The sequence below is a fragment of the Paenibacillus borealis genome (assembly GCF_000758665.1).
In the GTDB taxonomy this organism is placed as follows: Bacteria; Bacillota; Bacilli; order Paenibacillales; family Paenibacillaceae; genus Paenibacillus_AQ; species Paenibacillus_AQ borealis.
In genome coordinates this window covers 1,153,431-1,211,101 of the sequence record NZ_CP009285.1, presented here as the reverse complement: position 1 = coordinate 1,211,101, position 57,671 = coordinate 1,153,431, and the positions used below count along the sequence as shown (strand labels likewise).

Sequence of the window (57,671 nt, the reverse complement as noted above, 5' to 3'; positions counted from 1 at the left end):
GCGGCGGGCGACCTGCGCCTCAAGTCTCCTTCTCTTCCGTAAAATCATGCAGCCGCCGGTAAATATCCACGATCTCCGGCATCGGCATCCGGACAAGTCCGCTGGACGAAGGCGCGACAAACTCCCGCACTCCATCGACCACCGGAGTCACACCCTCCTGAAATCCCCAGTCCGCTTTGGTTCTGCGGCTGAATTCCGTGTATACGCCTTTGCCGACAAAGCAGGCGATATCCGGGCGGTACTGCTCCAGCTTGGCGCGTAGCAGCTCCCGGCCCTGCGTGTACTCTTCACGGGTAATATCCTCGGCGCCTACCGTGGGGCGGGCGACTATATTCGTGAACCCGTAGCCCAGCTTCAGCAGCTCCCCATCCTCCGAGGCATCATACAGCCGCGGGGTCAGGCCGGAATTATGCAGAATCCGCCAGAAATTATTGCGCGGATTAGCATAGTGGTGGCCCAGCTCTCCTGAACGGATGCTGGGGTTAAAGCCTATGAACACAATCTGCAGTCCGTGATCCAGATGATCCGGTACCTCTTCCATTAAACTTCCCTCCTTACCCTGTTGATTCCATGCGAGCGCTTAAGCCCTGCTCTATATTAGCTTTATATAAGCATAACCCAAGCAGAGGCTTAAGACACGAAATGCCCCCGGACCGGAGGGCAGATACACCGGGAGCGGGGGCATCACTATAACTGCAGACTAATTACTATAATGATCCTACGGAAGAAGAGCCCTAAGCGCTGGTGACATATCCCGTTCATCCAGCGATACATAATTAATCGTCCCGCCTTTGTACTCTATCTTCACTATATATTTTTCCCCCAGCCGGGTGAAGGCGCGCTGGTGCTCCAATATACTGTTGATCTGCGTCTGATCTGTAATCACAGCGGACCGCTTCTCACTGCGGGCTAATTGCAGCCGCTTCTCGGGATCATAGATCTGGGAAGCAGGAATTTCGCTCTGGTGTTCATCCTTGAACATTTCAGCGGACAGTACCTCCTGCGCTGTGTACTTGATTTTATCGGCATAGCCCTTCTGTTTCAGCCAGGCCGTCATCTCACGGTAGGATGGATACCATTCATACGAATAAAAGATCTGATTACTGTTTGAATTCTGCTTAACAACGTATTGGATTGAAGCCAGCGCACGCAGGTCGCTAACCTGATCTTCATAAGACCTGTTCAGCAGCTCACGCTTCAGAATTTCATTGAATTCCTTTACATCCTGCGGTTCCGAGATGCTGTACACTTTATCCAGATAGCTCAGCCTGAAGCTCTCCATCTCCTGATCCAGCTGGGCCAGATAATACTTCTCACGCTTGAAATCCTCTTTCTCCATGACCGACTTTAGCTCCGGCTCAAAGCCCTTTGCCGGAACAATATAGGTCCGTACGAGCTTCCGCCCGCTCTCCAGCTTGTAAGCCAGAGTAAACTGCCGGTTCCCGGTATAATCGTACTGCGGGGTATTCCGGGGATCCGGCCTAGAAGCAACAACTGCATGATGCATCGCGGTAACAGCTTTGATGTACTCCCGGTCCGTTGAGTAAATATTCTCCTCCGGTTCCATCCAGGTATTATGACCTTGCGGATTCTGCGTTAATTCACGGTAATTGCCCCCGGCATATACCGCAGTCACTTTATCAGCCTGTGGTACCCTGTCCTCATACCCGGTTAATCCGGACACGGGAACATAGAGCAGCAGACCCAGAAGTACGCCGTAAACCGCGAATTCAAGCGGTAGCTTGCGGGTCATAATATGCCAGGTTTTGCGGAGAATCATTTCGACTGCAATGAACCCGATAAGTCCACCCACAAGGGTACTGCCGATGATCCAGCCAAGCTGATTCCGCCCGGTGCCGAAGTACAGGCTGGCCAGCAGCATGCTGCAGAGCATTACACCGCCTTTGAACAGCGGATTGAAGTAGGTGAAAGCCATAGCCTGCCCGGATTTTTCACTGTGGCGTTTACGGTACAGCAAGAAGGACAGCGCGATGAACACAACAGATAAAACGGCATAAATCCACGCTTCTGCACTAGTTAAAGGCTCAATGGACAGGTCCATAATACGCAGAAGCGGTGCCCAGTTATTCAGGATATTCTGCAAGCCGGACCATTCCGGATACCCGTAGAGATATCTGTTCAGATGCATATCGATGAATTGCAGAAGTGCAGCGGGAAGAATCAGCAGGATGAAGATCAGTATTCCCTGGAGAATGGTCTGTCCCGTGCAAATGCCTACAAATACAGTGAACACAAATAGAAACAGCGTCAGCAGGCTGACGGTCAGACACCATTCCCAGACATCGGCTGCGTTGTAGATATACATGATGCCGTCCAGCGGGCGGATGATCGCCGCAACCGCAGCTGTAATCCAGACTGGCGGAAGCAGCAGGAGCAAACCGCTCAGCGTATGGGAAGCGAGCAGATGCGAGCGCCGCAGCGGCAGGCTGTGCCACAGATCGGAAGGCATTTTGGACTGCAGATAACGGAACAGGAATAAACCGGCTCCAATAGGAAAAGCAATGAGGAAAGGTGCAATTTCGATACCAATGTTAAAAAGCTGCGGGATCTCCATAGGTTCCGTAAACCGGTAGCCGTTCATGAGTATCTGCAACGGGAATATGAACAACAGTGCCAGTGTATATAAAATTCCGATCCAGCCGTGCTGGCGCAGGTTCTGGCGGATAATACTGCTGTTATAGAATAATCGGCTGCGCGTCATAACCGGCATCCCCCATTTCATAAATAAAGATTTCCTCCAGCGTCAGCGGCAGCAGATCAAACACATAAGGCTCGTAGACATGAAAAGCCTGGGCGATCCGCTCCCGGTCACCTTTTACAATATACAGGCTGACACTTCCCCGCTGCTCCTGATGGAGAATCTGCAGCTTGGCCTCCAGCGCCGCCGCATGGCGTTCATCGCGAAAGGCCACCTGGATCTTATGCGTGTCTGCCTTCAAATCATCCAGATCCTTCTCAACCAGCATCCGGCCTTCATGCATAATGCCGACATGGTCGCACAGATCTTCGATTTCCCGCAGGTTATGCGAGGAGATCAGTACGGTCAGCTCCCGCTCGGCTACTTCCTGGAACAGCAGATTCTTGATCTGCCGGCGCATGACAGGGTCAAGCCCGTCAATCGGCTCGTCCATAATCAGCACATCCGGCTTGCAGCTGAGGGCCAGCCAGAAGGCGGCTTGGCGCTGCATTCCTTTGGAGAAGCGGCTGAGCTTGCGCCGGGTATCCAGCCGGAACACTGTCCCGAGCTCCTCGTATCTTTTCTGGCTCCATTCCGGATATACGGAGCGGTAGAATGCCGCCATACTTCTAATAGTTGCCTGCGGGAAGAAATAAGGACTGTCCGGCATGAAGATCAGCCTGCGCTTCACCTCAGGAGCTTCAAACACCGGCTGGCCGTCTATCTTGACGGTCCCCGCTTCGGGACGGTAGATGCCGGCGAGCGTCTTCAGCAGCGTTGTTTTGCCTGCCCCGTTGGAGCCCAGCAAGCCGTAAATGGCGCCTTTATTTACAGTCAGCGAAATGTCGTCAACAGCCTTTTCCTCCTGGAAAATCTTGCTCACTCCGCGTATCTCAATCATGGCTGTTCTCCTCTCTTCTCTTATCCAGTGCCTGGCGGTACAGCGCACTCATCTCACTCTCCGTGAATCCGAGATAGACTGCCTCTGCCATCAGCCGCAGCAGCTCTTCCTTCAGCTCTGCCCGTTTGCTCTCATTCTGTCCGTGCTGCAGCGGGGCTACGAAATTGCCCTTGCCCTGCTGTGAATAGATGTAACCTTCCCGCTCCAGCTCCCTGTAGGCTTTCTGGATCGTATTGGGGTTCACCGTAAGCTGCGAGGATAAAGTCCTCACCGAAGGCAGTTGTTCATCCGCCTGCAGAATACCATGCATAATCATCTCTTTGACCTTATCGGTCAGTTGTTCATAGATCGGCTTGCGGCTGCGTACATCGAGTTCGAACATGACAGTCCTCCTTTCATAGGATGCTTCACAAAGGTCGTCTAGGTGTACTAACTGTACTACTATTATTAATACAGTCAGAAGTGTATGTCAATCATTAACATAATCATATTTGCGAACTCCCGGGCAGCGCCACCTCATGAAGCCCACGGATAAACGCGGTTACAGCCGCATACAAAAGGAACCCGGGCTGTAGAACAGCCCGGGTTTCTGTACATACCGGCTCCGGCGAGCCGGGTGTCAAACTACGCTACCCGCTCCGGGGCTGCTGCTGGGTAATACAGTGAATATTCCCTCCGCCCAAGGCGATCTCGCGGGTATTGACCTGCACCACCCTGCGGTCTGTGAATAACCGCTGCACTGTCTCCAGCGCCTCCGCATCCTGCCTGTCACCGAATGCCGGCATCACCACTCCGCCGTTGCAGATATAGAAATTCACATAAGTTGCTGCAAACGTTGTGCCGGGGGCACGGCTGTAGCTGCCGCTGGCCGGATCGATCCATCCCGCCTCTTCATCTGTAATTGTCAGCCGTTCCGGAATATGCAGCCGGTGAACCTCCAGCTTGCGCCCGCGCGCGTCCCTCTGCCGGATGAGCCGTGAATAAGCTTCGTGCAGCACCTCATATTGCGGGTCTTCCCGGTCATCGGTCCAGCTCATCACCACTACACCCGGCTTCACAAAAGCCGCCACCTCATCAATATGGCCGTCCGTCTCATCATCACTCATTCCTCTGGGCAGCCAGATAATCTTGTCTACGTTCAGCGTGTCGCGCAAATAACCCCCGATCTGCCTTTTGGACAGATGAGGGTTGCGGTTCTTATGCAGCAGACACTGCTCAGTCGTTATCAGCGTACCTTCTCCATCCACATGAACAGCTCCGCCCTCAAGGATGAAATGCCGCAGGTCATAATAGTCCAGCTTTTCTATCTCCAGCACCTTCCGCTTCACCAGCAGATCCTGGTCCCAGGGGAAATACAACCCTCCATCGAGTCCGCCCCAGGCGTTGAACCCCCAATCAATCCCCCGTACCCCGCCGCTGCCGTTCACTACAAAGGTCGGGCCGATGTCCCGCATCCACGCATCGTTCGAGGAGATCTCCACCACTCGTACCTGCGGTGGCACAAGTGCCCGGACATGCTCATATTGGGCACTGATCGTGCCAATCGTTACAGGTTCAAATTCCGCAACCGCTGCCGCCACTCTGGCAAAAGCAGCCTGCGCCGGCTTCGCCCCCAGCCGCCATGTGTCCGGCCGGGTCGGCCAGAGCATCCATGTCCCCTGATGCGGCTCGAATTCCCCAGGCATACGGTAGCCGTCTTGTCTTGGTGTACTGGTAATTCTGCGTGGCATAAGCATCCCTCCCGGCACTTGAACAGGATGGGGGACCGCAGAGAACGCTGCCCGGCATCTCGTCCTGTTCCAATTTATGCGGGGCCGGGGCAAATTGCTACGCCATCGTCGATTTCATCTCCTTCTCCCCGCAGTGGAGCGCTGTGGACCGGCTGAAGTCTGAGCTGGTCAATATGCTTGTCCAATATCTGTACAAGTAGCATCGTTACTCTCGTGCTAACACATCCTTGGCCGCTGATTCAGCCGGCGCGAACCTGCATTGTTGTACATTATGCAGGATTTCCGGCGATTCGGCGGGCTATAACCAGAATTGTTGTACTTTCTGCAGGATTTCCACCAGATCGAAACTTCAGCGGCACCGATTGTTGTATTTTGTGCAAGATTCCCACCAGATCGACGCTTCAGCGGGACTGATTGTTGTATTTTGTGCAGGATTTTCGCTGTTGCGTTTGCAGTTTGGCTCGCTGGCAGCCTGCCTCCATTCACCGTCTTACTTTTTATGAAGGCTTGTTCCACATCCCCCTGTACTACAAGCTGCAAAAAAAGAGCAAGCCGGCGTGGACTCCCCCGCAGCTTGCTCTTTTGCATACAAAACCTTCTTATCAGCGTTTATCCTTCCAGAAGTTCACCGGCTCCAGATCCTTCGTAATCACCTGGAAGGTATAGCCTTCCTTCTTAAGCGCCTCCAGCAGACGCGGCAGCACCTTGAGGGTGGCCTTCTGGTCATGCATCAGAATGACCGGATTGGTCTTGGACTGCTTCAGCTTATGGACCTGATCCATAACTGTCGTATAGATCTTGTCACTGTCCTCTTTGTACTTCCAGTCATTTGAATCCACATTCCAGTCCCAGAGATGATAGCCCTGACCCAGCACCTTGTCCCGGAAAGACTTGGTGAAATACGGTTTGCTTCCGTAAGGCGGCCGAATCAGCGTCGTGCTTGCACCTGTCAGCTTCTTGAGGACAGCATTATCGCCTGACATCTCCGCCAGCGCCGCAGCCGGGGAAGCATAGAATTTCTCCTTGCGGTGTGTCATGCCATGAAGCCCCAGGCCATAGTTTTCCTCCACAATCCGCTTCACCTGCGAAGGATATTTGTTCATGTTATTTCCCAGCATGAAGAAGGTTGCCTGCACCTCATACTTGCTTAAGATATCCAGCAGCTGCGCTGTCGTCGCCGACGGGCCGTCATCAAAAGTAAGATACACGGTTTGTCCGGGCTTGCCGGGTTCAACGGATGGCTCAGGCTCCACCGGGGCTGTATCCGCAGGCTTCAGTTCAGCTGCATACTTGGTTACAAAGGCGTCATCCGTAAGCCCCGCCGAACCGTCCTTCACCCGAAGTAAATATTTATCCCCCGCAAAGGATATGATATACCCAAGATACCCGCTCACTTTCAGCGGAACCATAAGTTTACCGTCCTGCAAAAAAGTGCTCACAGGCACCACTGTGCCATCTTTGAGCACAGCACCGGCATCGCCCTGCAAGGTCAGCGACCCGGAGCCGCCCGACACCAGAATTCCGTCCGTCAGGCCGGTAAGCGTCCATTTCAATTCATCGGCCAGAGCGCGCAGAGGGACATAGTAAGTGCCTTTTACAGACACAGCTTCTATACTGCTCAATTTATCGTTGACCCCGAGCTTCAGTACATTAGTTTTACCTTCAGCGTTAGCCGGGATCTGCACAAGACCCGTAATCAGGAACAAAGAGAAGAATAAGAGCATTATTTTTTTGATGGGCACAGCAGTAATCTCCAATCTATGTATATTTGTCTATAACTTTATCACACATAGATATAACGTAATTTGAGAGATTGTAACCGCAAGCTAAAATATTGTTACTCTTTTTGCAATGAGAAAATGAATATTCAGCTTTTTTTCTGAAATACGACAATTTGCGTCGAATGCTGTCACAGCAAGCAATAAGCGGTTAAATCACATGTTTTTGACGCAAAATAAATGTGACAAAATTAATAACAATTGTGCAATCTTGAACAAAGTTTGAACAACCTTAAAATTAGCTTAAACTGCGCCACTACAGTGATCTTTATCATACCTTTAAGTAGTTGTAACAATTTGATCACACATATTTAACTTGTTCGCCATTTTTAAGGTCTTTTTTAGCTTAATATACAAAATATGTATTTTGCATTATGGGTAAGTAGTTCTTACTATAGATACAGGTTAAGTAGTAAGCCCGTTAATGAACGGCGAATGAAAAGTAGTATTGAAGGAAGGAGTTCTATATGAAAAAAAAGGGACCGTTATACGCTTTGTTTCTAAGCCTGATCCTTCTCCTGCCGGGATGCAGTTCACTCACTGTTCTGAATCCTAAGGGGCCGTCTGCAAGGACGTTATCGGACACCATCATTCTCTCCATTGTTGTGATGCTTGGTGTTCTGGCAGTTGTCTACATCTTATATATCTTTGTACTGGTGAAATACCGGGCGAAGAAGAGTAACGAGGGTTACATTCCTGAACACGAGGAGGGCAACAAGGTACTTGAAGCGATCTGGATTATTATCCCGATCATTATCGTCGCCTTCTTGTCAGTTGTAACCGTCAAGACAACTACCGAGGTTGAGAACGTGGCCGCGGATTACAAAGATCAGACACCGCTGGTCATTTACGCATCATCCTCCAACTGGAAGTGGCATTTCAGCTATCCGGAGGAAGGCATTGAAACGGTTAACTACGTGAATATGCCTGTGCATCGTGCAGTTGAATTCAGAATGTACTCATTCGGCACCATTACCAGCTTATGGATTCCACAGCTTGCCGGACAAAAGTACGCCATGAGCGACATGCTCACCACGCTTCACCTTTCTGCTGATACCGAAGGCTCTTATATCGGAAAGAATGCCAACTTCAGCGGTAAAGGCTTTGCCCACATGGAATTTGAAGCCCTTGTTATGAGCAACAAGGATTATGACGAATGGGTGAATGACGTTAAGGAAACCGCGCCAGAGCTTACAGAGGATGAATTCAAAAGCCTGCTTGCCACGGACTTCCTCGGACGCAAAACCTATTCCTCGACCCATTTGGAGTTCAGTCCTCCCCCTGGAGACCACAGTGAACACATGAGTGGTGACGGAAGTGAGATGGATATGGACAACGGCAGTGAAGAGCATCAGGATAACAAAGAGATCCACCCTTCTCCTGAGCCGTCCAGTGGAACCGAATTTGACAGCGAACCTGATCCGGAAGTCGAACAGCCGCTGCCAAGCTCACCCGTAGATGCCGAGACTCATGATGGCAACTAGCTCTGCAAGAGCTTAATGTAACACACTGAAAGGAGCCACCCTAATGGATTTAGACAAATTTAAGGTTCACGGCGAACCCTTGATATACGGAGCCATGGTCAGCATCGCACTTGCCACCATCGGGATTCTCGTCGGGCTTACCTATTTCAAGAAATGGGGATACCTCTGGCGTGAATGGCTTACTACTGTAGATCACAAAAAAATCGGTGTCATGTATATCCTCGCGGCGCTGCTCATGCTGTTCCGCGGCGGTGTGGACGCGATGATGATGCGTCTGCAGACGGCAGCGCCGGAAATGAAATTCCTCGATGCCCAGCATTACAATGAGGTATTTACCACGCATGGCCTAATCATGATCCTGTTCATGGCCATGCCGTTCATCATCGGTCTGATGAATGTGATCATTCCGCTGCAGATCGGCGCGCGTGATGTCGCGTTCCCGCGGCTTAACGCCGTCAGCTTCTGGCTCTTCTTCATGGGGGCCATGCTGCTGAACATTTCCTTCGTTATCGGCGGATCGCCGGATGCCGGATGGTCAGCCTACTTCCCGCTGGCGAGTCTTGAATTCAGCCCGACGGTCGGTAACAACTACTACTCTCTGGCCCTGCAGATTTCCGGTATCGGTACTCTGATTACAGGGGTCAACTTTATCGTTACGATTCTCAAGATGCGCGCACCGGGCATGAAGCTGATGAAGATGCCGATGTTCACCTGGTCCGTACTGATCACCAATGTCATTATCGTCTTCGCCTTCCCGGTACTTACTGTTGCGCTTGCGCTGATGATGTTCGACCGCCTGTTCGGCTCCCAGTTCTTCACGATGGCCAACGGCGGGATGGATATGCTCTGGGCCAATCTGTTCTGGGTATGGGGTCATCCTGAGGTCTATATCGTTATTCTGCCGGCCTTCGGTATTTATAGCGAAATTATCGCCACCTTCTCCAAAAAGAACCTGTACGGATATACCTCAATGGTATTCAGTATGCTGATTATCTCGCTCCTGTCCTTCCTCGTATGGGCTCACCATTTCTATACGATGGGTCAAGGCGCCATGGTCAACAGCTTCTTCTCGATTACCACGATGGCCATTGCCGTTCCTACAGGAGTTAAGATATTTAACTGGCTGTTCACCCTGCGAAAAGGCAGGATTACCTTCACAACGCCAATGCTGTATACGCTCGCCTTTATTCCGATTTTCACCATCGGCGGGGTAACGGGTGTCATGCTCGCAATGGCCAGTGCCGATTACCAGTATCACAACACGATGTTCCTGGTGGCGCATTTCCACTATGTGCTCATTCCGGGTGCCGTGTTCGCCGTCATCGCCGGGTTCCATTACTGGTTCCCTAAAGTGTTCGGCTTCCGCCTGAATGAACGGCTCGGTAAGCATTCCTTCTGGTGGATCGTGATATCCTTCAACGTAACCTTCTTCCCGCTGTTCTTCCTGGGTCTGATGGGAATGACACGCCGGACGTATACCTATTCCGAGGAATCAGGCTTTGGCCCGCTGAACATGCTGTCCTTCGTAGGGGCAGTCGGGCTGGCTATCGGGTTCCTGCTGCTGGTCTACAATATTTACTGGAGCACACGTTATATGCCTAGAGACACAACAAGTGATCCATGGGATGGACGGACACTCGAATGGGCTACGCATAGCCCGATGCCGGTCTACAACTTCGCAATTGTCCCTACTGTGCAGACCCGTGATGCCTTGTGGTCCGCGAAGCAGGACAATATCCCGCTCTATGACGACAAAAAAATTACCAAGATCCATATGCCAAGCAATACCGGCAAGCCGTTCATACTGGGCGTGATCTTCTTCATCCTGGGATTCTCCCTGGTATTCAGCTTATGGATTCCGGCCATCCTCTCAGGTATCGGTGTCATTGTAATGCTGGCCTTCATGTCCTTCGACCGGGATCACGGCTACTATATTTCGGCTGAAGAGGTTATCGCTACAGAAAAGAAATTGAAGCGGGGTGAGACTGTATGAAAATAGATGCGTCCAAGCCGCTCGAATATTCAACGGAAGAGAACAGTAACAAGATCTTCGGCTTCTGGGTCTTTCTCGGAGCTGAAATCCCTCTCTTCGCTACATTGTTTACAGTATATTTCGTAATGGTTAACCGCTTTGCCAGCGGCCCGAGTGCCAGCGAGCTGTTCAAAATTGGCCCTGTGCTGATCGAGACCTTCCTGCTGCTGTCGAGCTCCTTCACGATCGGCCTTGCCATCCATGCCATGCGGCATGGCTACAAGAAAGCGATGATGGTCTTCATGGCCATCACGCTGCTTATGGGTCTCGGCTTTATCGGTATTGAAATCGACGAGTTCTTCACTTACGTGCACGAGGGCGCTACCCTGCAAACCAGCGGTTTCCTCTCCAGTCTGTTCGTACTGCTCGGAACGCATGGTGCCCACGTCAGCTTCGGCTTCCTGTGGGGAGCGGGAATTATGATTCAGCTGTGGCGCCATGGCATTACACCAGCCACCGCCAACAAGGCTTTTATCTTCTCCCTGTTCTGGCATTTCCTGGACGTTGTCTGGATCTTTATCTTCAGCTTCGTCTACCTGAAAGGACTGATGTGACATGATGAAGCAACTGTTCCCAATTCGCCATGTGATGGGTTATCTGGCCTCTCTGGTCCTTTCTGCCGCTGCGCTGATTGTCATCTACGGAGATCTCTCCTCCGGGGCCAATATGGCTGTGCTGCTGATTACAGCGCTTATCCAGGCTTCTCTGCAGCTGTTTGTATTCATGCACATCGGGGAATCGGCCGACTCCAAGAAAGAGCTGTACATCAACATCGCCTACGCACTGTTCGTGGGTCTGGTTACCATCTTCGGCACCCTGTTCATCTTCGTGTGGGGCTGGTACTCTTAACCTTTATGAGGGGCAGGAATGCCCCTTCTACGCAGCATAATAAAAGCGGTCCGTTTCCGGTATGTTCCGGGACGGGCCGCTTTTTTGGTGCAAATCATGAATTAATATTGATGTGGTCGTAACTGCGGTGAATGTTTGAACTTCCCCTCCGTCACTTCCATCTTGTATTGTCTATTCAAGTTCGAAAGCTAAATAAAATCTAATCCTTCAACTGCACCACACTACTGCTGCTCTGATCTCCACTCCATTCGGTATACGCCAGCTGTTTGCCCGAAGGGCTCCAGGAGGACGTCAGATTCCCTGTAGCGTCTGCAACCTTGATAGACTTACCTGATTCCAGATCGTAGACATAAAGAGCAGCAGATGCTGTACCGTTCCCGTCAGCTGACGTGCTGTAGGCAATCATCCGCTGGTCTGGAGACCAGGAAACACCGCCAAGCTCCGTGCCTTCCACGATAATCTTCTGATTGCCCCCGTCTGTATCAGTGAGGAGCAGCGCTTGTGCGGAATCCTTATATTGCAGGACCAGCAGCCGGTCTCCGTCCGGTGAAGGAATTACGCTGCCAACATGATCAATTTTCAAGGCGGCCTTTTCCTTGGTATTCAGATCGAAGGTTTGCAGCGATTCGCCGGAATTGGAGGTGTAATAAATCTTATCTTTGATTTGCCGGACAACAACCAGGCCTTCGCCGCTTAATCCCTCCACAGCCCCAATCTTACCGGAAGTACTTGCTGTAAAAGCACCGCCGCTGTATGCAGGCCCTATAACGGTGTCGTCATCCGCCCACCGGGCGCTCATAGCGCCTGCAATATCATCGCCCGTGATGCTGAAGGTCTTCTTCGACCCTAAATCCATCACATAGTAGACCGGATCGCCTAATGAGAATTCGCTATACAGCAGAAATCTGTTATCGGATGACAAAACAGCATCGCCCAGGAACACATTTTCCTGTTCCTTGATCAATTCAAATTCTTTGGTATCCAGGTGGTAGAAATACAGGCTTTTGGGATAGGAATCCGCCAGCTCCTCCAGACTCATTTTACCCAGCTTGTCGTTTTCTTTGGACACCACAACCGTATCTTCGTCCATCCAGTCGGAGATAACTATATCCTCATAATGCCCGATCTCCCCCGCCGTTACCGATGGCCCGGCTGCTTCCCGGGTTGGTTCAGCAGATTTGGCTGGTTCAGCCGTCTGGACAGGTTCGGTTGGTGTAACAACGCCCGCTGTACTATTACCGGGCTCTTGAGCAATTGCATTTCCGTCCTGCTCTGCACTGCAGGCAATAAGTGTCATCATTAATACCGGAACTATTGCCAGTTTGTATGTCGGGGTTCTCATCCTATGGATCTCCTCCTTGATTTCAGGTTCATAACCGGAAATGAACAACAATTTATGGAATCGCGTTATAGGTATCCTTCCTTACTAATACCCGTAAACTGTTCCCCGGCAACATTAAAGACGTGGCCAGGAAGCCGTATGTTGCACGATTCTGCCTGCTGCTGCAAGGCCGGAGGACTTAAATATTGCAAAAAAAGCCTGGTTCAGCTGCGGATAACCGGGAACTCCCCTGCTATCTTTAGCCAAACCAGGCTGTGTTACTTCCTATAGCTTGAACCGGGCCAGATGCTTCTGCAGATCCTCGGCCAAGGTGGCCAGGTACTGGGCAGATGAGGACATCTCCCCCATTGCGGTAAGCTGCTGCTCACTCGCTGCGCTTGTATCCTGAACATCACCGGCGCCTTTACGCGAGATTTCATCCACCTGAGCCATCGCCTGGGCTACGCCCTCCGATTCCTGCGCGACATGTCCGATAACCTCCGTAATCAATTCCATCTGCTCGCTGGCTGCTTGAATAGAAGTCTGAATCTCAGCGAATGCAGCTGATACCACTTCGCTCTGCGCTACTCCATGGGAGACAATACCGGAGCCCAGTTCCATCGATTCCACTGCGCTTTCAGTTTGCTGGCGGATATGGGTAATAATCTCCGTAATCTGCAGTGAGCTTCTTCCGGTAGCTTCCGCCAGCTTGCGGATTTCACCCGCAACTACAGCGAAGCCCCGTCCATGTTCTCCCGCCCTGGCCGCTTCAATCGAGGCGTTCAGCGACAGAAGATTGGTCTGTTCTGCAATCTCATTGATGGTTGTGATGATTGTGTTGATCTCTTCGGACAGGCTGCCCAGACTGCTGACAATACTCCGGCTCGCCGATACACTGGTATCAATCTCCCGCATTTGGGCAAGAATCCGTTCAACCGCATCTACGCCCCTGTCTGTTGAAGAGGCGGCCTGTGCCATCAGGCCATTCATTTCATTACCGCTGTGCCGGGCTTCAGAAATATCATTAGTCATCGTCCGGACAGACCGGGCGGTCCGGGCAATGCTCTCAGCCTGTACATCGAATCCGGCAGCGATGTCGCTTGAGGTCTCGGCGATCATCTGGGAAGCATGCGCCGTCTGTTCCGCACTGGCGCTCATCTCCTCTGAGGAAGCCGACAGAATCTCGGCACTCTCGGAAACTCCGCGCATCATATTCTGGAGGCCTTCCAGCATCGTATTAAACGAAGTATTAATCTGGCCGATCTCATCCTTCGACTGGTAGGAGGCGGCGGCGGTCAGATCACCATCCTCTGCCCGCTTCATCAGCCGCTGCAATTCTCTGAGCGGTTTCGTAATTAACCGGGTAATCAGGAGGCTGATCACAATACTCAGAACCCAGGCAACGGTAATCAGAATGCCGCTTAAGGTGATGGAGTTCTTGGCGCTTGCTACAGTCTCTTTATTATGCGCGGATGCATCCTGTACAAGCAGGGCCGCAGTATCCTCAAGCAGGTTAACCATAGTCCGGCGTGATTCACTGAACGCCCCGCCCGAGAACACCTGATACCCTTCATCATTCAGATTATTGTCGGCAAGATGGATGATATTATCACGCTGGGAGCGGTAGTCCGGCAGAAGCAGCAGATACTCGTTGATATTAGCCGCGATTTTGTCATTGCTGAACTCAACAGTCTTGAGCTGTGCTAGAAGTTCATTGTTCGTATTGATATTCGTTTCAATAGCCGCCTTAAGCTCCTCACTCTTGGCATCATCCCTGGTAATGAGATCCTCGAGCAGAAAAGACTCGATCGCCCGGTTATTCCCGCGGATCTCCGTAATGAGATATATCGGCAGTAAATTCTGATTGTATGTTTCCTGGGACCTGTCAGCCATTCTGCTGGTAGTCATAATGCCTGTTGTGCCAATGCCTATCAGCAGAATCACAATCACTACAATCAGCAAAGCCATTTTATGCTTGATCTTTAGATGTCTCATTTCCTATATCCCGCCTTCTCGATATCTTGCTGTAACCATATTTATCGGAGAATTAGGCCAAAATGTTGATAATACATTGAAATTTATGTCGAAAAATGAAAAATAAAATCGATTTATTGTGAACAAAGACCTATATCCAGTTTTTCACTCTTGAAGCAACCCATATTTCTTACGAAATCTCTCCAGCACTTTAGTCCATCCCCCGGCCAGAATAGCCAGAAAGAAGACATTGGACAAGGCATGGGCCAGGTCGAAATAAAAACCGGCCCCGTATGTGGCTGCCACAAGCCCCCAGCTGAATGCGTCCGGAAGACTGATAATGACCCAGACATTCATAATCCATCCGAAAAGGAACCCCCAGATAAAGCCGAAAATTAAGAGTCCCGTCCGGCTCCTCATCCAGCGGGTATTCCGCAGCCAGCCTGCCGTAAGTCCGGTCATCCCCCAGGCGAACATCTGCCATGGCGTCCAGGGACCCTGCCCGAAGTAGATATTAGAGACCAGCGCAGCTACCGCCCCGATGACGAACCCCGCTTCTGCCCCAAAGACATAAGCTGACAGAATGACAACGGCAGACACGGGCTTAACACCCGGTAATGCGGCAAAAGGTATACGGCTGACCGCAGCAATGGCCGATAATACGGCCAGCAGCACCAGCTCACGGGACTCCAGCTGGCGGCGCTCCAGACGGAGAAACAGCGGGAGCAGCGCAGCCAGCAGCAGCACCAGGCTGAGCAGTACATAATGACGGTCTTTCAGCGCCGCGGTGAGCGCGATGCCGGCCACAAATAATCCCAGTGCAATCAGGAGCGGTGCGCGGAACCAGACCATGTTCGAATCACATCCTCCATTGTCAGTGCCTGCGGCAGTATGTCACGGACCATACGGTTGACTGCCGTAGTATAGAAATAATTACTGCTGAAGAACTCTGCCGGCGTCCCTTCCGCTGTTATGCTGCCGTCAAACAGCAGCGCACAGCGGGAAGCATGCTTAGCGGCAAACTCCACATCATGCGTTACGATCAGTATACTTGCCCCTTGCCCGCGCAATTGCTGGAGCAGGGCAGCCAGCCTGTCCTTGGCTGCCGGGTCGAGTCCCTTGGTTGGCTCATCCAGCAGCAGAACCTCCGGCTTCAGCAGCATCATCATGGCAAGTGCTGTCTGCTGCTGCTGCCCGCCGCTGAGATCATGCGGATGACTCTTCAGCACCCCGCGGAGCTGGAAGACTTCCAGCAGAGCATCTATTTCCCGCCCGGCTTCTTCCGTGGATAACCCGGCATACTGCGCCATATGCTGCAATTCCTCTATAACAGTATCATAGCTGAAATAGAGCAGCGGATTCTGGGCCAGAAGCCCGGTTGTAATCCCTTTGGACAATTCGGCCCTGCCGCGCTGCGGCTTCATCAGGCCGCCCAGTACATGCAGCAGTGTCGACTTCCCGGCACCGTTCCCGCCCATAACCGCCAGAAGCTCTCCCCGCTTCAGCGCAAGCGTGAGCTTCCTCAGCACCTCCTGGCCTTCCTTGTCATAGCGGAAGGTAACCTCCCGGCAGCTGAGCAGTGTCTCTGCGGAAGACGCAGGCAGTTTCACGGGCGATTCATCTTTCCTCGCCTGGCTGAAGGGATTAGGCGGGTAAGCAGCGGGCTCAGCGACTGCTTTGCCGGGAGCGGCTGTACCCGAAGCTGCAGCAGATTCTTCACGGGAGACAGTAGCAGGTAATCCTGCGCCGGGATTAGCGGCCGGATTATTTCGAATGACAGTAGCGCATACTCCAGCCTCTGTCACAACAGAAGCTCCCGCTGCCTTGGAATGCAGCAGCCAGCGTTTGCCCTCGCGTACGGTCAGCGGAATATTCTCCGGCGCGGCTGTTCGCGCTTCCGTTGACAGCGCCAGATATAACCGCGAAGCTGCCGGAAGATAAGCCTGACGCGAAGCGAGTGATGCGCTGCCGGCTTGCTGAACGAAAGCACGCGGGCTTGCGTCTGCCAGCAGTCTGCCACCTTCCAGCATCAGCACACGGTCAGCCAGCGGCAGCACCTCCTCCAGCCGGTGCTCGCTGATGATCACCGTCACCGACATTTCCTCGTTCAGCCGTTGCAGTGCCATAATGAATTCACGGGCAGCTACAGGATCAAGCTGTGAGGTCGGTTCATCCAGCAGCAGCACTTTGGGCTGAAGCAGCAGCACCGAGGCCAGATTGAGCATCTGCTTTTGTCCGCCGGAGAGCTCATGCACGGATTTGTAGAGCAGCGGCTCCAGTCCGAATAATGCGCAGATCTCAGCCAGCCGGGTCCGCATCACTGCAGGCGGTATTCCCAGATTCTCCATGGAGAACGCAAGCTCATGCCAGACGGTATCCATCACGATTTGCGCGTCCGGATTCTGGAAGACCATTCCGATCTCGCCGGCCGCAACGGCTGCGGGAAGCTCTGACAGCAGCTCCCCTTTATATGTCAGGTGTCCGCTGAACGTACCTACCGGAGCAAGCTCCCGTTTCAGATGGCGCAGCAGTGTGGTTTTGCCGCCGCCTGACGGGCCGCAGAGCACTACGAATTCGCCTTCTTCTATTGTGAACGAGAGCTCATGGAGCGAGTCTCTATCTTCTTCAGGATAGCGGAAGGATACTTGTTCCGCTTGGAGGATCTCCATAACCATTTCTCCTTTCCTTCCAGACCCGCAGGGATCAGTACGAACAGGCTGAAGCTGCCGTACATCACAGCATCCGGCCAGCCGAAATCCATTCTCTTCATGCGGGGATAAATCTCCAGTGTGCCGTATCCCTGCAGCCAGTACAGCAGGGCAATCATACCGCTGGCCGTAAGTACCAGCAGAATCAGCTTATCCAGCCGATCCGGCTTGTATATGCTGTATGTGCTGCGTTTGGCTACGCCGTAGCCGCGGGCCGTCATCGAATCTCCGGTCTGCAGCGCTTCCTCCAGCGACCAGGTGAGCAGCACCTTCAGCAGGGTCATGCCGTCTTTCATCCGCTTGCGCAGGCTTCCCGTGCGGACATCCACCCCGCGCAGGCGCTGAATCAGGGTAATCTGGCGCAGCCGGCGCTGAAACAAAGGAACGAACCTAATAGCCATCAGCGTCAGCAGTGCCGTTCTGGGTGCAGCCGCAGCGAACAGATACATGAATTTATCCGTCGTTACCGTGTAATTGTATGAAATGAACCAGATGAAGATTGTCAGCAGTACAGTCATCATTATAAGCCCGTACAGCACAGCCTCCAGTGTAATCGGCTGGTCCAGCCAATAGAAGAGAATATGTGCCCCCCTGTGCGAGAACAGCGGATTCAGCACCGCGACAGAGCCCGCCATCAGCAGCATAAAAGGCAGACCGCGCAGCAGCAGCCTCCCCTGGCCTTGCAGCAGCAGCAACGCCAGCAGGCCTGCTATCTCCGTAACCAGGAACAACGGATGAAGCCCCAGCAGGGCGAACAGCAGCAGTCCGGCATAATACAGCAGGGCTACCGCAGGATGCATGGACCGGAAGCCGCTGTTCATGGTGCCGCAGCTCCGATATCCTTACCAAGATCAAGCGTATACAGCCACTCAATCGTATCGCCGGGATTCACAATCCAGCTGCCGGAAGCCTTGGACGGAAATTCACCGTTCACCTTGTACATCCAGCCGCTCTCCGCCCCATGATCATATTCGTACAGATTATCTATACCTTCCACATAGGCAAAGGTTTTGCTGCCCTGATACTCCATCTGAATCTTGTGCTTGCGGGTAATCCGCTTCAGCAGCTCCAGCGCAGTCTCATTCTTCTCTATTTCATAGGCGGCCGTTGACAGAATAACACCATGCTCCTTATCTCCTGTGATGGAGAGAGTCACCGTATTCACCGGTGCCGCGGTGGCCGCCGGACGCGGAGCGGCGGATGATGCTGCTGCAGCCGGCTGCTTCGTGGCGGCGGCGGGCTTGCCGGTGGCCGCCGGGGTTTGCTCGGCGGGCTTGCCGGTAGCCGCCGGGGCTTTCACGGCGGGACTGCCCGTAGCCGCCGAGGCTTGCTCGGCGGCGCTGCCCGTGGCCGCCGGGGCTTGCTCGGCGGCGCTGCCCGTAGCCGCCGGAGCTTGCTCGGCGGCGCCGGTGTGGCCGGGCGCCGGCGCGGTTGCAGCCGGCGCTGAAGCTGCCATGCCGTCCGCCGTGGCGGAGGGTATGGCAGTGCCCTCAGGCCGCGGCGTCTGCGCGGCCTGGGAACCGGCGGGCGGCACAAGCCCGCCGCCTGCGGAATCCGGCTGCGCCTGGGAGCAGCCGGCCAGCAGCAGTACACTCAGAAGCAGGAGCAGCGGATACAGCCTTGCCCTTACTGGTTTCAATAGACTGAACATTACCTTAAGCACCTCCACAAAAGGGAAAAGAACGGGGGCAGTCAGCCTGTTCCCCGTTCCATCCATACACCTTATGATCTCTTAGTATGACATATACAAACTAATCCTGAGCCAAACACAGCCCCCAGCCCCTCTTGGCTGCCGAGCATCCAATTCCGCAACCCGCAGGAGCTTCTCCATCAGCAGCCAGCAGCGTAAGCACTGGCTGGCATCACTATCAGTTTCATTAACACTAGCTTTATTAATAGCATTAGCTCTGGCCCCATTAGCACTAGCTCATTTGCATCATTAGCCCTAACTCCACTAGCAATAGCTTCATCAGCTTCATTAGCTCTAGCTCCACTAACAATAGCTTCATTTGCCTTATTCGCTTTAATAAGCATTTTAAATCATCGCCTCAATCCGGGAAAGCATGCCTTCCCGGGCGAAACTCCGCAAAATATCCCTCCACCGGAACAGCAATTGGATTTTTAACACTTATTTAGCCTATACAGACTTCACTGCCGATCTTAGTTGGATTAATGACACTTAATTCTGCCCATACCCGGGTCATTCGTTAATTCAAGCGAGATTAAGTGTTGTTTTTCCAACTACGTCGCCATACCGAGAGATTTACCGGGAATTAGGTGGCATTTTTCCACTTATATATCCCGCCCGCCGCCTCCCGCACGTTCGCTTAGGCTGCTCGATGCAAAATCTTGCAGAGAATACAACTTAGCTTCCTAGATACTTAGGTATTCGGATAGATTGTTGTATGAAATACAAGAATTATCCCGCTACACCGCTTGTTGGAGGAGGAATGCTGCCTTTTGTACAACAATTTTCAAATATAGCCGATATCCTGGTGAAAATGTTGTACTATGTGCAGGATTTATAAAAAGCAATCCGCTTCGCCCATCCTCTTTGCCTAAGGCAGCCTAACAGCCACCGCAGCGGCCATTTCTCTGGTTACAGCTGCGGAAGGAGCGAATTCGCTGCCGGTACCGCTCATAATCCCAAGTCCGGTTACTGTGCGCACCGCTGTTAATGCGTAGCTGCTGATCTGGTCTTCGTCGGTGAATTTCCCGGTGCCGGCCGCTGCCGAAGCTTCATCCAGCTTCAGGGCTCTCAAGATCATTACAGCCATATCCTGGCGGGTAACCAGGCCGTCCGGTTTGAAGGCTGTGCCTGTTACTCCGCTGACAATACCCAGTTCCTTCGCTTTATTCACTGCTCCATAATACCACGCATTAGCCTTAACATCACTGAAACTCTGGGCTGACGATGCCGCAGACGGCTCGTTGCCGGTCAATCTCAGCAGCAGCGCCGCAAATTCAGCACGGGTAATATTCTGCTTCGGTGCAAACACGAGGCTGCTCTCACTGACGCCGCTCATCAGCTTGCGGTCATAGGCCGTATATACGGATTCCAGCGCCCAAGGTGAAATTAACTTCGCATCGGTAAAAGCAGCACGGTCAGCCGCAGCAGAAGCCACGGTCAGCGGCTGCGAATAGCGGACTACTGCAGGTGTGCTGTCTTTAAGATATCCGGTAATTGTAATCGTATATTTATTCGCTGTCAGGCCTCCGGCAATAACAGCCGAACCCGCAGCATCCGTAACAGCAGTTTTACCGCCGATAGCTACTTGCACCCCTGAAGCCGGTGAGGATACCGGGTCGGAAGTAAAGGTCGCTTCATTCCACACCCACTGCTTTTGCGTCACTTTTACAGTAATATCTTGTCCAGGCTGCGGCTGTGCAGGGGAGACCGTCACAGACTCTACCACCTGTGTGTTATCCCCGCCATAATAGACGAGTACACGGTCATTCTCTGCAAGAAGGAAATCGCCCATGCCCACACTTGGATAAATCCACGCTCCACCGCGCGCTACAACATACATCCATCCGTCATAGCCGCCAAAAGCACCCGCAGTCACGCCGCCGATTCCCGTCACGTAATTGCCCGCTTCATTGACCAGGGCCACCTTCTTCGCCGCTGCTGTCTTCTCCAGCGCATGAAGTACATTGCCAGCATACACAGTGCCTTCTGCCAGGGTTCCGTTAGGGCCTTCAATGGCAACGGACACATTCACCTGAGGATTCTTCACAGGCACACTGCTGAGATCATAGAGCCTGCCGCCTGCGCTGAACAGATTGTAAGCTGCCAGTGCTTCCAGCGCCTGCTCTGTGGAGAGCTGATTGTAGCTTCCGCCTGCCGTATGAGCGAACCCGCCACCCGCTGCACTGAAGCTCAGAAGTTTGCTGACAAGGTTCACATTGCCTACAGTATACTCTGCTCCCGCCGGGTCAATGCCAAAGGAAGACAGACCAATAATAGCTTGAGCGACACTTTCACTGCTGTCGCCATAGCCGCCGTTCTTATCCTGTGCGGTCGCCAGCCAGGCTGCTGCACGCTGTCCGGCGGTATTGGCTGCCGGATCATACTTATGTCCTGCCAGCACTGTAAGCACCATCGCCGTCATGTCCGGATCACTTGCACCCGTAGTCAGGGTGAAGCCGCCGTCCGTGTTCTGCTTGGCCAGAATCTCAGCCAGCAGTTTAGCCGGTGTCCATTTGGCATTGTCAGGCATAGTATAAGTTCCGGAATCGAGCGCCAGTAGTACGTAGGCAGCATTGTTCAGCGTCTGGCCGGTGATTTTATCGTTATTATAGAGCTTCTCAATCAGGTTGTAGCCGGCAACATCAGCCGGATTCCCGCCAAGCGCCCTAACCGCAAGCGTAATCCGCGCATAGTCCGTAGCTCTGGCGAACCCCCCCTTGGCTTCGGCTACTTTACTCTCAAGCGCCTTTAAATAACTATCCGGAACCTTGTAGCCCGCCTGGGCAAGGCCGATAGCCTGCCAGTCGGACTGTACCCCGTTCTTCAGCACAAACTCCGCAGTAGCATAGACTGCATCAGCTACACTAACAGCTGCGGCATTCGTGCTCAACTGGGCAGCTGCCGTATCACTCTGGGCAAAAGCCTGTCCCGCCGGAGCTACAGCCGCTCCCAGCACCGCGAACATCATGATTACGATCAGACCCAGCCGGATAAACTTGGATGATAGATTGTTCTTCATTGCTTGACCTCTTTCTTTGAATAGAATGGAATAGATTAGATGAGTCCTGCGTCCTCCGCGGATGCGGCGGCAACATAAAGACCGCCCTGTAAAGGGCGGCCGGGGAAGGTTACAATACATGCGGCTGATGCGAGGCTTTCCTCTGCACAGCCATCTGCTTTTATTTGCACCTGCTTCCGCATTCTCACCCCCGAAGAATAGAAACAACAACGAAAAAGGCAGGTCTCCTGGCTTACGCTTCATCACTTCCCCCGCCTTCCCGTCCAATCAACAGACAGTGGCTTCCCGGGAGTCGCTCCGCATTTACAGTGGCGGGACCGCGCCGGACTTACACCGGCCTTCCCTTTTAAGCAGATTACAGACGAAGAACCAGCGTGCCCGTCTATTGCAAGACAGTGCCTGTTTCTACGGAAATCCGCACCTTTTTCCAAAGCTTATTAAATTTTAATATTCACAAACAATCATATCTACTATTCCCCTGTATGTCTATAGACAAGCTGTTTCAATTGTATGCAGCCCTGCCCCTTCAGCATGCAAAAAAATCCTGAGCAACACCCGCCGCATTCTCCCGGCATATCGTGCTGTTCAGGACCTCATATAATGCTTCTTCTGCTTCCGGCGAGCGTCAGCAGCCGGTTGATTGTACTATGTACAACAGAATGGGAATAAAAGGGGGGTGATAATCCATTCTGCTGTATTTAATACAATTGATTTCCGAAGGGACCCTTATAGGCTCTGAAATCCGGAAATCTAATGTACCAAATACAATAGAATGCGAAATAGGGCCCTCTATTCCTGATTTGAGTGTACAAAGTACAATGACCTCTCTGCCGCCTTAGCCACCGCACAATTGAAGAATGCCAGAGCTATCTTCGCATCCGGCTTTCCCGGATTCAGGACCTCCTCGTTACCGTCCTTAATTCAGGGCATCGTTATTTCAGGCCAGATCCTAATCCGCCGCCTTCATTCAGCAGCCTTGTCTGCATCCGTGTCCGGGCTGGCGGAAGGAGCAGGCTCGGTGCCGGGTGTAGTCTCTGGAGTACTGCTTGGGGGACTCCCCAGAGTGTCCCCCAGACTACCCTGGAGCTTCAGTGTATAGCTTCCGGCGGTGATCACATCACCTACGGCCAGCTTCGCGCCCGGCTCCAGCTCCACTGTCACTTCATATACGCGCGCAGGTGTCCCTGCGCCCGATGCACCCGCTGCCGGGGAGGCTTCGGCTGCATCCCCACTCGCGCCGCCATCATTCCCGGCTCCTGCCTCACCAGTGCCGCCATCAACCCCGGCGGCCTGGCAACTGCTCACAGTTGCCGCAACCTTGTAAGTGTCTGCAACGTTATTACCGGACATCACGATGATCTCCGCCGGCTTGAAGTCGGAGCATTCCGCCGCAGCGGCAAAGCTGAACACCAGCTTGACGCCTGCTTCCGCGCTGCTTGCATCCCCTTCGCCTTCAGCCCCGCCAGCATTTCCGTTGCCTTCCGTCCCGCCGCTTTCACCCCCGCCAGCATTCCCGGTGCCTTCCGTTCCGCCAGCATTCCCGGCGCCATCTGTTTCACCGCCTTCAGTCCCGCTGCCCGTCCCGGCACCTGCCACCCCGCCCGCCAGCCGCACAGAGACTGGGGCTTGTTCTTGTCCGTCCGCATTGTGGATATCGCCACGAATCGGGCTCACAGTCGGCTGCGGCGCTGCGGTATCCGCATCCGGCCGCAGCAAGCTAATAGCGATGATCGCAACAATCAGCACGACCCCGAGCACCGTGCCGGAGATCAGGATTTGAAATCGGCTGCGGCTGACCCACCGCGCCAGCGGTGAAGCCAGCTGGGAGCGGGCTTCATTGTAGACATTCTGCATAGCAGGCGTCGCGGCCGAACTATAGCTTTTGCGGAAATCGCGGTTCTTGAACGCCTCACGGTCGTTCTTCAGGAAATACTTCAGCACCGCCCGCCGGTAATTCGGCCACAGCTTCTTGCTGGAGATGGTGAACAGCCGGTTATGCTGCGACCAGGCCAGGAAACGGTAGACCGTATCCTTATCACCGCCGGCCTTGCGCGCCACCAGATCCAGCAGCGCATCGTAATCAAGCGGACCGCCCTCACGTTCACTGCTGTGGTAGAAGGCCAGCGGCAGCCGTTCGAACGGCTCGATGCTCCGCGACTCCTTCAGCCAGCGCCCCCCGAGCAGCTGTACGTCATCCAGCTCCCGTGGAGACAGCCCGGCGAAAATCTCCTCGTCCGGCTTCTCCTCACCGAACCAGCGGTACGCAGCGCGCAGGGCATTCGCTTTACGCTTAGCAATTGCATCCAGCGGCGGCTGCCAGTCCGCCGTATCCCGGTAGCGCAGGAACGCAATCTCCAGCAGCTGCTCCTGTGTCAGCTCATCCAGCGAGATCCGGTTCAGCAGGAACCGGTCCGCAGCCGTTCCCAGCTCCTGCAGCAGGGACAATGCTTCTGGATGTACTCCGCTGCCTTTACGGCGTTCCTTCTCTGCTTTCTGCACCGACTCATGAACCGCTGCTACCGCCGCCACCGGATCATTGTCCCGCTGCAGCTTCTCCAGCAGATATTCCTTGACGGTATCGCGCACGAAAGCCTGCTGAAGCGCCTCCGGAAGGAAACGGCCCCAATGCGCGACGAACCGCAGAATATCCGCCGATTTCGGCGCGGCAGCCAGCCGGGTTTCCATATAAGGCTCCAGCAACGCTTTGCGGAAGATAGGCTGGGCCAGCACTCTTTTGAAGAATGCCGCACTAAGCTCATCGTTGCCCTCAATAATACCGTAAGCGGCAGCAAGCGCATCCTCACGTCCTGCCGACTGGCAGTTCAGCATCCCGTTGATGAAGTAATCCACAATTTTGACCCGGTAATTATGGCCCGGCAGCGCAAAATACTCCTTGAACCATTCCAGAATCTCCGGCGACGGAATCCCTTTTTTGCGGATCAGATCATACTCACGGTCGAACCGCTCCAGGAACATATCATTCAGCCGCACCCGGGATTCCAGCGCCCCTTCAGGCTTCAGATAGTGCAGCAGCCCGCCGAGCACAGCATTCTTGTTCTCTGTATATAATTCTTCATTGCCTTGCTCAATCTCATAAAAGACAGCCAGCTCATTGTAGAGTGCCAGCGACAGCTTGCGGTCCACACTCTCCCCAAGCAGCAGAGAGTCGGCGAATCTGGCGAAATCACTGAGAGTCCCGCCCTTTTGCCCAAGTAGCTTCCAGGCCAGGTCTGCATATGTCTGCCGGGACTCCCCGAAATCGGCATTCAGAATCCGCGCGCCTGCCAGATCAAAAATATAATCCTTCTCAATACTCCGGTCACCCGGGCGCAGCGAGCCCTTCTCCACAAAGGTCAGGTGAATATATTTGCGGCTCTGCGGCTCTTTGGCATAAGTGATCACTCCCAGCCTGCGGCGGAAGTCATGCGGCAAAGAAGCATAGATGACCTCCGTCAGCTCCACCGCACGCCGCGACAACTCACTTACCGGCACATCCAGCGCCACATAAATCTTCTTCTTCCCGGCTACGGACAGCATAACCGCCTGCAGCAGGGCTTTGAACAGCTGTTCTGTGAAACCGAGACTGCCTAGCACAGTCAGCGGGTCAGCTGCCCCTTCACGCGGCTCCACCGGGATATCTGCCAGTTCAGGCAATGTCCCTCCCGGCTCTCCCTCATAACTCCGGGCGAAGCCGGCATGCAGCCATTCCCCGTACCCCTCCACAATCTCCTCTGAGCGGATAGGCGGCACCACGAAATTATGGGCAAAAAAAGCGCTCCGCTGCCCCGTGAAATCCGCCGCCAGATAACGGTTCAGCCCAATTACTGTCTCGTTGCTCTCCGTATGGAACAGATGCAGCGCGGCAGGATATAGCTCCTCATCCTTCTCACCTTGTGCCGCGAGCTCGGCTGGAGCATCGTAGAGGCAGAAGGGGTGCAGAATTTTTTTGACAAAATTATTGTCGAGACTCTCCGATTTCGCTACCGTATCGAATCCCTCTGTCGCCCGGTAAACGCCGCGGCGCTCGCGCGTATACATCTGCTGGGTGATCATGGACCCTGAAAATCTGTTCACGGCCCGTCGCTCCCCTCAATATAGTTCAGCTTGTGCAGCAGCCAGATAAACGGCTCGTCCACACGGATCGGACTGACTACACCTTCCACCTTCTGATTGACCGGATTGCTGCCCAGCGCGGATACCGCGAAATAACCGGTGTTGGCAAAATACACATCCATCGTGTCCTTGAACGGACGGTCAACCTTGCTGATGAACCGGCGGATCTCTCCGTCGATGTTGTGGAACTCGTCCATATTCAGCGTGTTGCGGTGCACATAATTGTTGAACACATTGCTGTTAGATTTGATGTAATCGCCGTCTTCATCCTTGAGTGAGTGCAGCATGTCGCTTTTGGCCAGAACAATGGCCGTTGGAATATTGGTTTTGCTCTTCTCCTGATAAGCGATGAAGTCGCCGAACATCGTCAGCACCACATCACGCGGCTCATCATACTGCGACACCCACTCGCCCGGACGGTCGCCGAAGTTGATGCGGATCTTCTCGCGGATGGAGCGGATCTGCAGCGGATCGACCATAAACAGAATGCCCGCAGAGTTCTTGATATGCTGGCCGTGCAGGCCCAGATAATCCTGATCGACCATCCCTTCACCGGCAACATCGAAGAACACCAGCGTCAGCGGGGGCTTGGATTCATCCTTGAACACGAACTGGAAAATGAACGGCTCCTGCATCTTCTCCTTCTGGGTAGACGCGAGCAGATCTCCCCGCTCGAACAGCGGCTCTTCGTACAGTGTGCGGAATTTGCGGCTGATCTCGGCATTCAGCGGCATACAGGCCGCGTCAAAATGCCCCGCTGTCGTATGCTGCAGCGTATGGATCAGCGAGGTCATATACACAGACTTCCCTACCTGGGAAGCACCGATAATCGAGATAATATTGCTCGGCACCTTGCCGGCCGTTACGGGCAGCTCGTTATGACAGGACGGACATAGCCGTCTTCGGGTCAGCACGCCATAGCGGTCGGTGATTCCGGTCAGCACATGGTCCGTATAATGATGATACTCCTCCGGAATATCCGCCGGATTCAGAATCGCTTCCATATCGTCTACCGTATCCAGGCCGAAGCGCTCACGGTACTTATTCAGCAGGTCATCTTCGCCCAGCGCATAATTCTCATCATCCTCACGGCTGTGCATGGCCCGGAATACCACTTCCTCCGGCTCAAAGCGGGAGAAGCAGTACGGGCAGACGATATCATAATACAGCGGTCTTGCCGGGGGCTGATTCTTCTTCATGAAACGGCTAAAAAAAGACATTTCTCATCCTCCTCAAAGTTTTGCTGCAGCAGCTCATGAATAGGAGCGGCTGACAAAACTGACTACGAAAGCTTAATCTCAAAGTTTGGTCGCAGCAGCTCAACGAATGAGTTGCTGACAAAACTGGTATCGCACGCAATTGCTTCTATATTTGTGAGCGGGCTGGCCCAACCGTCCAGCCCGCTTCGTCTTTCACTCTGCAATTCACTAGCATTCCGTCTGTACACGAATCTTGCTGCCCAATATAACTGCACTTTGTACAGCTATATTACCGATCCCGCCCGCTTGCGTCCGAATAGCTGCATTTCGTGCAACTATACCGGAGCAAACAGTATGATTGGAGGCTTTTCCCGGGATATAGATGTACAAAATACAATTAAACACCCGGTGCGGCAGAAATCATCTACTTTAATTGTATGAAATACAGTTATTCAGCATCCGGCTGAGCTCCGCGCTCCAACTGTTATTCCTTACACCTTGCCGGCCCGTTCATTCCGGCACCAGCTCATAATATAAACCGTACTTCCGGCCGTCCGTGAAAAAGATCCGGATGAAGTCGTCTTTGCCGACCTCAATCGGCGGAAGCTGATTTCGTCCCGGGGCGAAATCCTGCACGAAGGGGAAGAGCGCCCCATCCTCTTTGGAGGCCGGATGGCCATCCCGCTTCTTAACGTAGCAGAGTACTTCCTTCGGCACCGGTACCTCAGCGGTGATCGTCATGTGCACGGTCTTCAGCTTGCTGAACAGGCTTTTTTTGTGCTGGACGGAATAATAGATTCTCGCTTTGCCCGCGCTGACCACTGTCTTGTTGGCACCGTCACGCTGGCGCACCAGCAGCGTCTCCCCGTTCCCGGCCAGCCGGGCATAAATGGTATACGCCACCAGCCCGATCTCATCCAGCCGGTCGCGGAATCCGTTGTTCGCTTTGTATTCTTCACGTGTGTAGAGCTTCATGCCGGAAGGCGGTTGCTCCCCGTCCTCCGGTGCCTCCGCAGAGGCTTTATGAATACATACCGCCTGCACGCCATCCGGCCAGCGCCACCGCAGCGTGCAGAACCGGTCCTCCACTCTGGATACCACTTCGGCTATAACCGGCGCACCAGAATCAACCTCGGCGTACTTCATGGCAACATGCTCCTTTCATTAGGTAACCATCAGACTCAGAATCCCTTACTGCCGCGGTTGCGGCGCGGTGAATGGAAGCCATCCGCAGGCGTGGCCGCAGCTCCGGCAGCTCTTCCCCTGCGGGACAGGCGTCCTTCCCCTACAGGTACTACATAAGTAAACAATGTAAGAATAGCAACGAGCACCAGCAATGCCAGCAGGCGGATCATCGGGTCTGTAACCGTATCCCCGTTAAGACCGAATTCGAGAATTAATCCGGCAGCGAGCCCGGATAATGCGCCTCCGAAGCTGAAGCTGCGGGCGAGGTGGCGGTTATCGAATACAATGCCAAGCCCGAGGCCCAGTGCGGTGCCAATCAGGATCAATGCCAGAACCCGCACTACAGCATAATAAGGACTGTCCGCTGCCCTATCGCTGCGCTCCGTGAGCAGGGTCCGGTCTCCCAGACGGTCATAGATTTGCTGGAATACCTCCCCAAGACGGTTCGCATCCGTAACGTCATAATACTGGCCGCCTGTCACTCTGGCGATATCCTGCAGCAGATAAGAGCCTGATGGATCACTCAGGGCAAGCCCGATGGTATTAACCGCAATACTGCGGTCCACAAATGCTGTCAGTTCCGTAGAAGTATCAAACTGGCTGAAGCCGTCGGATAAAAGAATGACCATCGCCCCACGGTCCGCCCCGTCTTCATTGATCACATTCATCGCTTCTGTAAGCGCACCGCTGATATCCGTTCCGCCCTCGGTAGTCTCCAGGCTGCTGATTACGTCCGACACCTTCTGGCGGTTCTCCGCCTTGGAGAGCGAGATCAGCGGCTGGACTACGGAAGCCTCATGGCTGAAGGTGACCACGGCCACCTTGTTGTCCTCATCCAGCTGCTGCACCAGAGCTCTGGCTGCTTCGTAGCGGCTGTTATTAGGGTCGCTCTCCAGCATGCTGCCGGAATCATCGATGACCATGATGACATTCTTGACCGGCTTGATGCCGCCAAAGTTCAGCTCATATACGAACTCGGTCAGCGTACCCATGCCGAACAGCAATACTACAGCCAGCGGAAGCATCTTCCAGGAGGTTCCGAGATAACGGAGCTTCCAGGATTGCCCGTTCAGCTTGGGCGAGATCGTCTCTGCAACCACGCTGCCCGCCAGGACACCCAGCGCGACAATGGCAAAATAGATCCCAACCAGTACAATGGACGGCAGGTCATAGGGCCTGCGGTCCAGCAGCAGCTCGCCAAGCACGAAAGCCACTCCGCCGCCCAGCAGACTGAAGAGGAGCAGGAGGAGATTGATTTTACGCTGCATTAATATTCATCCTTTCCGGAAAAACTTAATAATAATGCGCTTGAAACCGGCGCTGTGGTGCTGGAGTTTCAACTGCAGGGTGAATAGGCTGCTAATTCTATTCTGATGCATTCTGTACAACAGATTGCCGGAAAAGGAGGCTAAAATTCCATTCTATTGCACTTTCTGCAGCAGAATGAGAGAACATTGTCCTAATTCTCTGAGTTAGCCCGATTCTGTTGCACTAAATACAATAGAACCCATTTTCCGGACAAATCAGGACCCATCTATTGTACTGTTTGCAGTAGATTAGCTGCAGCGAAGCCGATGCTTGCCCTGTCCCGCCGCTTCCTCTGTACAATTCTCATCTCATCTCCGGCAACTGCTCCTCAGCAAGTCCGTGCAGCGCATAGCCGTTACCCGCATAAGTCTCATAATATACCTTGCCGTTGCGGTAATAGAGCAGGTCCTCCAGATGGAAGCCGCCCATCAGATTCAGCTTCTCCACTCCGCTCCTGCGCTGCTCATGCACGAAGCCCAAGCGGTAGATGCGGGTGGTCTCGTCAGCACTGAAGGCGTAGCGCAGGAATTCGGAAGCACTGTCGCCGAAGAAGTATTTCTCCTCATGCCGGTGCTCCTGCGTATATTCAAACAGGCGGACATTCATCGCCGCCTCTTCTTCGAGACTGCGGTAGAGCTGCTTGAACAGCTCCTCCTTGGAGACAATGCCCCGGTTCTCGTAGGCAGCCGCGACATTGGCACGCCGCAGCAGCTCTTCCTCGAACGGAAGCGTGAACGGCCCTGCCGTCAGCAGCTCCCGGCGGCAGACTTCGATCAGCCGCTCCGCGACAGCATCGCCGCCACGGCGCAGCAGCTCCGAGAGGCTGCCCATAAACCGCTCACTGAAGAAGATATCGCCGCCGCGCCGCGTCTCAATATCCCTCATAACCTCTTCTGTCACGCTGCGGTAATATTCCATGATGTTCTGATCCACAGTTTCCTTACTGCGGCCTATGCTGGCTACTGCCAGGCTCTGCAGCTCTTCCTCCAGCGCTTCCATCGCTACGACCTTGGCTCTGCTGTCCGCGTGCAGCTGCTCAAGCGCCGCATCATAGCGGAGGCAGAGGGCAAGCTCGCTTTCGAGCCGCAGAATCTCATATTTCTTACCATATACGGTATCGAATAAATAATGAATGAAATTACGCACAGTCCGTTTATCCAGCAGCGGCACCCGCTGGAACGGCTGGCGCTCCACGCTCTCCGCATAGAGGCGCTCCAGCTCCTCCTGCGCAGAGAGCAGCGCCGAACGCAGCCCGCCCATATGCTGGCGCAGGGCGTGAAGCACGCTGCCTCCGCCCTCTGCCAGTTCAGCGGTCCATTCTGCGAGCTGGTAGAAGGTCACCGGCGGAGCCGCCTGCTCCTCGGCGGCCAGAACGCCGGCCCATTCGCGCGCAGGGTCGATCGCCGCAGTCCTTCTTGCGGACACATCTGCAAAATTGCTGCGGAAATAGGCCTGCCCGCCTTCACCGAAGAGCAGCTCCTCGGCTTCGCGCAGCGACAGCGCCCTGAGCTCCGAGTAGGACGGGCGTCCATGGCTCATCAGCCCGGTCATCTCCGCGAGGCCGGTTTCATCCGGCAGGAGTTCTGCCGCGCGGGCACGCAGGGAGTCGGCTCCGAGGCCAAACAGCGCCTGCCGCTCCTTAAGGCTCCGGGTATTGCCTGCACGCATTCTGGCGGCCAGATAATGCAGGGCATGATAGAGCACCGCCAGCGCAATCTGCCGGTTCGGCCTGCGTACCGCCGAGAAACCGGCTGAAGCGTAGCCTTGTCTGCCCGTGCTGCCCCGGATGCCGCTTTTGAAGGTCATATTATTGTAGCCGCCGTGCCCGGAAGCATGGTCAGCCGCAGGCCGGACACGGTTCTTCAGCAGGCTGATGTGGGCAATAATCTCATAATTGTCGTCCATTCCATGGACGGACATGAGTCCGCGCTCGTTCTTGTCGGAGAGCAGATAGACCAGATCGAACAGCGCGGAAGGACCGTGGGCCACGGGGATGGACAGCCCCTCTTCCGTGACCAGGAGCGGAGCGCTTAAGGCGTAGTCTGCCGCCTGCATCCCGTCCAGCTCACGCAGAAAAGCCAGCCCTACCGAGCTGGAATAGCCAAAGTTATCCCCTTGCTCCCGCTCGTTGATCAACGCATACAGGTCGGTCTGCACCGACTTGAACGACTGGCTGAGGATGGCACGGGCCAGCAGGGCAACCTCCGGCAGCAGCACATTAAGCGGGTCATCGACCCGCGTAACGATGGACAGATGGATGACGTCAAAAGACGAATAGAGCCGTCCATAATCCGCTATGGTGTTGCTTAACTGGCGCAGCGTCCGGTTCATCCCGGCCAGGTACTGGCTGTCCTCATGAAATTCACGGTACAGCTCCCGCCGGACCGTCCGGGGATCACGGCCCGCCGTGTTTGGCAGGGCCATGTGCAACACGCGTTCATGAACGCTGCTGTTACCGCTGCCGATCCATCCCTTGATTCCATCCTTCTCCTGCGTACTGCCGCTGCCGCTGGGAGAACCCGCGTGCAGCGCCATGACACCGCCTGCATTGTCCCACTTCCGCTCGCAGCGCTCCAGCACCGGACCGATGGCCGGGGTCACCTTGTCGCCGAGGAACAGAAACAGAGCGGGGTAATGGATGCTGCTGCGCCCATCCCCCTTGCTATGCTGTGCTTCCTCCTGCGCAGCGTACTGCTCTGCATATTGTATGGCCTGATCTCTGATCATAGGCTTACTTCAGCTTTCTGCGGATGCTGCCGAGCTTGCCGGTCAGGCTCTTGTAGAAGCCGTACATTTCATCGCCGTTCGCATGCTCTACCCGCTCATATTCCAGGCTGTCGCGCGCCTCCAGGAACGATACATACATCCCTTCCAGCTTATACAGCAGCGGGGTCACATCTTCCGCAGCCGTCATCTCTCCGGCCCGGCGTGCCGCCTTGCGCAGCAGGACACTGCGGCTTTTCTCATCCAGCGCACGGAAATGGCGGTAGACGGCATACTCCACATAGCTGCGTTCCTTCATCAGGTTCGCGAACGGCTCCCATGCGTCTTCATCCTCGTCACGGTCATAGACATAGAGCGCGCCTTTTTTGGTGATGGTATCGGTGTACAGCGCCTCGATAAACTGGTCGATCCACTTGTCTTCATCCAGATGCTGATGGACCAGTACTTCCAGCTCTGCCGCTTTGGCCGACAGCGCGTCGTATTTCGCCAGCTCTTCGCGGACACGGGCAATCAGCTGCGGTGAACGGATCAGGTTCTCCTGGGCCAGTTCCCGGTTGATGCTGCCGAAGATATCCTTAACTCCTTCACGTTCCAGGCCGCTCACACGCAGCGCTTTAAGCTCTTCAGCGGCTTTCCTTACTTCGCCCAGATTCGGACGCGGGGAGCCAAGCTGCAGATCATAACCGCTGAGCATTTTGTCCAGATCAAACGGCTTCGTGAAGATGACCGAGAAGCGGCTGCTCGTATTCTCGTCGATGCCCTTCTCGATAATGACACCAGCTTCCATGGCCCGGGCGAAATCCGCACGCACTCTGGCATTGTAATCACGGACCCGCGCATTCACATAGGTATCGCCCCATGATTTCTCCGGAATCGGTGAAGGCAGATAAGTCCAGTTGTCCTTGTCGGTCATCACGAGATGGCGGCCGATGCCTTCCTTATCCAGGATGGTCCGTTCATAGTTCTCCTCGAATACCCGCAGCGGCGTGTAGACAAACAGCGGTACCCCGTTACGTGTATTGAGCCAGAAAATCCGGTTCTTGACCTGGCTCTCCTTGATTGTGAACTGCGATTTGCCCAGTGCATTGTTCTGATAATTGCGGATTCCCTTCAGAATACCCGGCGCCTTCACCGGCACGGATACGAAGCCCCAGGACGGGAAGTGCAGACTGCCCGAGCTGTTGCTGAGGTGGAAAATCGGCACCGCATCCTCATCCAGACGTCCGGCGATAATCCGCTCCACGAACTTATCCAGCGGCTCCTCGCGGCCGTATTTCATCACCAGGAAATCCTCCATCGAACGGGTAATGAGGTCGCCGAACTTGTCGCTGAGGAATTCAGAGATCGAACGGACGATATCAATTTCCTGCTCCTTGACCCAGCGTCCGGAATGCTTCAGCATTTCGCGCGTGAAGTCGCGGATCAGATCGTCGCCGTCCTTCTGGTCCATCACCTTGGAGATCGTCGCGGAAATATCCGGCACGTTGACGATATTCCAATAGTAGGTTTTGTTGCCCTTATGATCAGCCTGCTCTTCGCCATTGATTAGAATGTCGCCATTCTTCTCGAAGATTGAGCTGAGCGCTGTCAGAATCTCCGTGAATACGCCGTAGATCCGGCTGTTCTCTTCATTCAGAAGCTCGTACAGATCCTCGTAGAACTGGATCATCTGCTCGGTGCGCTCCACATCGGCATGCAGCCAGTATTCATTGATCTTGGCTTCTATATAGGCATTCTTCTTCTTCTCCTTGGAGACAAAAGCGCTGCGCGCATCGCCCAGCTTCTCCTCTGCACTGTCCTGCGCCGTCTCGATATCACGCGGCAGACGGAGCAGGCTCTCGCGCAGCGCTTCAATATACGACTGGATCAGCTTCAGGATGCAGAAGCCCTTCTCGGTATAGAGCAGCCGTGACACATAGAATGGCCCCTGCTCCGGATGCAGGAAGATCCGCTCCAGCTCCTCGCCGAAGCGTCCGGTAATTTCGCCCGGCAGTTGCTTCTTCGCTTTGATATACTCTTCCCGCGCACGGGCCAGGAAGTTCTGCTCCAGCTCCGTATCCATGCTGACCACCTGGTTCTTGACCACATTCGCATGGCTGAGGCGTTCACTGTTCTGATAGCCGGGCAGCGGCTCCGGCACACGGGACTCGAAGGTCTTGATCATCGTATCGAGATCAATGCCGAGCTTGCGCGCCATCTTCTCCACATCCTCCTGCCCCGGGGCATGATGGAACATCTTGTCCATCTTGTCGAAGAGGCGGAAGGCCAGATAGGTTGTCATTTCTTCGATCGGCAGCACCGCAGAGGATGCGCCGATAATGTTGTATTCATAGTTCGCAGGATAAGTCTTGTTCATCTGCGCAATGTTGGTACGGATGTTGCTGATATAGTCATGGATGGCGAATTCCTCGCCGGAGGCTTTTTCCTCACTGGCCATGAAGTTGGTGATATTCTCAGCCGTTACGTTCATGCAGTAATCATAGGCATTCTCCAGCAGCTTGCCTTCCGTATTGGTCGCTGAGATCAGATGACAGAGATTGAACGGCGGCAGCGGTGAATTGACGCTGAGAATATTGCCGTACTGCTGGCGGAACCGTTCACCCCGGCTGTCCACATTCATCCAGTAATCCAGCTCTTTGAGCGCAGCATAACCGTTCTTGCGGATATACTCGCGGGTGTGCTCGCTGAGGCTCTTGTTCGCCAGATTCACATCCGGAGTGAACAGATAACCCAGCGTGTTCACACGGTCGATGCCGGCTGCGCCGTAGTCACGTTCAATAATTCCGCGGACGATGTAGGCGATATCCAGGAAAGCGCCGCTGCCTGTTCCCCCGGACAGACCGGTGAGCAGGAAGACCATCAGCTTCTTGCTGGTGCCGACGGACAGCGTCTTAATCTTCTTGTCAATCGCCGCGACCACCTGATTAATCTTCGTGAACAGCAGCAGGCGTCCGGCCTGGCGCACCCCGGCGGCTCCGTTCATCCCGTCTGTGATGCTCAGCTCCGGCGACAGCCAGTCCGTAATGTACGAATCAAGAATGCTGCGGTTCTGCAGCAGCCCGCCGATCTCGGCGTTGGCCAGCAGCACGAATTCATTCTGCGGGTCGAGGCCGATGCCTTTGTATTTTTTGCCGCGGTCCTGTTCATTGGTCTCGAACGCCAGGAATTCCACATTGTCGGGCTTATCCCGCTTCTTCTTGGACAATGGATCCTCAGGCAGCTTGAAGCGGCGGTTAATCTGGTATTTCAAGCGCAGCAGGGCATCGATGCCCGTGCCGCCAAGCCCGATAATCAGAATCGGGTTGTCTATGGTGTCCACTCTTATTTTGTCGCTGACGATCCCTCCGCCAAGCGATACATCGAGCTGCTGAATATGTTCTCTTACTACCGGTTTCATAGGTTATCCTCCTAAAAGTTATGCGTAGCGCTTCATCCTGAACATGCTTCGTTCAAAATTCACTTCGGAAGCCTACGCTTAGTCTGCTGTTATATCAAATATTCGAGTAATATCGTCTTGTCTACCGTCTGCAGCGAGACCGATACGCGGTCACCGCTCTTCATCTCAAGGCCCCTCGAGGTATCAGCGGCACGCCCTGACCGTTCCACAGAGATTCCTTCTCCTCCGCGCAGCATCAGCCGGTCATTGTTCCCCGGAGTGAAGACCAGCTTCTCGCTCTCCTTCAGTTCAGGCGCCAGCTGCAGCAGCTGATGCAACGTGAATTTACCGCGGAAGCCTGCGAGCTTCTTATATTGCGGATAGGTCTTCTCTCCGGTATTGCCGTCCAGCACTTCCACGACCAGTTGCCCGACAAACCCGCGGTTTGATCTGCGGCGCAGCAGCCAGAACGCGGCGGCCGCAGCCAGCAGGAGTACAATCCCGCCTATAATATAGTAAAGAGTGTTCGAGGACTTGGGATCCGTTACCGGTTCTTCACCAGTGCCTGCCCCCGTGGCCGGAGGGCTTGTAGCCACCGTACCCGTCTTGGCGTTGATTGTCAGCACATCGCTCTCGCGGTAGAAGCTGCTCTCTTCGGCCCGGACCTTAAGTTCATAGGCATGGCTGTCTTTTATTTCAAAAGCACCCTTGAACTCCGCACCTGAATTGTCGAGCGGAATCTCCTCCACAGTGCCTGTATCGACATCCGTAGCCAGCAGCACTGCCTTCATATCCTGATACAGGCTGCTCTCCGTAACCTCAGCCCCGTTGCTGAACAGGTGTGAGGAGATATCGACGGTGTCGCCTTTGCGGTAGGACTGGGAAGGCAGCGCATCGATCTTAAGCTCCAGATCATAGTTAAATACCAGATTGATATCAATCTTGTCCTTCGCCACACCCTTGACCTGGAGTTTCCAGTCTCCCTGCTCCGGCGAGAGCAGCTTGATCAGCGTGTAGGTAGAGGACTTAGACAGCAGTACGGCATCTGAGGGAATTGCTACTTCCTTCCCTGACGGGTCACTCAGCTTCGCCGTTACAGGCTGCGAGGACATAATTGAAATATTCGCTTCCAGCACACTGCCGTTCGGCACATTGACCGTCACTTCCTGATAATCACCATTCGCCGTGATCGACGGCACCGGCACGACCTTCAGCTTCAGGTGGCTGGCAAAAATCTCGCTGAGAATCTGCGGCAGATCATCTGCAGAATCCGTTGTGAACGCCTTGCCGCCTGTCTGATCGGACAGATTGGCCAGAATCTCCTTGTTCAGCTTGCCGTCAGCATTCAGCCCGATCGTATACACCGGGTACCCTTTCTGCTTCGCAGTTTCTACAGCGGCCTTCAGTTCCTGATCGGACCGGGCCTGCGTAGCGCCGCTGGCTTCATCTAAGTCATTGTTGCCGTCGGCCAGCATCACGATCATCGGCTCATGGCCGGGATCGCTGCCGTTCTCCAGCACCTTCACAGCTTCTTCCATTCCGACCGCTATATCCGTGTAAGGTCCACGGTTCAGCCCGTCGATGAAATCCTTCAAATCCTGTTTGTCACCGGCAGAGGTGATGCCGAGCAGAGCCTTCTCACGCTGCACCTTGTCAGTGTAGGCGACGATCCCTACCTTGTCTCCTTGCGTGGACAGCATGTCTATAAACATCTTCATCGCTTCATTCGCGATCTTGTTCTTGTCACTCTTGTTCATCGAGTTGCTGACATCAATCAGCAGTACGGCATCAATATGGGACGGCGCTGCTGAAGCGGCACTGGCCGCTGCGCCTCCGAAAGGCAGAACAGCGATGCACAGGATCAGCAGCAATACAGGCACAATGCGCTGCAGTCTATTCTTAATCGTTCTGGGTTTACGGTGTGTACGAAGCATAAATAGGGCTCCTCTTGTGTTAAATTCGGCGGATATGGCAAATCCGGCAGCATAGCTAAATTCTGTCAATAGCATGCCATTATGATATAATTAAACCTTGTAAACTTCAACATAGTGACCGCTGGACCGGCACTCCCGTCTGGTAGAATCGCCATCTTGAAGCGGATGGATTATTCTAAGTATACGCCGTGTTCCTGAATATTTGATTAAAAGACCGTAACCAGAGAGAAAGGAAGAGTTCCATGATTACATACGTCATACTCGGGATAACGTTCCTCTATGCCGTTATTCAGATCTCCTTATACGCTTCACGCCAGCGGAAACCGCTTAGCCGTGAGGACATTGACGAGCGGCTCCTTGCTGCACTGAACGGAGGAGACACTGCCCGTGAGTAAAAAGAAACCTGTTACCTTCCGGCCGTTCAAGGCCCCCCGCTATTCTTATGAGAAGCTCCGCATCTGCCGCCGCTGCGGGCGTTACACCGCACTGGGCGAGGAACGCTGCACCCGCTGCGGCCGTGCCTCACTGACTCCCGTGGAGAAGCAGGCGGTATCCATTGCCGGGCGCAAGATGCATACCCGGCTGCTGCTCATCCTCCTGCTGACCCTGGCTTCGGTTTATTTCGGCCAAAGCCTGCTGCAGATGGCGCTAAGCGGTGCCGGCGGCATCGTGATAGCCGGACTGGTCTACTATACGCAGCGGAAAGTACGGCAGAACGAAAATCTGTACGCCCTTAACGAATTAATGGGCCGTAATATCTTCAGAATCAAAGAAGATCTGGAGCTTAACCGCCAGGAGGCTGTATCCGTCCTCCGCGAGAATGATGTCCTCGCTTATGAGAAGCTCCGCGAGATCTCCATTCTGCTGCGCGGCGACCGGATCTCCCGCCAGCGCGTCGCCCTGCTGCACGGCTTCCAGCTACGCAAGGACATGTCTCTGGAGCTTGAACAGCTGCTGCTGAAGGACTTCGAGCCGCTGCTCGCTGAATATATCGGTGAAATCGCCAAAGTCCGGCCCGATTTAATTAAAGACCGCACCCTCCGTTATGTTAAGAACTACGAAGTACAGATTCTTGAAATGGACAAAGGGCTGGCTATTCTGACTGTCGTCGCCGGGGCAGCCGTGCGCCTGAAGCGTTATGCGCTGCTCTATTCCGGGCTGATTGGAAGATATGTACAGGAGCTGCCCAAGGACCGCTTCCTGCGCCTATCCCGGCTGATTGCCGCGAACCCCTATGAGCCGTGGAACGGCCTGGATGCCAAGGTGGCGGAAATCCGCGAGCTCAAGTACCGGTGGGACCCTGAAGTATAAGGATGAAAGCTGGCAGCACCCGCAATCCTTATATCCGAATAAAGGGGCTATACTATATGACGATCAAACAAGCATTAACCCTGCAGAATATTATGATCATTCTGTGTATCTTCATGCTGGTTCTGCTGGGACAGAAGGCTCTGGGGATCAAGGGCAAGATGGAGACCGTGCGGGAAGCCGGGCGGCTGTATGCTGCGGGAGAGCTAATTGCTGCCGAGAACCAATACCGGCTGGCGGCAGCAAACACGGCAATCCGATACAAGGAAGAAGAGATTGCTGCACGGCTTAAAGAGCTCGCTCCAATAACAGCTATACGCAGCAGTCTGAGAGGGCTGGTCTTAACACTGGAAGACCAGTTGACAGTCAAGGATTTCACCGGATATATGGAGAGTTATGCCTCCCTGCTCAGCCTGAAGAGCAAGTATATGGTTACGGGAGGACCTTATGAAGTCTATTATCGCCAGCTATCGGCCGGTTCAGGCATTTCGGAGAAGATGACGGCTGGGTTCCGGCAGTTCAAGGAGCAGTTTCTCGCCGAGCTCACGGAGAGCCAGAAGAGCGGAGCGAATAACACCACCGGCACCGCGAGCGCAGAGGGCTTCAAATGGAGCCTGCTGCAAATCCCTGATGCCTATTATGGCGGGGCCGGGGCCAAGGAAAAATTACTGGCTGCGAAATTCGAGGCCCATGACACCGCCAGGCTTAAGGCTCTGGCGGCAGCCGGCAGCTTCGGGCCTATGCTGGACAGTGCCTTATCTATGGAAGAAGCTTATAAGAGTCACAGCTATACGGCGGATTGGGTAGAGGATCAGGTTCAGGAGAGCGCCACGCTCATCCTGAACAAGGATCTGGACGGCGGTCGTACCGCCGCCTTCGCCGGACATGCTGTGGCCTACCGCAAATATGCTGAGTCAGCCGGCCTGAAATCTTCCAAAGTGCTTAAGCTGATTGACAACAGCACCACCAGGCTGCTACGGGAGGCAGCGCGCCAGGTCCGGGGCGGACAATATGCCGAAGCCATCCGGCTCTACGGGGATCTGAATCCGCTGCAGGACACCTCCGAGGCGGTTGCCGCTGCAACGCTCGCCTGGAATACCGCTGAACCGTTACGCCTGCTGCCAGGCGGTGATGTGCAGGGCAGCTATACTCTCACTGCCTCCGTCACCGGACGCTACGGCGCTAAGGCAGCTGTGGCCGGAGTAGATGCCAGCGGACGGCTGGTTTATGCCGAGATGAGTGATGACGGAATCATCTCCACCCGCAACGGCGGCACCGTTCCTGATGCTGCAGCACTGACAGAGCTGACTTTCGATGAGTCCCTCTCCGTCTATTCAGAAGTACCTGTAGTTGCAGCTATAGGCAGCCGCGAGGACGGGCGCCGTACATTCACCGCCTATACAATCAGGCCTGAGGGAATCTCGCAGCTGTTCAGCTTTGCCGGCGGCAGCTATGAGCTGATGACGGAGGACGGCTCCATCCGCGTATCGGATACAGACCTCGCAGATGGTCAAGACGGGCAGACGGCTATTTTCCGTCAGTTGAACGGTACCTACGAGTTCTCAGAAATCTACCGGGAGGTTACATATACCCCTATAGACGCTACACAGCTGGAGCTTCATCCTTATGAGAAAGTAAATCTTTCCTGCGATATTTATATCGACTCTGCCGGAAGAACGATCGCCAGCTCGAACGGGCGTTATCTGATCCTTCAAGGCGAAACTGGCGGGGTTACCGGATTAGCTGTCGCCAGCGGCCAGTTCGAGAACGGCTATGACATTGCGGAGACGGATGCCGGCGAACAGTATGTACCTGTCTTTATTGTAGATTCGGTTGGGAGTTTAAGCATTCAGATGCCCTGATCCTGTGGCATCGCCGGCCATGCCAGAAGACGCAAGAGATAAGCGGTGATTATACCGTTTGTCTCTTGCGTCTTCTTTGTTGCAGGCAGCTTGTGTCAGTGCAATTAAGCACGACCGGCCTTGGCGGTTTGCAGTTTTCTTTTGCGGCCAACTAAGCGTAAATATCGTTTGCGGGTATACAGCACATCCGCCGATGCCGTCAGGGTATCCTTCACCTCAGTGAGCACCGCCTGCGTCTCCTTCACAGCCTGCTTCATCCGTCCAAACTCTGACTTCACACCTTCAGATCTCGACTTCGCCTCATCCAGCGTTTCCTGAACATTCGTTTTGATCTCATCCACCGGAGCCTTCAGCCCGTCCACCGATTGCTTCACACCGTCCAGTGACTGCTTCAGTCCGTGGATGCTGTTCTTGAATTCCTTCAGCGGGTTGCCCATATCGATTCCTCCTAAGTTCCCTTTATCTACATATACCCAGATTGGAGGGGGCAGCTTTCCCTATCGGTTAAAATAAAGCTCGTTACTCTTTAATATGCTTCAGTTGCCGCGCATTTCCTCCAGCAGCTCCATGACCTCCGCCTCTTCAACCGGAACCGAATAAGAACCGTCAGCGAAACGCTTCATCTCCCCGATGCCGTCCTGGAAGACGAAGCGGATGCGGCCGCCGCGCACTTTTTTGTCCGTGTACATCTTGTCCATCAGTGCCCTGTTAGAAATATAATCCGGGATTTCCGTCGGCAAGCCTGCCTTCGTCAGTAATGAGACTACACGATCAGCCTGTTCAGCCGTCATATATCCATACTTCACACCCAGCCTGGCCTGAATGACAAGTCCTACTGCAACGGCTTCACCATGCAGCAGCTGGTAGCCGCTGACCGCCTCAAGCGCCCGGCCCGCCGTATGTCCCAGATTCAGAATCTGCCGCAGGTTGCTCTCATGCTCATCCTGTTCCACTACTTCGTATTTGATCCGGCAATTCGTCAGCGCGATATGCCCGCACACGTCCGCGTCCAGGATAGGCTCGCCATGTTCCGAGATGATTCTGCCGATATTCTCTTCCAGGTAACGGAAGAATGTCTCATCCGCCAGACAGGCATGCTTGATCGTCTCCGCCAGACCGCTGCGGAACTCACGGGCCGGAAGAGTGTGCCACGCTGCCAGGTCTATGTACACTTTGCGGGGCTGGTGGAACACGCCGATCAGGTTCGTGGCGACAGGTGTATTCACACCTGTTTTGCCGCCGACAGAGGCATCTGCCGCTGCCAGCAGGGTGGTAGCATAATTCAAAACAGGGACTCCGCGGCCAAAGGTGCCGCCCAGAAATCCGGCCAGATCCGTTACGGCGCCTCCACCCACGGCAATAATACAGCAATCCCGCCCGTAGGCCTGGCTTAAGAGCTGGTCTTCCAGCAGCGCCTTGGTCTCACGGGTTTTGGAGCTCTCTCCGGCCGGAAAAGAAAATAAATCCGCCTGAAAGCCGCTACGCCGCAGCAGCTCCAGTAAGGGACGGCCATATAACGGCTCAACTATAGAGTCCGTAATGATAGCGAATTTGCTAACATCCGGCAGAAGCCCCTGCTGCAGATCGCGGATCAGGGAACCAAACAGATTCTCGCCAATCTCTATATTGTAGGAGTTATCGACTACCTTTTTGAGCACCACTTCAAAGCTCTTAGACATGAACTCTGCCCCTTTCCTGTTCAACTATCCTCAATCGAATGGTCTCCTTCATTTGCGGATCATCGTCAGGTAGACGAATTTGGGCAGGGCGGATTGTCTGCGCCAGCGTGATTTCTGGCCTTTGGCTACCGGTGCGAACAACAGCCTGTGGGCCCACTCCAGATTCAGCTTTTTCCAGATGGCCGGTGCCGGCTTCACTTTGCCCGAGATTACGTCCAGACTGCCGCCAACACCAAACACAACCTTAACCCCGCTGAGCGCCTCCTTATGCTTATACAGCCATTTGTCCGAGTAGGGAGCGCCCATCGCAAGAATGAGAATATCCGGCCCCGCCTGCTGAATTCCGGCGATAATTCCGGGCTCCTCATCTGCCGTAAAGAATCCGTGATGCCTTCCGGCAATCTTCACCTGCGGATAGCGCAGGGCGATTCTCTCCACCGCTTGTCCGCTGGTCACTTCATCCGTTCCGAGGAAATAGAAACTCCAGCCCCGCTCATTCCCCTTTGCAAGCAGGCTCAGCAGCAGATCGTAGCCGGTCACCCGCTCCGGAATGGGATCACCCTGTCTTCGTGCCGCCATTACAATCCCGATCCCGTCTGGCACGATCAGATCCGCCGAGCAGATAATCTCCCGGAGCCGACCGTCCGATTGACTGGCCAGTGTGATCTCCGGGTTGGCCGTAATCAGGTGAAACAGCCCTCCCTGCCCGCCCGCGATATGCCCGTCCAGCAGCGACGTTGTCTCCGCAAGCGTCAGCTTGGAGAAGGGAACCCCGAGAATGGAAACCTTGTCCTTCATAATTTCACCTGTCCTTCTCAATCCTGCAGAATTGCCCTCTGCATCCCTGGCTCGCCCAGAACCGGATGCATTGAACCGGTATCGCCGCAATCTACCCATTCCAGCCGCCCTTCTTCACTCTCAAGCAGCATCAGCGGGCGCCTCCAACATAATCTAAATTATACCAAATGCAATAGCCCCCATCCTCCAAGCCAACGCCGTTCATTGTCAACTTTTCTGTAAAGCAGGCTACTCCATACCCATGCATACAGCAAATTTATAAGATAACCATATATTTACACGGACAATTCCACCATACCAACATCGGTATTTCTTTTCAATGCAGAAAATTACTTCAACCGGTTCCGGCTTCTCCGCACCCGTGGACGTAAAGCTCCTGATATTCCGCCATGTCATTTGCCCGCTGGAACAAACCATCTTAAGAAGCTGGGCTTCCTCCTTGTTTCAGCACGAGAGCCTCTGCCCGGCGGGCAGAGGCTCCTTCTTATTCATACGGTATATGCAGTTGTTCCGCCCCTTTGCGCTTGCTGCTGTGACGGAAGGAATACAGCTGCCAGACTGAAGACAGGCCTACTGCCGCTGCACAGACTACGAACACGGCCAAATAGCTTCCGTTCGGACTGCCTCTGCTGCCAATCATCAGTCCGCCTGCCGCCGTGCCGAACATCATGCCAATGTTGCGTGACAAGGCGAGCAGGCTGCTGACCCGGCCAAGCTGCGATTTCGCCGCCAGCCCCATAACAATACTTGTGTTAGGCGAAGTAATCATCCCCATTGCGCAGCCGAGCAGCATAACCGGCAGCACCAAAGCGCTTGTCCTCAGCACAGGTGAGCCGAAGCCCAGCGCCAGCAGCGTGACACTCATCAGCAGCAGTCCGGCCGTAAGGATACCGAGCGGCCCTTTGCGGTCCGCGATACTCCCGCTGACAGGAGCGGTCACCACCAGCGCCAGCGGATATCCAATCATAATCAGCCCTACCCAGGCAGGCTCGGCCCCGGATATACGCAGCAGTGAGGGCAAAGCCAGCTGTGCGGCGAAGGCAGCCATATATGTGATAACCGTAATGGCGATGCCTGCGGCAAAGCTCCGGTCAGTGAACAGGCCGGCACCGCTGTCCGCTGGCGGGAATTCAGCAAGCGGGCTCCTCTTATCCCTGTTGCGGAAGAAACGGGCATGTGCCGTATAAGCGGCCGCCATTCCCGCTGAAGCCGCGAGCAGCAGCAGCACAGGCAGAGACAGGAAAGAGGAACGGCCGCCGAGATCGAAGGCGATCATCAGCGAGGAGAGACAGGCCGCAAACCAGGCAGCTCCGGCGAGATCCAGCCTGCCTCCGGCCGTTTTCGTATCCCGGGGAATCAGCCTGTGCGCAAGCACGCCCACGGCCGCCGCCACTCCGGCCAGCAGCCAGAAGTTGCTCTCCCAGGTGAACCACTGGATCAGGAAGCCGCCCAGACCGGGGCCTGCCATGGAACCCGCAGCGACGAAGGTGCTCATCAGCCCCAGTGCCCTTCCCCGCTGCCCGGCCGGAAATACAGAGACAATGAGGGCCATATTGGTCGCCTGATACATGGAGGCGCCGGCTCCCTGCATGACTCTGAAGCCAAGCAGCATGGCTTCGTTCTGGGCAAGCGCACAGCCCAGGGCCCCCGCCGCGAAAGCGAACAGTCCCAGATTATGCACCTTACGGCGGCCGAACCTGTCTCCCAGCCGTCCCATTACAGGCAGCAGCACCGAGATAACCAGCAGATAGATACTGACGATCCACTGGGCAGAGGCCACCGGAAACCGCAGATCAGCCGCAATATCGATGAGCGAAATATTGAACATACCGGCAGACAGATTGGACAGAAAGGCCCCGAGGCAGATAACCACCTTGACCGCCGAATGGTTCACGGCTTGCCCTGAAGACCGTACCGGTGAATTCATATCATCCGCTGCAGGGCGGGCTGATTCCACATCTTCCAGCTCTCTTCAATGTCTGCGGCTGAAGCCACCACGCCGAAGTAGCCCTTCATGTTCTCCAGCGTCATCTCATGAGCAGCCCGGGAATAGGAAGCACAGGCATCCTGAACCATCACAATCTGATAATCCAGCATGAAGCCGTCCCTTGCCGTCGACTCCACGCACACATTGGTGCTCACTCCTGTCATAATCAGGGTTTCGATCCGCTGCGAACGCAGCACAGAATCGAGCCGGGTATTGATAAAAGCGCTATACCGGTGTTTATTGACAATAATCTCCTCAGGAAGCGGGGCCACCTCGTAGAATTCAGCCCCCCAGCTTCCTCTGCGGCAGACTCCCAGCGAACCGCGGCCGGAGCGGGAAGTCCAGACGGGCGAATCGGTCGCCTTTTCATGGAAGGTCTGGATATAGATCACCGGCACGCCCTGTGTTCTCGCCGCCGCGATCAGCCCATGCAGCTGCGGCATCATCTCGCGAACGGCTGACACATCATTTCCGCCAGCGGCAAGTGCGCCCTCCCCGTGGCAGTAATCATTCTGTACATCTACTATAATAAGTGCGGTTTTATCAGGCATAATCAGATCGGCAGTTAATTCCATCATCTTCACCTCTTTAGTTTTTGAAGGCCTATGGCACGGTGTTGAACTTAGCTTATTTCACTGCTGTGTTGTTCACAAACTGCATATCGACCAGTGCATCGTAGGTATATTCGCCTTTATAGATTCCGGTCTTGATCATCACGTCCATGTCCTTATCCAGCGCCTCCTCCGAAATCACACCGTCCGGACTCCAGAGCTGGTCGGCGTACGCCCGGTCAAGCGCAGCTTGTGCGGCATCATCGGATAGTGTAGGGAATTCAGCCTTCAGGACGCTCATTGCCAGAGTTTTATCCTCCTGGATGGCTTTCAGTGCCTTAACAACGGCGTTAACCGCCTTCTGCACCGTTTCCGGGTCCTTCTCCAGTGTCGACTTCTTCACGCTCAGCACAGAGTAGGCATAGTCGCCCATATCATGGAACTTGTAAAAGGGTTCATCCCATACCCCCTTGGCGATCCCGTCACTGATCTGCGGCTCGGCGCCGTTCGCAATATCCGCCGCGCCCTGCTGAACCATCGCCACCACGGTTGAGCCGTCCGCCGGCTCGAGCAGCCGCACATCCTTCTGCGGATCAAGCCCCAGCTCCAGCAGCAGATATTGGGTCAGCAGGTTCGGCGTTCCGCCATGCCGTCCGGCATTCAATTTCTTATCCTGCAGGAAGGCTTTCAATTCTTCATCAGAGCTGCCCGCAGGGGCTGTCCCTTTCTTCGCCATCAGGTAAACATTCGCGCGGTTAACCACATTACTGACCGAAACAATCGGGTCGGAGTTGCCGATGTTCGCCAGCGCATTGGATTCCGGTCCGCCGATGACGCCCCAGGCATCCCCGCTGACCACCGAGGTCACATGTGTGCCGCCGGCAGCCTGCAGCATTTCAACCTCAAGACCTTCATCGGCAAAATATCCCTCGCGCTGCGCTACATACAGCGGCAGATAACCTGTGTAATGCAGCGGCTCGGCAATGACCAGCTTCTTCAGTTTCCCCGCTTCGTTGCCGGCAGCGGCGGCTTCCACTTCCGTATTCCCTTTGCCGCTGCAGCCGGACAGCAGAATCATTACAGAGGCAAGCAGGACGGCGGACAGCTTCACTTTGGTTACATTCATCATCAGGTTCTCCCCTTTATCTTATATAGGATTGCTTAGGTCTCAAGCCTTCTTCATTCCGTATCCCTTGGACAGCCATTTCTCCAGCAGTACCACTCCCGCGTACATCACCATCGACAGAACGGATAAGACCACAACACCCACCCAGACGAGATTGATATCAAGAATCGTACCGGCGTAAATCACCATGCGGCCAATCCCGTGGCTGGAAGCGATGAATTCCCCGACAATCGCACCGGCCAGCGAGAGGGCAATATTAATCCGCAGACTGCTGATCATCCAGGGCATCGCCCAGGGGATAACCACCTTGGTAAATACCTGATGGCGTTTCGCGCCCAGCGAATACATCAGCTTCTCCATATCCTTGTCCACACTCTGCACGCCGCTGTGCGCCGATAAGGCCGCAACGACTACCGTCATGGCAAAAGCGAGCGCCACCTTGGAGAAGAAGCCGATGCCCAGCAGAATCACCAGCACAGGAGCAAGCGCCAGCTTCGGCATGGCATTGAGCAGGATCAGGAACGGCTCACTGATGCCGGCGAATCTGCGTGACCACCAGAAGGATAGACCGAGCAGCGATCCGATCAGGGTTCCGCCGATGAAGCCCAGAATCGTCGAGCTGGAGGTATAAGCGATATCCTCCAGCAGAGTACCTTGCGTCATCTGTGTCCATGTTGTGCTGAGAATCCGTACCGGGCTGCTCCAATAGTACGAATCCATCCAGCCGATCCGCGTAAACAGCTCCCAGCAGAGTACGATCAGCAGCGCGACCGTCAGCCGCCCGATTCCGACAATCCGCCGTGTCCGGCGCTTCATCCCCTCTTCATCTACGATGACGGGTTCCTTCTGCATTTTCTCAGATTTGACCGAATGGATCGGGGCCGGCTCCAGCTTGTGAATCACATACCCTTTCTTTTGCACACTCTCCATGGTTGTTCTCTCCTTCTACAAGTTTTGTAAGCTCTACGAGATATGGGCTGCCGGCTCCTCGCCTCCGCCTGACAGCAGGTCCAGCAGATGGGCTTTGAGCTCCATAAATGACGCAGATACCGTATCCTCCTTATGTCTCGGGCGCGGCATATCCACAGAAATCTTGGAGATGATTCTTCCCGGCCGCCCGGAGAAGACATAGATGTCGTCAGACAGGTAGATGGCTTCATCAATATCGTGGGTGACGAATAACACCGTCTTGCGGAAGTCCTCCCAGATCTCCAGCAGCCAGTTCTGCATGGTCAGCCGGGTCTGGGCATCCAGTGCGCCAAAGGGCTCGTCCAGCAAAATAATATCCCGGTCATACAGCAGCGTGCGGAGCAGCGCTGCCCGCTGGCGCATGCCCCCGGACAATTCTGCCGGATAATGGCCGCCGAAGCCCTTCAATCCATAGCGGTCCATCAGCGGCTGGGCCCGGGCTACCGCTTCCTTACGCGGCACCCCGCGGATCTCCATGCCCAGAATAATATTGTCCAGGATCGTTCTCCAGGGAAGCAGCATGTCTTTCTGCAGCATATATCCGACATATCCGGTCTTACCGACAATATCTTCTCCGTCAGCAAGCACGCGGCCGGTAGACGGCGGAATCAGTCCAGCTATGATATTGAACAATGTGGATTTGCCGCAGCCGCTGGGGCCGATAATACTGACAAATCTGCCTTGTTCAATGGAGAGATTCGTTTCCTGCATGGCGATAATCTCCTGGCCGTCACGGCGGAACCACTTGCTTACACCGGCAATCTCAATCTTTGCTTTCATAGAATCAGCTCCTTAAAGGTTTAATAGCATTTGTAAGCCCGGATAAACAAAAAGCCGCCAGTTTTAGACACAGCCCCAGAGGGCTGATGTCCGAAAACTGACGGCAGGTCGGCTCTCCGGAAGATCAGAGTTCCAACGTAACGTTCAGGTAATGCTCGAGGTCCTTCTCCAAAATTATGATCGTACCGGAATACTCGGTCTCCACATCGTAATCTTTAAGAACGGCCTTGATATTCACTTGAAATTCATCCAGAAATGCCTGCTTGATTTCACACTTGAAAACTTCATGCAACACCAGATTGATCTGGCGGCTTGCCGTGGCATCATGGGTATCCAGCACCTTCAGTACAGGCACCCGGCTGTTAATGGATAAAATAATAATCTTGTTCCCCACGAAGTCGACCTTCTGCTGCTTGACGCCGGCGTTAAACAGCTTCTTGTTGATTTCGTTGTAAATCCGTAAAATATCCTGTTTCCATTGTCCGGCGGAAGCGATCATTGTGATCACACCTTCATAGCTATTAATAATGTTACATAATGTCACAAGTACAACAACAACTGCATCATCACCCACCGCTTATACATCATTATAGATAAAAAGGTAGAGTTGTCAATGAATTTACGTAATATAAATTAACATATAAATCAATATATCAGATATAATGTTATGTTAGTTTACACATAAAAAACTATCATCCTAAATATTTACAAAACAATGTTAATGAATTACAATCATTACGTAACTACGTAATAACATAACATTGAAAGCAGGTGATTTTCTGTCATGACCCGTGACTTAAGCAGCGAACTGGATACGCTGAAGCAGCAGGTGGCTGAGCTTCAGGCCGCCGTCCAGCATTGGAATACTGAGCGGAGAAGCTTCGCAGGCCGTGCTGATCAGCCGGAATCTGTGAATTCAGCCGCAGAAGCGGAGCAGCCCGGCGCGGGACCCGGATCTGTATTTTATTCCGGCCATGCCCGTCTTAACGGACAAAGCTACCGCTGGGAACCCCAGGAGCGTCCGATGGAACACCTGCTCGAAGTGAATAACGAGAAATCAGCCAAAGTGCTGGCGGCATTAAGCAACCGGCAACGGCTGGACATTCTGAAATCCGTCATTCAGGAGCCGCTTACGGGCACGGAGCTGGTGGAGCGTCTGGGCATGGGCACTACCGGCCAGCTGTATCATCATCTCAAAGCATTGACTGGCGCAGATTTATTAGTGCAGGAGAACGGAGGCCGTTATGCTTTCCCTTCCCACCGCCTCCTCCCCTTCCTCCTGCTGCTCGCTTCGGTTAGTACTCTGGAGGATACAAGCGATTATATGGACACGATGAGAACGAGAAATAACGCGGGGATTTATCTTGGCCCTGCACACAATTTCGATGTCCATCACCTGCTGTGGGCCGTTATCGAGAACCCGGTGATGGAGCATGTGGCCGGATATTGCAGCGAAATCGGAATATTCCTGCACGATGACGGGAGTGTCACCGTAACGGACAATGGCCGGGGGATTCCGGTAGCGTCTCTGCCAAATTCCAATATGCCGGCTGTTCAATCCATTCTGACCGATATTCATAGATTTAATGGAGAAGGAGCCTTTAAGGTGCCCGGTGCAGAGCAGGGAATCAGCATCGCCGTGGTCAACGCCCTCTCCGGCAGACTTACCGTTGATATCCGGCGCGGCGGCAGAATGTACCGCCAGGAATATAGGCATGGTGTGCCGCAGTCCGGACTGATGACGGTTGGAATCGCGAAGGATACAGGGACAAGTGTGACTTTTAAGCCGGATCAGGAATTTTTGGGCACAGGCTTTGAACAGGCACGGCTGAATGAACACAGTGCTGAGCTGATGAAGGCATATCCGGGGCTCTCCATCTTCGTTAACAACTAAACCGGGCAAATGAAATGAAAGGAGACTAATGCTTTATGACACTTGAAACGATCTATAGTCATGAGGATACGCTGAAGATGCTGGACTCTCTTTTCCGGGAAGAAGGGCAATGGTGGGATCAGTTCTACGGGGACCGGAATAAAGGAATTCCTTTCTTCAAGGACAGTCCGGACGAGAATCTGGTTGAATATGTAAGTGGCGGGCACATTACACCCGGCAGGGTGCTGGAATTAGGCTGCGGGGGCGGCAGAAATGCGGTTTATCTGGCTCAGCAGGGCTACGCAGTGGATGCCATTGACATCTCTGAGGCAGCGGTAGAATGGGGAAAGGAACGCGCCCGCAAACATCAGGTGGAGGTGAATTTCGCCCGCAGCAATATTTTTGACCTGAGCCTGGAGCCAGGCAGCTACGACCTCATCTATGACAGCGGATGTTTCCATCACATCTACCCCCACCGCAGAGTTACCTTTCTTGAATTGGTGAACAGGACGCTTAAGCCTGGCGGGTATTTCGGACTGGTCTGCTTCGCGGCTGGCGCCATGGGTGCGGAGATCACGGATTGGGAAGTGTACCGGCAGCGGAGCCTCCGGGGCGGATTAGGATTCACCGAGGATAAGCTTAAGAGCTTCTTCAGCGGTTTGCAGCTTATAGAGTTCAGACGCATGCGCCAGATGGATCAGGAGGATGCGCTGTTTGGTGAAGCTTTTCTGTGGACTGCCTTGTTCAGAAAAAATTAACGGAGTACTTGTCTTCTTCCACATCTACACCATGTCAGGTTTGGCGTAAGTGTACTGCTCATCTACCCTGTCGTCGGCACATTGTATTCGGTTTTTCGCATACATTCGGCTCATTTACCCTGTCGTCGGCACATTGTATTCGGTTTTTCGCATACATTCGGCTCATTTACTCTATCGTCGGCACATTGTATTCGGTTTTTCGCATACATTCGGCTCATTTACCCTGTCGTCGGCACATTGTATTCGGTTTTTCGCATACATTCCGCTCATTTACCCTATCGCTGGCACAATGTATTCGGTTTTTCGCATACATTCGGCTCATCTCTACCTGTCTTTCTCTTAAGCCCCCGCCGAAAGAATCGCCGTACGTAGGCGTGCCGCAGTTCTCCGTTAACGCTAACCGGAATTTATCCGGGACTGTATATGGGCTTTCCGCCGCAGCAGTGCTGCAATCCAAGCCACCAGGATAACCAGGGCGATCCCGCCAGCCAGAATATAAGCATTATAGAACAGGTTGTTGGTATACTGATTGATCCAGCCGAAGCGGAATACCACAGAGCCCTCATCTCTGGTAAACCCCCTCAGATGTACTCTCAATGCATCGACATATCTGATTTCCAGCCAGACGGAGAGCGGCAGCACAATGAGCGCGGAGACAGCAATCACCAGGCTCTGTACGCTAAATACTGATTTCATCCGAAATAATCTATAGAACACAGCTCCCGCACTGCCCAAAAGAATAATGCCAAACAGCCATCCCGCCGCAAGCATGATAATTCCAGGATTGCCGTTGCCGGATATCGTCCCATCTGCCTCATAGGTGAATGTGCCCCAGTCCGTCAATACTGCAAAGATAATGCTAATCGACAGCCATATCAGCAGCTTCCGCCACCCCTTGCTCATACCCATTCTCCCCTTTCCGTAATTAAAAAGGCTGAGTGCCCGTTATAGATGCGCTCAGCCTGCCTTTTACAGCCTATACCATTCTATTTCACCCGTTCTGTAAACAACCGGCCGGCGTAGTCACTGATCAGCTCACGCATGGCCAGCTTGCTCTGCCATTCTGCCGGGATGCCGCCCAGCCCGTAGTAAGCTCCGGCGATCTGTCCGTAGACTGCCCCTGTGGTGTCAGCATCATTGCCCAGATTAACGGCGAGCAGCGCGCCTTCTGCAAAGCTGGAGGATTTGTGAAAAGCCCACAGTGCCGCTTCCAGCGACTCCACCACATACCCTGAACCTTGAATATCAGGAGGCTCCTTGATCCGGTAGGAGCCGTACTTAATATTCAGCATATGCGGCGTCAGGCTGTCTTCATTCAGCCATTCACGGTAAGCTTCCGGGGCCAGCATATCCTGCTTACTCCAGCCGTGCAGCCCGGCAAGGATGTACGCCGCCAGCAGACGGCAGGCATCCAGACATTCCGCTGCGCCATGGGTCGTTCTTGAACTGAGGGCCGCATAGCGGATAGCTTCTGCAGGATTCTCTGCGTAGTACATGACCACCGGCGCAAGCCGCATAATGGAGCCGTTCCCGGCAGAATGAGGATCTTCGGAGCCGCTGAACCCTTCGCCGCCGGCTTCGAATTGATGCAGCGCCGCTCGTGTCGCATTGCCGATATCGAAACATTCGCCTGTACTGCTGAGATCTCCTTCGCGGTACCACTTCACATAACGCTGCAGCTGATCCACAGGATCAAATGCCTGCACCGTAAGCAGACTCTCCGCGAGGCAGAGCGCCATCGAGGTGTCATCCGTCCATTGTCCCGGCTGGAGGGCAAATACCCCGCCGCCGACAATATCCGTAAGCGGCTCAAAGGTTCCGGGAGCCTTGAACTCAGCGGTCGTTCCCAGCGCATCTCCAGCGGCCAGACCCTGCAGGCAGCCCTGATAGCGGTCAGCATTCAATGTCATTTGGTTTCCCCCTTTTTCCTCCTTCTTACGCTTGCAGCTATGCCATTACTGATCAGAGCGATGACGGAGTACATGATGCCATAGAACAATGCACCGCTTCCGTCAAACAACACGTAGATGGATAATACGAACAGCGGCAACGGCAGCAGGCAAACCAGCAGGTTAAAACCCAGCTTAAGTCCAGAATCGGCGGCAAGAATCAGCACGGCAGCGGGATTCACCAGAACCAGCAGCAGCAGCCAGGTGCCGAAATCCTCCATTACCCCGGAACCGCCGCTTTGAAAATACGGAATCACCAGAAACAACACAAGATAGATTACAGTGTGAAGCAAAAGCTTGCGGGATAATGGCGTCAGGTTCAGTTTATTCACCGGGATATTTAAGCCCCCATTGTTCACGCACGCCGTCCAGCAGCTTAAGAATTGCAACGGACTCATCCAGCGTCATCACGGGACTTTCCGTCAGTCCTGCCTGCAGACAGCGTCCCACTTCCTCAGCTTCAAAAGAATACCCGATCGAAGTACGGTCATCCTCAAAGGTCTCCACCAGCTCACCGCCGACATACAGCTCAGCCGATTTCGGATTTACCAGCGTGCCTTTGACCACGATATAGCCTTCAGTTCCATAGACATAGGCTTCTTCATGCAGCTTCAGGCGAATTCCGCCGTTCAGGGAAGCCGACTTGCCATCCCCATAAGACAGCAGCAAGGAGAAGTGCTCGTCCACGCCTGTCTCGCCGATATGTACGGTGCTGGATACGGCCTCCGGATGAGGTCCGAACACCATCGACGCGAAGGAGATGGGATAGATGCCGACATCCAGCAGGGCTCCGCCGCCAAGGGCCGGGTTCAGCAGACGTCCCTCCGGATTCCAGTCCGCGCGGAAACCAAGATCCGCTTTGACCAGCCGAACTTCGCCGATACGCTCCGCTGCGAGCCATTCTCTAACCTTGGCGTTAGCCGGAATATAACGGCTCCACATCGCTTCCATCAGGAATAGCTTCTGCTGGCGGGCATACGCCACGATTTCCTCCAGCTCCGCACTGTTCACGGTAAAAGGCTTCTCACAGAGGACGGCTTTGCCGGCACGCAAGGCGAGCAGCGCATTCTCTTTGTGGAACGGATGCGGCGTTCCAATATAAATCGCATCCACTTCAGGATCGCTGACCAATTCCTCGTAGGTGGCATATGCCACGGGGATGCCGTGATTTCGGGCAAACTCATCTGCACTTTCCTGCGTGCGCGATCCAACCGCATAAGCCACACCATTGCTGGCATGGGCCAAATCTGTAGCAAACTGATGGGCGATCCAGCCTGTGCTGAGAATGCCCCATTTTATCGTGTAAGCGTTATCTTCTGTCATTAATTAAATCCTCCTCTTAAATGAAACTTAGTCCCTATGATTCTATCAAAATGTGCCTGGTGTGTACATGATGCCCGCTTCCCGCCATCCCATGGGTCAATACTGTAACCCTCCGCTCTCCACCTGCAGCAGCAGAACCCGGTCCTTGAATCCGCCGCGGCGCTCCGCTTTGTCAGCACGGATCTGTTCCAGAATACTGCTGTCCCCGCCATGGGTTACCGCCAAGGCCCGGATTACTTCCAGCAGATCCGCCAGCTCCTCCAGCGCCTGTCCGTCATTGTCCTCCCGTAAATATTCCGCCAGCTCCTCATGCAGCTTCGCACGCAGCGACCGTATGTATTCTTCCTCGTCCATGATTCTTGTCCTGCAGGTTTGCCCGCTCGCCGCAATCAGCGCCGGTATTCCGTCACGCACCAGTTTCGGATAATCAGCCAACTTTATTACCTCCTATGGAATGTATTAAATTTATAGACCTATCTATGTACTAGAAGCCAGCTGAATCCAACCGCAAACCATACAACCACCAACCATACTCCATTGAAGCTAACTCATACTTCAGAAGTGAAGCATCATCAGAAGCATTATTATCTCAGTAGTTACGCCAATTTTCCTTTATTCAGCCGGACAGTTCCGCCTTCGAAATGGAAGGTGAAAAGTTTGTTCAGAACCCGCAACAGGGCGTAGAGGCCCCTCCTCTAGTACACCATCAAATGTTCAACAAATCAAATCATCCGCCGGTGAATAGGACTGAGAATCCTCTATTTTAACAAATCAGATGTATTTGCCGGCCAAACGGACTCAGAATCCGTTAATGGATGGTTCACACCCCCTATCGGGGATAAATAAACAAGATAAGTGATTCTCAGTCCGCTTAAGCTCCATAAAGAGGTTTTTGAAGGAAATAACGGCTTCTCAGTCCGGTTCATTCTATATAAAGGCACGATATAGATTGAACCGGGAAAATTCCACTGTGGGGGTTAGGTTTGCATTTCCTGATTTAAACTGCTGTTCGCAGTAGAAATACAAACCTAAAGGCGGACGCTACCGCTCCTACAGTTCAAACTTCTCTTCCGCCACTCCACCCTCATTGTATATTTTCAAGCTCAAGCTATTTAGCATATAAATTTATACTCGAACCAAAAACTCCCCCCGCCAGCCGCGAATCCGCAGTGACGGGGAGAGTTTCTTATAAACAATCTATTCCTATATTACTTACTCAGTACAAGCTCCAGGCGCACCTCAAGGTTATTCTCGGTATCCAGCACGATCGAATGCGGATTGCTCATGCCGAAATCTTCAAAGGTAACCATGGTTGTTCCCGACAGCATAAGCTGTCCTCCGCTGTATACAGCCTGCGAGTCAAACGTAACATCCTTCTCTATGCCTTTTACCGTCAGCGTACCTTGCAGTTCTACCGGCACCGCGGTGCCCTCCGTCCATTCCGCCGGAAGCTCCGAGAAGGAAGTCACGTTAAATGTGGACTCCGGGAACTCTGTTACAGACAGGAAATCCGCTCCCTTAACATGCTCGTCCCGCTGGCCGTTGCCGGAATCCAGCGCACTCATCGCCACAGTTCCCTCGCCCGTCATCGAGCCGGCATCCTCCAGATTCACATTCCAGGTTCCTGTAACGGAAGGGTCTACGAAGTTAACGGTTTCTTTGGAAGTTGTCACGGACCAGTAGACCTTGGACGTATCCGCAATGCTCCAGGCACCGTTCAGCTGCTCAGCCGTAACAGCAGCACCGGTAGCAGCTGCCGCATTAGCGGTTCCCGCTTCCTGGGTTTCGGTCCCTTGATTCTGCGCAGGAATAACAGATTCGATCTCAACATTATTGCCCAGGCTATTGTTAAGTAACATAAATGCTGTGATAGCTCCTGCGATAACGACTACGGCTGCGATTAAGGCGATTGTTTTCTTCTTCATCTTATTCCCTCCATCCAATTCTCTGTATGCCCTATCAGGCTTGGTTCCCATTCTAACAAAGCAATATGTCGGGAAGAAGTCAAAGCACAGCGGCCCGCAATATGGTAGAATTGTCGTAATTTTAACTAACATATAGCCGTTGCCCTGGAGAATTATTCCCCGCCGGGCCTGAGAAGGAGGCTGAATAGATGAAATCCATTCTGATTGTTGAGGATGAAGAGGCGATTGCCCGGGTACTCAGTGCTTATCTGCGAAAAGCGGGCTTCCACGTCACCCGTGCCGCCGACGGCCGGAGTGCCCTGGAAGCCTTCGAGGAGGCGCCGCCCTCACTGATCCTGCTTGATATTATGCTGCCGAATATGGACGGCTTCGAGCTGCTGGGACTGATCCGCGAGAAAAGCAGCTGTCCTGTCATTATGCTCACGGCCAGGGACGGCATCAATGACCGGCTCGCGGGACTAGATGGCGGAGCTGATGACTATATGTCGAAGCCCTTCATTCCCGAGGAAGTCGTCGCACGGGTGAATGCGGTACTGCGGCGCCCTTCGCAGTGGTCCGACGGCAGCCGCAAGCGCCATTTCGGCAGCCTGTTCATTGATTACTCTGCCCGCAGCGTGTTTCTGAACGGGGCCGAGGTCAGTCTTAGCCCGCGCGACATGTCGGTGCTGCTGTTCCTGGCGGAGCGCCCGAATCAGATCTGCACCCGGGACCAGTTGCTGGAGCATGTGTGGGAAATGGATTATGAAGGAAGTGACCGGGC

46 protein-coding genes and 1 riboswitch (1 of these 47 only partly in view) are annotated in these 57,671 nt (G+C 54.0%); of the genes, 10 read left to right on the top strand and 36 right to left on the bottom strand.

Translation table 11 applies throughout. From position 1 onward, the window contains the following. Nucleotides 1-19: 19 nt before the first annotated feature. The 6 genes from PBOR_RS05085 to PBOR_RS05055 all read right to left on the bottom strand — a co-directional run bounded on the left by PBOR_RS05085 (nucleotide 20) and on the right by PBOR_RS05055 (nucleotide 7,071). On the bottom strand, nucleotides 20-541 hold the full coding sequence (locus PBOR_RS05085) for a mismatch-specific DNA-glycosylase (protein WP_042210757.1): 522 nt from the start codon (nucleotides 539-541) through the stop codon (nucleotides 20-22). 177 nt (nucleotides 542-718) lie between these two features. Then, nucleotides 719-2,722 carry a DUF6449 domain-containing protein gene (locus PBOR_RS05080; protein WP_042210756.1) on the bottom strand — a complete coding sequence of 668 codons (2,004 nt, stop codon included), beginning with the start codon at nucleotides 2,720-2,722 and terminating at the stop codon, nucleotides 719-721. Next, nucleotides 2,697-3,599, bottom strand: a complete 903-nt coding sequence (locus PBOR_RS05075) for an ABC transporter ATP-binding protein (protein WP_042210755.1) — start codon at nucleotides 3,597-3,599, stop codon at nucleotides 2,697-2,699. The genes PBOR_RS05080 and PBOR_RS05075 overlap by 26 nt, the downstream gene beginning before the upstream one ends. Then, nucleotides 3,592-3,981: a GntR family transcriptional regulator gene (locus PBOR_RS05070; RefSeq protein WP_042210754.1), complete on the bottom strand. Its 390-nt coding sequence runs from the start codon at nucleotides 3,979-3,981 to the stop codon at nucleotides 3,592-3,594. The genes PBOR_RS05075 and PBOR_RS05070 overlap by 8 nt, the downstream gene beginning before the upstream one ends. Nucleotides 3,982-4,228: 247 nt before the next feature. Further along, nucleotides 4,229-5,329, bottom strand: coding sequence for an agmatine deiminase (aguA, locus tag PBOR_RS05065; protein WP_042210753.1), 1,101 nt, complete (start codon nucleotides 5,327-5,329; stop codon nucleotides 4,229-4,231). A gap of 602 nt (nucleotides 5,330-5,931) precedes the next feature. Next, a complete protein-coding gene (locus PBOR_RS05055) occupies nucleotides 5,932-7,071 on the bottom strand; it encodes a polysaccharide deacetylase family protein (protein WP_052429339.1) in 1,140 nt (379 codons plus the stop codon). Nucleotides 7,072-7,574: 503 nt separating this feature from the next. On the opposite strand from PBOR_RS05055, the gene qoxA reads away from it, so the two are divergent. The 4 genes from qoxA to qoxD are packed head-to-tail and all read left to right on the top strand — an operon-like array spanning nucleotide 7,575 to nucleotide 11,472. Next, a complete protein-coding gene (gene qoxA / locus PBOR_RS05050) occupies nucleotides 7,575-8,591 on the top strand; it encodes a cytochrome aa3 quinol oxidase subunit II (protein ID WP_042210751.1) in 1,017 nt (338 codons plus the stop codon). 43 nt (nucleotides 8,592-8,634) lie between these two features. Beyond that, nucleotides 8,635-10,584 carry a cytochrome aa3 quinol oxidase subunit I gene (qoxB, locus tag PBOR_RS05045; RefSeq protein WP_042133883.1) on the top strand — a complete coding sequence of 650 codons (1,950 nt, stop codon included), beginning with the start codon at nucleotides 8,635-8,637 and terminating at the stop codon, nucleotides 10,582-10,584. Further along, entirely contained in the window at nucleotides 10,581-11,177 is a 597-nt protein-coding gene (qoxC, locus tag PBOR_RS05040; RefSeq protein ID WP_042133881.1) for a cytochrome aa3 quinol oxidase subunit III, read from the top strand. The genes qoxB and qoxC overlap by 4 nt, the downstream gene beginning before the upstream one ends. Nucleotide 11,178: 1 nt before the next feature. Then, nucleotides 11,179-11,472 (top strand): cytochrome aa3 quinol oxidase subunit IV, encoded by a 294-nt coding sequence (gene qoxD, locus PBOR_RS05035; RefSeq protein ID WP_039302907.1) that lies wholly within the window; start codon nucleotides 11,179-11,181, stop codon nucleotides 11,470-11,472. A gap of 199 nt (nucleotides 11,473-11,671) precedes the next feature. On the opposite strand, the gene PBOR_RS05030 is transcribed toward qoxD, so the two are convergent. From PBOR_RS05030 to PBOR_RS04960, 15 genes are all read right to left on the bottom strand, one after another. Then, a complete protein-coding gene (locus PBOR_RS05030) occupies nucleotides 11,672-12,814 on the bottom strand; it encodes a hypothetical protein (protein WP_042210750.1) in 1,143 nt (380 codons plus the stop codon). 264 nt (nucleotides 12,815-13,078) lie between these two features. Beyond that, nucleotides 13,079-14,788 (bottom strand): methyl-accepting chemotaxis protein, encoded by a 1,710-nt coding sequence (locus PBOR_RS05025; RefSeq protein WP_042210749.1) that lies wholly within the window; start codon nucleotides 14,786-14,788, stop codon nucleotides 13,079-13,081. 144 nt (nucleotides 14,789-14,932) lie between these two features. Then, nucleotides 14,933-15,619, bottom strand: a complete 687-nt coding sequence (locus tag PBOR_RS05020) for an ECF transporter S component (protein ID WP_042210748.1) — start codon at nucleotides 15,617-15,619, stop codon at nucleotides 14,933-14,935. Beyond that, the gene (locus PBOR_RS05015; RefSeq protein ID WP_042210747.1) at nucleotides 15,592-17,436 is read right to left on the bottom strand and encodes an ABC transporter ATP-binding protein; all 1,845 of its coding nucleotides are present in this window, start codon (nucleotides 17,434-17,436) and stop codon (nucleotides 15,592-15,594) included. Before PBOR_RS05015 ends, PBOR_RS05020 begins: the two co-directional genes overlap by 28 nt. After that, complete coding sequence (locus tag PBOR_RS05010) at nucleotides 17,352-18,296, bottom strand: energy-coupling factor transporter transmembrane component T (protein WP_052429338.1); 945 nt, start codon at nucleotides 18,294-18,296, stop codon at nucleotides 17,352-17,354. The genes PBOR_RS05015 and PBOR_RS05010 overlap by 85 nt, the downstream gene beginning before the upstream one ends. Next, nucleotides 18,293-19,126 (bottom strand): DUF4430 domain-containing protein, encoded by an 834-nt coding sequence (locus PBOR_RS05005; RefSeq protein WP_042218938.1) that lies wholly within the window; start codon nucleotides 19,124-19,126, stop codon nucleotides 18,293-18,295. Before PBOR_RS05005 ends, PBOR_RS05010 begins: the two co-directional genes overlap by 4 nt. Before the next feature lie 179 nt (nucleotides 19,127-19,305). Beyond that, nucleotides 19,306-19,509 (bottom strand): hypothetical protein, encoded by a 204-nt coding sequence (locus tag PBOR_RS05000; protein WP_042210746.1) that lies wholly within the window; start codon nucleotides 19,507-19,509, stop codon nucleotides 19,306-19,308. A 524-nt stretch (nucleotides 19,510-20,033) separates the two neighbouring features. Continuing rightward, nucleotides 20,034-22,184 carry an S-layer homology domain-containing protein gene (locus PBOR_RS35260; RefSeq protein ID WP_052429336.1) on the bottom strand — a complete coding sequence of 717 codons (2,151 nt, stop codon included), beginning with the start codon at nucleotides 22,182-22,184 and terminating at the stop codon, nucleotides 20,034-20,036. Between the two features lie 200 nt (nucleotides 22,185-22,384). Beyond that, a riboswitch (cobalamin riboswitch) is annotated at nucleotides 22,385-22,576 on the bottom strand. 571 nt (nucleotides 22,577-23,147) lie between these two features. Beyond that, nucleotides 23,148-26,258, bottom strand: a complete 3,111-nt coding sequence (locus tag PBOR_RS04990) for a GAP1-N2 domain-containing protein (protein WP_052429335.1) — start codon at nucleotides 26,256-26,258, stop codon at nucleotides 23,148-23,150. Continuing rightward, nucleotides 26,255-27,517, bottom strand: coding sequence for a hypothetical protein (locus PBOR_RS04985; RefSeq protein WP_042210745.1), 1,263 nt, complete (start codon nucleotides 27,515-27,517; stop codon nucleotides 26,255-26,257). Before PBOR_RS04985 ends, PBOR_RS04990 begins: the two co-directional genes overlap by 4 nt. A 489-nt stretch (nucleotides 27,518-28,006) precedes the next feature. Next, nucleotides 28,007-28,642: a hypothetical protein gene (locus PBOR_RS04980; protein ID WP_042210744.1), complete on the bottom strand. Its 636-nt coding sequence runs from the start codon at nucleotides 28,640-28,642 to the stop codon at nucleotides 28,007-28,009. A gap of 35 nt (nucleotides 28,643-28,677) precedes the next feature. Then, the gene (locus tag PBOR_RS04975) at nucleotides 28,678-29,949 is read right to left on the bottom strand and encodes a vWA domain-containing protein (RefSeq protein ID WP_042210743.1); all 1,272 of its coding nucleotides are present in this window, start codon (nucleotides 29,947-29,949) and stop codon (nucleotides 28,678-28,680) included. A gap of 343 nt (nucleotides 29,950-30,292) precedes the next feature. After that, nucleotides 30,293-32,716 carry an FtsZ/tubulin family protein gene (locus PBOR_RS04970; RefSeq protein ID WP_052429334.1) on the bottom strand — a complete coding sequence of 808 codons (2,424 nt, stop codon included), beginning with the start codon at nucleotides 32,714-32,716 and terminating at the stop codon, nucleotides 30,293-30,295. Nucleotides 32,717-32,720: 4 nt separating this feature from the next. Continuing rightward, nucleotides 32,721-36,110 carry a tubulin-like doman-containing protein gene (locus tag PBOR_RS04965; protein ID WP_042210742.1) on the bottom strand — a complete coding sequence of 1,130 codons (3,390 nt, stop codon included), beginning with the start codon at nucleotides 36,108-36,110 and terminating at the stop codon, nucleotides 32,721-32,723. Nucleotides 36,111-36,199: 89 nt separating this feature from the next. After that, complete coding sequence (locus PBOR_RS04960; protein ID WP_099052441.1) at nucleotides 36,200-38,023, bottom strand: vWA domain-containing protein; 1,824 nt, start codon at nucleotides 38,021-38,023, stop codon at nucleotides 36,200-36,202. A gap of 242 nt (nucleotides 38,024-38,265) precedes the next feature. Between PBOR_RS04960 and PBOR_RS36825 the strand changes: the two genes are divergently transcribed. The 3 genes from PBOR_RS36825 to PBOR_RS04950 are packed head-to-tail and all read left to right on the top strand — an operon-like array spanning nucleotide 38,266 to nucleotide 41,193. Next, nucleotides 38,266-38,418, top strand: coding sequence for a hypothetical protein (locus tag PBOR_RS36825; protein WP_157763976.1), 153 nt, complete (start codon nucleotides 38,266-38,268; stop codon nucleotides 38,416-38,418). Further along, nucleotides 38,411-39,334, top strand: a complete 924-nt coding sequence (locus tag PBOR_RS04955) for a hypothetical protein (RefSeq protein ID WP_042210741.1) — start codon at nucleotides 38,411-38,413, stop codon at nucleotides 39,332-39,334. The genes PBOR_RS36825 and PBOR_RS04955 overlap by 8 nt, the downstream gene beginning before the upstream one ends. Nucleotides 39,335-39,390: 56 nt before the next feature. Further along, nucleotides 39,391-41,193, top strand: a complete 1,803-nt coding sequence (locus PBOR_RS04950; RefSeq protein WP_042210740.1) for a hypothetical protein — start codon at nucleotides 39,391-39,393, stop codon at nucleotides 41,191-41,193. Between the two features lie 104 nt (nucleotides 41,194-41,297). Here the strand turns inward: PBOR_RS04950 and PBOR_RS04945 are convergent, their stop codons facing one another. The 9 genes from PBOR_RS04945 to PBOR_RS04905 form a co-directional block, all read right to left on the bottom strand. Then, on the bottom strand, nucleotides 41,298-41,630 hold the full coding sequence (locus PBOR_RS04945; protein WP_042210739.1) for a hypothetical protein: 333 nt from the start codon (nucleotides 41,628-41,630) through the stop codon (nucleotides 41,298-41,300). 99 nt (nucleotides 41,631-41,729) lie between these two features. Then, nucleotides 41,730-42,872 (bottom strand): 3-dehydroquinate synthase, encoded by a 1,143-nt coding sequence (aroB, locus tag PBOR_RS04940; RefSeq protein ID WP_042210738.1) that lies wholly within the window; start codon nucleotides 42,870-42,872, stop codon nucleotides 41,730-41,732. Nucleotides 42,873-42,920: 48 nt separating this feature from the next. Continuing rightward, nucleotides 42,921-43,691, bottom strand: a complete 771-nt coding sequence (locus PBOR_RS04935) for a WecB/TagA/CpsF family glycosyltransferase (RefSeq protein WP_245648040.1) — start codon at nucleotides 43,689-43,691, stop codon at nucleotides 42,921-42,923. Between the two features lie 463 nt (nucleotides 43,692-44,154). Beyond that, nucleotides 44,155-45,597, bottom strand: a complete 1,443-nt coding sequence (locus PBOR_RS04930) for an MFS transporter (RefSeq protein WP_042218929.1) — start codon at nucleotides 45,595-45,597, stop codon at nucleotides 44,155-44,157. Next, entirely contained in the window at nucleotides 45,594-46,232 is a 639-nt protein-coding gene (locus PBOR_RS04925; RefSeq protein WP_042210736.1) for a cysteine hydrolase family protein, read from the bottom strand. Before PBOR_RS04925 ends, PBOR_RS04930 begins: the two co-directional genes overlap by 4 nt. A gap of 52 nt (nucleotides 46,233-46,284) precedes the next feature. Next, nucleotides 46,285-47,334: an ABC transporter substrate-binding protein gene (locus tag PBOR_RS04920; protein WP_042218927.1), complete on the bottom strand. Its 1,050-nt coding sequence runs from the start codon at nucleotides 47,332-47,334 to the stop codon at nucleotides 46,285-46,287. 42 nt (nucleotides 47,335-47,376) lie between these two features. Next, on the bottom strand, nucleotides 47,377-48,186 hold the full coding sequence (locus tag PBOR_RS04915) for an ABC transporter permease (RefSeq protein ID WP_425415529.1): 810 nt from the start codon (nucleotides 48,184-48,186) through the stop codon (nucleotides 47,377-47,379). 111 nt (nucleotides 48,187-48,297) lie between these two features. Continuing rightward, nucleotides 48,298-49,083 carry an ABC transporter ATP-binding protein gene (locus tag PBOR_RS04910; protein WP_042210734.1) on the bottom strand — a complete coding sequence of 262 codons (786 nt, stop codon included), beginning with the start codon at nucleotides 49,081-49,083 and terminating at the stop codon, nucleotides 48,298-48,300. A 124-nt stretch (nucleotides 49,084-49,207) separates the two neighbouring features. Further along, nucleotides 49,208-49,627, bottom strand: coding sequence for a Na-translocating system protein MpsC family protein (locus tag PBOR_RS04905; RefSeq protein ID WP_245648039.1), 420 nt, complete (start codon nucleotides 49,625-49,627; stop codon nucleotides 49,208-49,210). 240 nt (nucleotides 49,628-49,867) lie between these two features. On the opposite strand from PBOR_RS04905, the gene PBOR_RS04900 reads away from it, so the two are divergent. Then, the gene (locus tag PBOR_RS04900) at nucleotides 49,868-50,977 is read left to right on the top strand and encodes an ATP-binding protein (RefSeq protein ID WP_042210733.1); all 1,110 of its coding nucleotides are present in this window, start codon (nucleotides 49,868-49,870) and stop codon (nucleotides 50,975-50,977) included. 35 nt (nucleotides 50,978-51,012) lie between these two features. After that, the gene (locus PBOR_RS04895) at nucleotides 51,013-51,714 is read left to right on the top strand and encodes a class I SAM-dependent methyltransferase (RefSeq protein ID WP_042210732.1); all 702 of its coding nucleotides are present in this window, start codon (nucleotides 51,013-51,015) and stop codon (nucleotides 51,712-51,714) included. Between the two features lie 396 nt (nucleotides 51,715-52,110). On the opposite strand, the gene PBOR_RS04890 is transcribed toward PBOR_RS04895, so the two are convergent. From PBOR_RS04890 to PBOR_RS04865, 6 genes are all read right to left on the bottom strand, one after another. Further along, a complete protein-coding gene (locus PBOR_RS04890; RefSeq protein ID WP_042210731.1) occupies nucleotides 52,111-52,617 on the bottom strand; it encodes a hypothetical protein in 507 nt (168 codons plus the stop codon). A gap of 83 nt (nucleotides 52,618-52,700) precedes the next feature. After that, nucleotides 52,701-53,624 carry an ADP-ribosylglycohydrolase family protein gene (locus PBOR_RS04885; protein WP_042210730.1) on the bottom strand — a complete coding sequence of 308 codons (924 nt, stop codon included), beginning with the start codon at nucleotides 53,622-53,624 and terminating at the stop codon, nucleotides 52,701-52,703. Continuing rightward, the gene (locus tag PBOR_RS04880) at nucleotides 53,621-53,995 is read right to left on the bottom strand and encodes a hypothetical protein (RefSeq protein WP_042210729.1); all 375 of its coding nucleotides are present in this window, start codon (nucleotides 53,993-53,995) and stop codon (nucleotides 53,621-53,623) included. The genes PBOR_RS04885 and PBOR_RS04880 overlap by 4 nt, the downstream gene beginning before the upstream one ends. Next, the gene (locus PBOR_RS04875; RefSeq protein WP_042210728.1) at nucleotides 53,988-54,986 is read right to left on the bottom strand and encodes a Gfo/Idh/MocA family protein; all 999 of its coding nucleotides are present in this window, start codon (nucleotides 54,984-54,986) and stop codon (nucleotides 53,988-53,990) included. The genes PBOR_RS04880 and PBOR_RS04875 overlap by 8 nt, the downstream gene beginning before the upstream one ends. A gap of 96 nt (nucleotides 54,987-55,082) precedes the next feature. Further along, entirely contained in the window at nucleotides 55,083-55,421 is a 339-nt protein-coding gene (locus PBOR_RS04870) for a nucleoside triphosphate pyrophosphohydrolase (protein ID WP_042210727.1), read from the bottom strand. Between the two features lie 773 nt (nucleotides 55,422-56,194). Then, nucleotides 56,195-56,911 carry a YceI family protein gene (locus tag PBOR_RS04865; protein ID WP_042210726.1) on the bottom strand — a complete coding sequence of 239 codons (717 nt, stop codon included), beginning with the start codon at nucleotides 56,909-56,911 and terminating at the stop codon, nucleotides 56,195-56,197. Nucleotides 56,912-57,099: 188 nt separating this feature from the next. Between PBOR_RS04865 and PBOR_RS04860 the strand changes: the two genes are divergently transcribed. Continuing rightward, on the top strand, nucleotides 57,100-57,671 hold the 5' portion of the coding sequence (locus PBOR_RS04860) for a response regulator transcription factor (RefSeq protein ID WP_042210725.1). It continues 109 nt past the right edge of the window; 572 of the gene's 681 nt are visible here — the first part of the coding sequence; it begins with the start codon at nucleotides 57,100-57,102; the stop codon falls past the right edge of the window.

Bases quoted from the DNA above. Each gene is read 5' to 3' on its own strand.
- PBOR_RS05030 (WP_042210750.1), bottom strand. From the start codon at position 12,814: ATGAGAACCCCGACATACAAACTGGCAATAGTTCCGGTATTAATGATG.
- aguA (WP_042210753.1), bottom strand. From the start codon at position 5,329: ATGCCACGCAGAATTACCAGTACACCAAGACAAGACGGCTACCGTATG.
- PBOR_RS04895 (WP_042210732.1), top strand. From the start codon at position 51,013: ATGACACTTGAAACGATCTATAGTCATGAGGATACGCTGAAGATGCTG.
- qoxB (WP_042133883.1), top strand. From the start codon at position 8,635: ATGGATTTAGACAAATTTAAGGTTCACGGCGAACCCTTGATATACGGA.
- PBOR_RS04970 (WP_052429334.1), bottom strand. From the start codon at position 32,716: ATGATCAGAGATCAGGCCATACAATATGCAGAGCAGTACGCTGCGCAG.
- PBOR_RS04930 (WP_042218929.1), bottom strand. From the start codon at position 45,597: ATGAATTCACCGGTACGGTCTTCAGGGCAAGCCGTGAACCATTCGGCG.
- PBOR_RS36825 (WP_157763976.1), top strand. From the start codon at position 38,266: ATGATTACATACGTCATACTCGGGATAACGTTCCTCTATGCCGTTATT.
- PBOR_RS05010 (WP_052429338.1), bottom strand. From the start codon at position 18,296: ATGAACAGCGGCTTCCGGTCCATGCATCCTGCGGTAGCCCTGCTGTAT.
- PBOR_RS04920 (WP_042218927.1), bottom strand. From the start codon at position 47,334: ATGAATGTAACCAAAGTGAAGCTGTCCGCCGTCCTGCTTGCCTCTGTA.
- PBOR_RS35260 (WP_052429336.1), bottom strand. From the start codon at position 22,184: ATGAAGAACAATCTATCATCCAAGTTTATCCGGCTGGGTCTGATCGTA.
- PBOR_RS05085 (WP_042210757.1), bottom strand. From the start codon at position 541: ATGGAAGAGGTACCGGATCATCTGGATCACGGACTGCAGATTGTGTTC.
- qoxC (WP_042133881.1), top strand. From the start codon at position 10,581: ATGAAAATAGATGCGTCCAAGCCGCTCGAATATTCAACGGAAGAGAAC.
- PBOR_RS04915 (WP_425415529.1), bottom strand. From the start codon at position 48,186: ATGCAGAAGGAACCCGTCATCGTAGATGAAGAGGGGATGAAGCGCCGG.
- PBOR_RS05080 (WP_042210756.1), bottom strand. From the start codon at position 2,722: ATGACGCGCAGCCGATTATTCTATAACAGCAGTATTATCCGCCAGAAC.
- PBOR_RS04865 (WP_042210726.1), bottom strand. From the start codon at position 56,911: ATGAAGAAGAAAACAATCGCCTTAATCGCAGCCGTAGTCGTTATCGCA.
- PBOR_RS04960 (WP_099052441.1), bottom strand. From the start codon at position 38,023: ATGCTTCGTACACACCGTAAACCCAGAACGATTAAGAATAGACTGCAG.
- PBOR_RS05020 (WP_042210748.1), bottom strand. From the start codon at position 15,619: ATGGTCTGGTTCCGCGCACCGCTCCTGATTGCACTGGGATTATTTGTG.
- PBOR_RS04985 (WP_042210745.1), bottom strand. From the start codon at position 27,517: ATGTCTTTTTTTAGCCGTTTCATGAAGAAGAATCAGCCCCCGGCAAGA.
- PBOR_RS04975 (WP_042210743.1), bottom strand. From the start codon at position 29,949: ATGCAGCGTAAAATCAATCTCCTCCTGCTCCTCTTCAGTCTGCTGGGC.
- PBOR_RS04885 (WP_042210730.1), bottom strand. From the start codon at position 53,624: ATGACATTGAATGCTGACCGCTATCAGGGCTGCCTGCAGGGTCTGGCC.
- PBOR_RS04875 (WP_042210728.1), bottom strand. From the start codon at position 54,986: ATGACAGAAGATAACGCTTACACGATAAAATGGGGCATTCTCAGCACA.
- PBOR_RS04890 (WP_042210731.1), bottom strand. From the start codon at position 52,617: ATGAGCAAGGGGTGGCGGAAGCTGCTGATATGGCTGTCGATTAGCATT.
- aroB (WP_042210738.1), bottom strand. From the start codon at position 42,872: ATGTCTAAGAGCTTTGAAGTGGTGCTCAAAAAGGTAGTCGATAACTCC.
- PBOR_RS04950 (WP_042210740.1), top strand. From the start codon at position 39,391: ATGACGATCAAACAAGCATTAACCCTGCAGAATATTATGATCATTCTG.
- PBOR_RS04900 (WP_042210733.1), top strand. From the start codon at position 49,868: ATGACCCGTGACTTAAGCAGCGAACTGGATACGCTGAAGCAGCAGGTG.
- PBOR_RS04945 (WP_042210739.1), bottom strand. From the start codon at position 41,630: ATGGGCAACCCGCTGAAGGAATTCAAGAACAGCATCCACGGACTGAAG.
- PBOR_RS05025 (WP_042210749.1), bottom strand. From the start codon at position 14,788: ATGAGACATCTAAAGATCAAGCATAAAATGGCTTTGCTGATTGTAGTG.
- PBOR_RS05000 (WP_042210746.1), bottom strand. From the start codon at position 19,509: ATGCTTATTAAAGCGAATAAGGCAAATGAAGCTATTGTTAGTGGAGCT.
- PBOR_RS05070 (WP_042210754.1), bottom strand. From the start codon at position 3,981: ATGTTCGAACTCGATGTACGCAGCCGCAAGCCGATCTATGAACAACTG.
- qoxD (WP_039302907.1), top strand. From the start codon at position 11,179: ATGATGAAGCAACTGTTCCCAATTCGCCATGTGATGGGTTATCTGGCC.
- PBOR_RS05015 (WP_042210747.1), bottom strand. From the start codon at position 17,436: ATGGAGATCCTCCAAGCGGAACAAGTATCCTTCCGCTATCCTGAAGAA.
- PBOR_RS05075 (WP_042210755.1), bottom strand. From the start codon at position 3,599: ATGATTGAGATACGCGGAGTGAGCAAGATTTTCCAGGAGGAAAAGGCT.
- PBOR_RS04910 (WP_042210734.1), bottom strand. From the start codon at position 49,083: ATGAAAGCAAAGATTGAGATTGCCGGTGTAAGCAAGTGGTTCCGCCGT.
- PBOR_RS04925 (WP_042210736.1), bottom strand. From the start codon at position 46,232: ATGGAATTAACTGCCGATCTGATTATGCCTGATAAAACCGCACTTATT.
- qoxA (WP_042210751.1), top strand. From the start codon at position 7,575: ATGAAAAAAAAGGGACCGTTATACGCTTTGTTTCTAAGCCTGATCCTT.
- PBOR_RS04965 (WP_042210742.1), bottom strand. From the start codon at position 36,110: ATGAAACCGGTAGTAAGAGAACATATTCAGCAGCTCGATGTATCGCTT.
- PBOR_RS04980 (WP_042210744.1), bottom strand. From the start codon at position 28,642: ATGAAGTACGCCGAGGTTGATTCTGGTGCGCCGGTTATAGCCGAAGTG.
- PBOR_RS05005 (WP_042218938.1), bottom strand. From the start codon at position 19,126: ATGTTCAGTCTATTGAAACCAGTAAGGGCAAGGCTGTATCCGCTGCTC.